Here is a 57,671-nt window from a genome sequence, read left to right as displayed (position 1 = left end):
TTACGCTCAACGCGAAATCCTTTCAACGTCTTATACCGGCAGAACATATCCTTGACGGTTCGAGCCATCACGTGGTGAATGCCCGGCTTACCATTAGCCGTGGGTGGCCCTTCATAAAATGTAAAGGGTATCCCCTCTTCGCGCGTAGAAAGACTTTTCTCGAAAATATCGTTCTCTTTCCACCACTTAAGGGTTTCAACTTCGAGCTTCGAAAAATTTAATTGTTTTACTTCGTCAAACTGTTTACTCATAGAATGCCGTTGTAACTGCTGCGTTGGCTTTTTGTGAAGCTACTAATATAAGATTTTTTTCAATCTTGCAGTAACTTTCCATACTTAAAAAAATGTGCGCTCAATTTAAATGAGCCCCAAAGATACAAGTCTTAAGTCATCAATTCACATTCAAAGTATGAATTTTACAATGTTAGCGACCTATAAAAAGGAAAGGTAGAGCAAGTTGCAAATTAGAATTACCCCATTTGAATAAGTATGCATAATCGTAATAGCATCATTATTTTATGCTGAGCTTAATCAACAAACTATTATTTACGGTTTATTTACTATGGATTTAAACATCTCCAGCCCTATTACAAAAGAAAATCATTATAAAATATGTTTTGTTTGCTTAGGTAACATTTGTCGCAGCCCTACCGCTGAAGGCGTCTTTCAGCATTTAATCACAAAAGAAGATCTCGGAAACTATTTTGAAGTTGATTCTGCGGGCACCTCCGCCTACCATATTGGAGAGTCTGCAAACAGTAAAAGTCAGCGCACGGCCAACAAGCACGGCATCAAACTGCACTCAAAGGCGCGCCAGTTTAAACCTTTCGACTTAGATTATTTTAATCTGGTTCTCGCCATGGATAATGAGAACCTAAAGAATGTTGAACGTATGGCTAATGAAAGTCATACTGCTACCATTGGCCGAATGCGTGATTTTGATCCCCAACCAGGCGATGGTGAAGTGCCGGACCCCTATTATGGTGGTCCCGAAGGTTTCGAAAATGTTTTCCAAATTGTAAAACGAAGCTGCGAATCGCTCCTGGATGAACTGGAACAACATATTGAGCAATAATATGATCCCTGATATACTAGTAACGAAGCTGGAAAGCGCGCTTGACCAAACTATAGAATCACAACGGCGGGTTTCCGGGGGCAGCATCAACCAAGCGGCAAAAATTACGCTTCCAGGTGACCGCTCCTGCTTTCTTAAATGGAATACAACGGCCGATCCTAGCATGTTTTTTGTTGAGGAAAAAGGCCTCCAATTATTGGATGCAGCAGATACGGGCCTCTTTATTCCAGGCGTTTTAGCAACCGGAGAAACAGAAAACGGCATTGGATTTTTAGTTCAAGAGTTTATCAAAGAAGGAAGAGCACAAAACAATTCAGCAGAAATATTTGGTCAAGAACTGGCGGCCCTGCATAAAAACCAACACGAGCAGTTCGGGCTCGATCACGACAACTACATCGGACGCCTTCCCCAGTCCAACAAGAAACATCAAAGCTGGATAGACTTTTTTATTAAGGAGCGCATGAAGCCTCAACTTAAAATGGCCACAGACTCCGGCAAGCTGGGAACAACGACAGTCTCACATTTCCAATCAATGTATAAGCAATTGCCTGACATCTTCCCAGAAGAACAGGCCAGCCTTTTACATGGCGACTTGTGGGGTGGAAATTACTTTTATGACCAAAATGGACGTCCCACTATATATGATCCTGCTGTATATTACGGACATCGAGAAATAGAATTAGCCTTCACTCATCTCTTTGGAGGGTTTTCAGGTGCTTTCTATGATGCCTATAATGAAGCCTATCCCCTGCAACCCAATTTTAATCAACGAAAAGACATTTATAACCTATATCCGTTATTGGTACATACCAACCTGTTTGGCAGCAGTTATGCTCAACAAGTAAAAGGAATTGTACAACAATTTTGACCAACCGTTTGGGATAAGTACATCAATCTAAAAACTGGTAAATAAATCACCCTATTAATTAATAGTTTTTGTCGATCGTTCTTGGCTCTTACTGGGTCCATAACCAGTAAAATTTAAAAAGAGATGCACTACATGTTTCGTCGCTGAAGCTCTGGAACACAAGAGACCGAAATAGCTTGGAGTTTTGGGGTGAAATAACAGTTTTTTGTAGAGCGATTTGGCAAATCGCTCTACTGCGCCCCCCCCTTAAACGGATGCTGCCCTACATAACTTTCTTTGCTCATAAGCCATTTCAGAATAACAAAACATTTTTTTTAGTTATTACAATAAAGAGAACTCACAATAATCAATAAAATGGCTTTTTATCGCAGAAACCTCCCTCATTGGCAACCACCAAATGCCGAATACTTTGTGACATTCCGCCTGACAGGATCACTCCCCAAAAAAGCCATTGCACGGATTAAATCCCTCCGGAATAAACAATCAGCACAAACTGATTTGGACAATGATTTTATATCAACAAGGATTACTCGAAGAATTTTTAAAAAATATGAACACCTTCTTGCAGGAAATACCAAAGGCCCCTTCTGGCTTAAAAAGCCAGAGATAGCCCAACTAGTTTGCGATGCAATTGAATATCGGGATAACGAAAAATACCTTTTGTATTCTTATTGCGTAATGCCCAATCATGTACACATAGTATTTAAACTATTAGCCAATGAACAAAAGAAGGATGAATACCCTGTAACTAAAATACTTGGTAGTTTAAAAAAGTTTACCGCCAGAAAGGCAAATCAAATTTTGAATCGAACAGGACAATTTTGGCAACATGAGAGTTTTGATCGAGTTATTAGAAATAGTTCGGAGTTAGAAAATACTATAAAATATGTACTATTAAACCCGGTAAAAGCCGAATTAACTGATGAATGGCAAAATTGGCCATATAGCTATTGCAACCCAGATTTTAGAAAAAGTATTGCTGAATAGTTTGTAGTTCTATAGCGATTGGCAAATCAATTTTTTTGTAAAGCGATTTGGCAAATCGCTCTACTATAAAAAAAAGCTTTACCCTCACGCTGTTTATTATTTTTTACCTACCGGATTCAACCATTGCCAGATCGTAAAATAAGCCTTATCGTTATACTCAAACTGCATGTAACTTATTAAACAGCTCAATAATCCTATTACACAATTTATGAGCACAAAAAGTCCTCGCATTATAAGCTTAGTCCCTAGTTTAACAGAACTGATTATTGATTTGGGACTCCAACAGAATCTCGTCGGGCGCACCCGCTTTTGCGTACATCCAAGTGAACAGGTAGAATCAATTCCTATTGTCGGGGGCACTAAAAATCCACGGATTGATAAGATTTATGATACTGATCCCGACTACATCATCGCCAACAAGGAGGAAAATCGTCCGGAGGATATTAAGCAGCTCATGGATGATTTCGAGGTTATTGTAACCGATATCGAAACTATTGAAGATGCCCTTATAACTATTCATAACCTCGGAGAAACATTTGAGGTATCTGACACCGCCGACGAGCTCATTTCTGACATCCAACAACGCTTAGAAGAACGACCCGACGAACCGGCATTACGCACCGCATACATGATCTGGAAAGATCCCTGGATGTCGATAGGCCATGATACGTACATCCACGATGTGATGGACCACTACAACCTATCCAACGTGTTCAACAATGAAAGTCGCTACCCCACTTTTGAACTTGATGAACTTAAAACCTATAACCCGGACCTAGTCTTATTAAGCAGCGAACCCTATCCCTTTAAAGAAAAACATATCAGCATGGTCGAAGAAGTATGTCCCGCTGCCAGAGTACTCTTGGTTGAAGGAGAATGGTTTAGTTGGTACGGTTCGCATATGAAGCATGCCTTTGGACGACTAAACGGCTGGCGTAAAGCAATTACGAACTAATTTTGGGGCATATGCTGATTGGAAGTACAATTTATTGTACTATATAGGCTAAAAATTCGTTACCAATGGGTATGAAAATAGTATCATCGAACAATTTTACTTTCGTTGCCTGCAACCTGCTGGCATTGCTCTTTTTGGTGGTAAACCTAAAGGCACAAGACCGCCAGATGGTAGAAGAAAGCACCCGCATCAATGCCCAATCGGCATATATCGATGGGCTTGCTGCATTTGAGAATGAGGATTACCAACATGCCCTGGACCTGCTGAAAGCGGCATACGTCAAACTTCCCGACCATCCCGGAGTCAACTATGCCCTGGCCGATGCCTACCTGATGATGAACGACGTTACCAATGCCGAGTACTACGGAAAGCAGGCAGTAAAGCTTGCCCCCAGAAATCCATGGTATCGTCTAAAGCTGGCCCGTTTATACCGCGATCAGGGTAAAAACAAAACAGCTGTTACAGAACTTACCGATGCCTTGGAGTATAATCCGCACAATGAAACCTTGCTGCATGAACTGGCGCAATCATACAGCGATCTCGGGCAGCTCAACGAAGCCAACAAAGTGTATAATAAACTGCTGTTTCTTAAAGGCGAAGACCTAAATGTACGCTTGGAACGGCTCCGAAATTTTAATGATTTGGGGATGCAAGATTCTGCCATCACCGAATTAAAAAAGATCCGTGACCTTAACCCCAATAATATTGCCACGCTCCGGGTACTAAGTAACCACTATAAAATGATAGGACAAATGGCGGAAGCCAAAGAAGTACTGAATAATGCGCTCCAAATAAATGAGCGAGATTCCAAAACCCTGCTCATGCTCTCAAATATCTACATTGAACAAGCGCAATGGGACAGCCTGTCTACGTTTCTATCGAACACAATTGCTGATTCTTTGATCGCCACCTCAACGAAAATTAATCTGGCAAAATATTTATACTCTAATTATAAAAACGATCGTAAAAACAGGGAACTCCAAAAGACAACCGCAACAGTCTTAAAAAAACTGATGTACTCAGAACCCAATTCTGGCAGTGCCCAATCGCTAGCCGCAGACTTCTTTACCCAAACAGGACAAACAGAGCTCGCTTTACAGGCTTATGAAAAGGCGACAGAACTTGCCCCAACTAATGGTACAGCGTGGCAAAAACGACTTCAGCTATTACTTAGAAAAGGAGAAATTAAAAAAGCCATAGCCATTGGAGAAGAAGCTACAAAAGCCGTACCCCAAGAGCCTATCATCTTATATTTTCTGGGCAGTGCCCATCTTTCGGACCAGAATTACCAAGAGGCTATCACTTACCTTGACAAAGCTAAAGAACTACCAATCCGACGCTCTTTAAAAGCAAATATCCTGGGTGCTCTGGCAAATACCTATGCAGCGTTAAAACAATGGAATAAAGCGTTCCCGCACTACGAAAAGGCACTGAAGATTCAGCCCAAAAATCCCGGTTTCTTGAACAACTATGCCTACTATCTTTCTTTACAGAAGCGAAAGCTGGACCAAGCCAGGAAGATGGCCCAAAAAGCAATAAAAATCGCTCCCAACAATCCATCCTACCTCGATACCCTTGGATGGATCTATTTTCAACAAGGAGAGTACAAAAAAGCTGAAGAATATATTCGTGCCTCTCTGGATACAGGACAAGCCAGTGCTGAAGTTATGGAACATATGGGCGATGTATTACAAAAGCTAGGCAAACTGTCACAAGCCCGTCAATGGTGGCAAAAAGCATTCAACAAAGATTCTACACGTACTCATCTCAAAGATAAAATTCCTGCAAACGGTGAATAATCGGTTACAATTAATACTCTTTCTTTTGCTCTTAGTGGGATTGGTTTCTTGCACGAGCACACAAAAGTTAAGCACTAAAGGATATAAGCAGACATCGGTAAAACCATCAGAAATCATAGCTCAACTCCCCGATTATCGCTCAACATTAAACGCCTTAAAAGGAAAAGGGCGCGCTATTGTCAGTGAACCCGGTAATACCGATCGGGTCACAGTAACATTTATGAGCACAAGGACAAAAAGCTTAGTAAAAGTACGTAACGGCATTGGCATAAAAGGCGGAGAACTGCTGACAGATGGAGATACGCTGGTAGTTTATAATAAGGTAGATAAATATGTGCGTAAAATTCCGGTTCGGGGCGGCAAACTCAAACGTATCAATAAACTAGCCTCATTGAACATCTTACAGCTTATTAACTATCCCATTTCGCCGGGTGATGTGACCGGTATATCCGAGAATAAAACGTTATACAAGCTTTCCCTCTCAAGCGGCACCAGCGTTTATATCGATAAAGAAAATCATACCATCCGCCAGATTAAACAACCGGATGATACCAAACTGCCATACTCTAAAATAAGATATGAAGCCTATGGCACTATTGATGGGTTCACCCTTCCGCGCAGAATTAGTATCTTTGGAGCAGAAAAGAAATCAAAAATTGCGCTGCAACTGACTTCACTTGATTTAAACCCCGATTGGGGTAACTTGTACATTAATTATCCAGACGATATACCTGTTTATCACCGATGATGAATACACACCGTTTTTATATTATAACCCTCTTTCTTTTGCTACTCGGTGCCTCATCTGTTATTGCACAAAACTACAGAGAGATGCGGCAAAAAGTAATAGAGAAACAAGAAAAAACGCGTAGTGAGATCCAAAAACTTTCTGAACAGATTGATAAATACGAAGAACGGCTCCAGTTAGCCGACAAAAAATACGAGGCGTTATATCAAAAGTACAAAGACCTTAAAAGCCTTATTGCCCTACAAGATAAAAAGCTGGAAAAACTTCAGAATAAACAATCCCAGATTAATGAAGAAATACAGGTAACAACCCAATCGTTTAAAAAAAAGCAGAAAAAGCTGGAACAGCTAATTGAGAATCATAAGAAAACCTTGGGCTACCTGTATAAACACGGGCGTACTTCCCAGTTAGCACTTATCTTCTCCTCCTCGTCAATTAATCAGATGCTAGTTCGCTCCTATTACCTGGAGCAGTTTAATGAGTTTAGAGAAGAACAAGCTCGCAATATCCGGGAAGCTAAACAGGAGCTCCAAAGAACAAAGACACAGCTTGTTGAAGCACGCAGTAAAAATGAGAACATACTTTCAGAAATCAAGCAACAAAAGGCCCAACTGGCAGAAAAGAAACAGCAGCAAGCTAAAAATGTGGCACTACTCCGAGAAAACAAGCAGGAGATTGAAGAAGATCTGAATCGTAAAAAGGAGCAGCTGGAAGATTTTAAAACCAAGCTTTCGCGGTTTATTCGAGAAGCAAAAGAACTCCGAGAAGAGCGTTTAAAACGACTTGAAGCCGAACGAAAGCGCAAATTGGCAGCAGCAAAAGAGATCGAAGATGAGACAAGACGGGCCAAAGAGGTAAAAAAATATTCTGAACCTATAAAAAAGCGAAACTTCATTAGTTCGGAAGAGCTAAAGAAAATTGAACGACAGTTCGCCCGTCAAAAAGGACAGCTGCCATGGCCGGTAGACAGCAAAACGGTAGCCGAACATTTTGGCACCCGCCGCCATCCTGTTTACGGTACGAAAACACAGAATCCCGGTATCGAAATCGTAACAGAACCGGAAGAATCGGTACAGGCAGTCCATAAAGGATATGTCATTGCCATCCAACCTTTTAAGAACTATGGCGATGTTGTTTTAGTGAAGCATGGACGCTTTATTACTGCTTACGGTAACCTTAGCCAGATATATGTGACCAAAGACCAGATACTTCAACAAGGCGATACTGTTGGGTTGTCGGGAGATTCTTTCTCAATAAAAGGAGAAAGTCTCTTTTTCCTTATCCGTGAAAATAATGACTTTTTAGATCCCGAAAAATGGTTGCGTTCTGATGCTGTATCAAGCACATATTAACTCTGGTTTTGCCTCTCAATTGTTGGTATTTTAAGCTCATCATATCCACACTTATACATCTATCGCCCGAGCACTGAGCTCAGCAAAAACTTTGACAAGAATACACCTTTTCATGATTAACTGGCAACGTACCTTCGCATTTGTTACCGGCTCCATCGTATTTGGCTTGGCCATCATATTAGTATCAAATAGCTACATCCAATATGTAGCTGCCGAAGGAAGCACCGGCTACCTGTTTCTTTTCGGTTTTGGATTGGTATACCTGAACCTCAACTTTGGATTTAGCCGTCGGTTTATGATGAAGGCCTTTAATATTAACTGGATCTGCTACCTAATGGCTTTCTTTACCATCTTACCCACCATTTTTTGGGTATACACTAAAGATGTGGGATTAGCAGAGACAGAACTTGTCTTTGTACTGACAACAATATTTTCGGCTTTTCTAGGAGCCTACTTTGGTATCCGACGCGGTGTCGTAAAGCGCGCAAAGTATATACAGAGACTGCGAGAAGAAAAAGAAGAGTTGCCCGATTCGCTAAAACGTCCGCACGATGACTTAAACATCAACTGACCTTCTCATCACTAAAAAGCTTTTTACATAAAAAAAAGCTGCATTTTTCTTATAGTAAAAGAGCATATTAAATAAATCTTTTACACTATGAGAAAAGCACTCACTATTTTAGGCAGTTTACTTCTACTAATTTGCTCTTCTTTTTCATTACAGGCTCAGCCCGATCGTGTAACCGGCGAGCCTTTTGCTACTCGTTCTGAAGTAATTGGGCAAAATGGGATGGTGGCAACCAGCCAACCCTTGGCTACACAGATTGGCCTCCAAGTCCTTAAAAATGGAGGGAACGCCATTGACGCCGCTATTGCTGCGAATGCCGCCCTGGGATTAATGGAACCCACCGGCAGTGGTATCGGCGGCGATCTCTTCGCTATTGTATGGTCAGCCGAAGATCAAAAGCTGTACGGACTCAATGCCAGTGGACGCTCTCCCATGGGGCTTTCGTATGAACAGATGAAAAAAGAGATCAAAAAACGAGAACGTGATGATATACCGGCCTATGGGGTGCTTCCTATTTCTGTGCCCGGTGCTGTCGACGGGTGGTTTGAACTCCATAATAAGCTGGGCAATATGTCGATGGATAAGATTTTATCCCCATCTATCAAATATGCCCGTGAGGGGTTCCCTGTCAGTGAGCTTATCGCTTTCTATTGGGATATCGGTGCTCGCATCCATAACGACCGTCCCGGAGCTTTTAAAGAAGAGATGACAAAAAATGGAGAAGCTCCAGAGAAGGGCGAAATAATGAAGCGGCCTGAACTGGCCAACACCTACGAACTTTTAGCAAAGAACGGTCGTGATGCCTTTTATGAGGGAGAAATTGCCGAAAAAGTTGATCGTTTTATGCGTGAGAATGGAGGTTATTTAAGCAAAGAAGATTTTGAACAACATACCTCTACCTGGGTAGAGCCCGTTTCGGTAAACTATCGCGGCTATGACGTTTATGAACTGCCGCCCAACGGGCAGGGAATAGCGGCTTTACAGATGCTACAGATACTCGAAGAGTTTGATCTAAGTAAAATGGGCTATGGCAGCGTTGAAGCCCTCCATACCATGACTGAAGCCAAAAAACTGGCGTTCGAGGATCGGGCAAAGTTTTATGCCGATATGGCCTTTGCTGATGTACCTGTTCAAAAACTGATATCAAAAGAATATGCCAAGAAACGTGCTGAAAAAATTAAAGAATATGCCTCTCGAAATGTGAAGCCCGGCATGTCGGGTCTGGAAGAGGGAGATACAATCTACCTCACTACTGCCGATAAAGAAGGTAATATGGTATCTCTTATCCAAAGTAACTTCCGTGGTATGGGCTCGGGCATTGTGGTACCGGGGACAGGTTTTGTGATGCAAGATCGAGGAGAACTGTTCTCAATGGATCCTAACCATGCAAATGTATACGAGCCCGGCAAACGACCTTTCCATACCATCATTCCTGCATTTGTTATGAAAGATGGCAAACCATTTATGAGTTTTGGTGTAATGGGCGGTGCCATGCAACCACAGGGACATACCCAAATCATTACTAATATGATCGACTTTGGGATGAACCTGCAAGAGGCCGGAGATGCGGCACGATGGCGGCATACCGGCTCTACTCAGCCTACTGACTCGGCAGATGAGTACTTACAAGACAGTGGAACGCTGAATCTGGAATCGGGCTATCCCTATAAAACGGTTCGCGAACTGATGATGCGAGGCCACGATGTAGCTTTTGATGTTGGCGGATACGGTGGCTATCAGGCTATTATGTGGGATCCCGAGGAAGGCGTTTATTATGGAGCCTCCGAATCACGAAAAGATGGACAGGCCGCAGGATATTAATCCATTTTCAAAACAGATGATGCCATCACTATGAGGTGATGGCATCATTATATAAAGAATTAGATATTGCTTACCGTCGCTTAGTTAAACAGGTAAAAATCGAAGCCTACATTTGCCTGAAACGCACGTGAATCAGCTCTGAAGATACGGCTACTTTCCCAATCGTATCCCACTTCAGTAAATAAACCGAAACTATTGGCAATTCGTACTGCCAAGCCGGCACGGACTCCAAAACGCACTCGAAATCCTTTTGACAGATCTTGGGTATTCGCTAATCTGCTAAGACCCAGGTTATTGCCAAACATCGAATTAAACTGGGCATAAGGTTGAACTTGATCCGACCGGAACGGGTAAGCACGTATAACAGGCCCAAGTCCCCAGCTGCCAACCCCAAAACCGGAATCATCGCCCCCGGTATAAAAACTGGTCATGAGTTGATATCCCACTCCCAAACGCTGAGACATCATCCGCACATTGCGGTAGACGAACTCTAACTCTGAGGTATTATCAAAGGTAAGGCTGTCACTATTACCCTTGTATGTTAAATCACTAAGTTGATGGATATTTGCTGTTAATCCGTGAATTCCCACATCAGAACGAAGCGACTCAAATTGGTCATCCTGATTGGGGGTTGTACCCGATTGGGCAGAAACCGGATGAGAAATCATAACAATCAGCAGTGCTGCAGATGCCACTATTCCGAAATAGTAATAAATCGATTCAAATACTTGCTTAATCATGTGCGTCAATTAATTGGTAAATTCTATTAGAAAAGCATTTCAACGGCCTGTAAAATTGCCTAATAATTTGTACAGTTACAATAACTGACTTAAAACAATATTGTTGCCGGGCAATCTGCTTGATTTTGCCTCTTTTGGGGCCTCTTTTACAACTGATAATAGAACTTTAACATACCACAATATCCACCCTCCCTTTTGAAACTGTTTATCGCTATATCTTGTATTTATATTCGCTACACCTATTTCTGATCATCTTTTCATCACCTTGTCATTATGCTTAAAAAACTATTTTATCTGCTGGCATTATTACTGTTCTTCTCTTTTCAATCTTACGGACAACAACCTAATTTCTTTTCTGATCGGCTAATTATCAAATATGAATCTGAACAAAAACTAACACAGATTCGAGCAAAGAATCGAAATCAACCAAAACGGGCGGTGCAAAAGGTCTTAGCCGATCACGGTATGCGTAGAACCAAACCATTACTGAATAATCAGATACGCCAAGCCCTGAAACGGGAAAGCTTAGCATCTGCTAAAGAGGTGTTGCGAATACATGAAGTATACTTTAATAAGAAGATTTCGCCCCTTGTACTTGCTGAAAAGATAAGTCGTATGCCGGGAGTAGCATATGCCGAACCCAAATTTATCAGGCAGATGCACTATGAACCTAACGACCCTCAGCTCGGAAAATATATTAACACGCACAACTTCAAAAAAGCATGGGATCTTAGTCAAGGGTCACGAGAGGTGATTATTGCCATTAATGATGGAGGCGTGGGATACACGCACACCGAGTTGGACGCTAACCTCTGGGTCAACCAAGATGAAATACCCCCTACCCTGCAACCACAGGTAGATCAAAATAATGACAATACCATAACCTCAACGGAAATAGATACGTACTTAAACCAGAATGGGGATGACTATAACGGTGATGGTGAAATCGATCTGCAAGATGTATTCGGTTCTGGTTCTCCTTTTATAGATAACCTGGATACCGACCAAAACAGTTATACAGATGATATATTTGGATGGGATTTTTGGGAGTCCGGTACCAGCAATATTGAGCAAGACAATAATCCTTTCCATAACGGCACCGACCACGGAACACACGTAGCAGGTATTGCTGCAGCAGAAACAGATAACAATGCAGGAATAGCCGGTGCCGCCTTTACGGCAACCTATATGCCTGTTAAAACCGGTGGTATACCCGATGATCCCAGCACGCCAAATACTGATGAATCTAATTCTATAGGTTTTGGATACGAAGGAATTATCTATGCCGCACAAAATGGAGCCGATATTATTAACTGCAGCTGGGGTGGCAGCGGATCCTCACAAGCCGAACGGGATATTATAGATTTAGCTACAGAAATGGGCAGCCTGGTTGTTGGGGCTTCCGGTAATGATGGAAGCCAGCAAGTAGGTTATCCCGCGGCTTATGACAACGTACTGGGGGTGGGGTCCGTGGAACCCAACAACAGTGTGGCAAATTATTCGAATGTAGGGTATAAGCTTGACGTCTTAAGTACAGGCACTGATATCCTCAGCACTTCATATAACCAAACCCTTGTTACTAAAACCGGTACATCTATGGCAACACCGGTAGTGAGTGGTTTGGCGGCCTTGGTTAAATCCTTCTATCCAAATTGGTCGGCCGAGCGGCTTAGCCTGCAAATACGTTCTTCTTCGACTTTCATTGATAATTCTAACTCTCTGGACCTACAAAACAAACTGGGGCATGGTTCTATCAACGCATTTAAAGCTTTAAACATAGACTACCCCGGCATCAAGGTTATATCTTATCAATTTGTTGACAATAACGGCGAAAAACTTACCCTTGGAGAACCCGGCACAGTAAAAATGAAGCTAACCAACCTTGGTGCCCCTGCCTCCTCTTTAAATTTAACCCTTAATAGCTTAAATAAGGAAGGCGTTGAAATTAGTAATAACCCACAACAACTGGGCTCTATTTCTAATGGAGATACCCTTGATGTTACCCTTCCAATTAGCCTTTCTCAAAATTTTGATCTTAATCAAACCCCTACACTAAAGCTAAATTTTGTTGATTCAAACCAAGGGTACGAAGATTTTAGCATCTTAGAATACGAAAATCTACTGTTTGATATCATAGCGGTAAATAATGTGAAAACTTCCCTGGCTGCCGATGGCTCTATTGGATTTACAAATCCCCTTGCCGGCTCCGGGGGAATAGGATTTATTCCACGCAGCCCTGATGGAACCGGTGGATACCAGGAGGGGGATAACCTTCTCTTTGAAGGTGGGCTGATACTGGAAATAGATGGTGAAATAATTGATGCAACCAGAGCAGAGAACGGCCTATCCAGAGATTTTATTCCCCAACAGGTATTTATCCCAAAAAATACATCTGATGGCGCAAAAGGAACTGCTCGTTTTATTACAGACCCTGATTCTGTTGAACATGCTATCATCGATTTGGAAACCTACTCTTTTGATGAACCAACGCTGAGTAATGTGATATTCCTTAAATATTCCATTCAAAATCCTTCAACGTTTGCACGTCTAAAAAATATATATGTAGGGCTTTTTAATGATTGGGATATCGGTGATTCTGGAAATAACAATATTCGGTATAATAAATCAGATAGTCTTTTATATCTTTCAGGAGCTTCAAACTTGCCAACAACACCAACGGTGGCAGTAGCTCACCTCGGTCCCATATCAAGCGTTCTGGGTATTGACAACACTATTGATGGGAGACAAGATTCGGTAACTTTTGGTTTGTATGATGGATTCACGGACAATGAGAAAAGCATAGCGTTGAAAGCTGGGGAAGCACGAACAGAAGTCAGCGAAACTGATGTATCAGCAGTTACAGCCTCCGGCCCATATACTATAAATCCCGGTGCCGAAATTACTGTAGGTTTCATTTATGCCTTTGGCAATACCACCAGTGAACTTAGAAATCAAATTGCCGAAGCGCGATCTCTAAACCTTTTCGAAGTTTCTTCCACCGGCACTGCCATTGCCGATAAAACCCCCACCCAAACCAATCTATTTCAAAACTATCCCAACCCTTTTCAAGAAGAAACGAATATTCATTTTGACCTTGCACAGCCTTCTTCAGTTCAACTCATTGTTTATGATGTATTGGGGAGAAAAGTCCGTACTCTACTTAGTGAACAAATGGAAGCAGGCCCCCACTTTGTTACATTTGATCCTAAAAATCTGAGTAGTGGAACCTACTTTATCTATCTCAACACTAATTCTGAAACTCAAACAGTGCCAGTAACATATATTAAATAATGGTACTGTAGTTATTTTTCTTTCCTATGTGCTTGTATATTCTGTGCTGAAACTTTTAAACGCATTTGACGACGATCGGCTGCTTGTTCATAGCGTTCTTTTTCAAAATCAGTTTCAGGAATTATTTCCGGTACCTTAACCGTATTGCCATCGGCATCTAGAGCTACGAATGTATAAAAAGAAGTGGTACATAATCTCCGCTCACCGGCTCGTTGATCTTCGCTCCATACCTCCATAGCAATCTCCATGGAAGTGGTAAAGGTACGCGTCACCTCGCCCTCAATGACTACTACCTCTCCCAATTTTATTGCATTTTTGAACTCAATACTATCTGCTGCTACTGTAACAACATTTCTATTACAATGCCTCCTGGCTGATATAGCTGAACAGACATCCATCCACTGCATAAGGCGGCCGCCCATTAAATTACCCAAAGGATTGGTATCATTGGGCATTACCATTTCATTCATTATTACCCGTGATGCCGATACGGTTTTCTCCTTACTGTTTGTATCTTTTGTAAAACGTTTTTGCCTTCTATTATCCATGTACTTGAGCTTATATAAAAGATAAAGATCAATGACTTAACAGTTAACGACGCTATATCATTTAAAATAAAGAACCATTTTCTTATTCATCCGTCTGATCATCCTAACCAAAAAAATTAGTAAGCGCTACATTAATTAACCATGCAAACAACGCTCGATAATTTATTTTCTTTCCCCAGTACAGTGTGGGCTTGTAATGGCCACATACACACCATAGCGCGTTCGTTATTGGGAGATACAACAATTCCCCGGGTAGAAAGGGTAGAGATTACTACCCCGGATGATGACTTTCTAGAGATTGATTGTGCAATCAACAAAGAATCAAATTCTATAATTGTACTTTTCCACGGACTCGAAGGCTCATCACGGCGCTATTATATTGTAGAGCTAATGAAAGAGTTAATTGAAGAACAACACTCTGTTGTTGCAGTAAACTTTCGTAGCTGCGGGCACAAAATGAACAGACGCCCCCGATTCTACCACTCGGGCGAAACCGATGATTATAAAACAGTATTTAGCTGGCTACAAAAAAGGTATCCGGACAAACAAATTGGTGCTGTTGGCTTCTCACTGGGGGGCAATGCTTTGGTTAAATCTTTAGGCGAGATGGGCAACTCTCACCCAGCTGATGTAGCAGTGGCGGTATCTGTGCCATACGATTTACGATTAGGATCCCTGTTACTTTCAAAAGGCTTTCATCGAATCTACGAATACCGATTTTTACAGACACTGCAAAAGAAACTGGCAACGAAAAGAACAGCCTACCCCGATCTCCCTGAATTCAATGGGGCCACACTCTATGATTTTGATGACCAGGTTACAGCTCCTGTCCATGGTTTTAACGATGCTGATGACTATTATAAAAGGTGCTCCGGACGACGATTCATTCATGATATTCAAACCCCGACCTTATTAATCCATAGCCGGGAAGATCCACTTTGCCCTATTGAAGCGATGCCTATTGATAAAATAAATGACAATGGATTTACCGATTATATAATTACCGACCGAGGAGGCCACGTAGGATTTTGGAGCAACCCCAGAGGATGGCTTAATTATGCTATAAGAACATTCATAAGCAGGAAGACATAATGCCACTAATTTTGTTGTACATGCAATTATGATTAGGTCTACTTTCCCATTTTTCTCTTTCTGATAGTTGCATACACAATATTCCTTTATAAATAGCTCCCAAATTATCTTTTTGTAAATTCAAACCGTTATCTTCAACTCAATCTCAATATTTAACAAATAATTTTATACTCGATGGTCATTATTGTAGGAGCAGGCCCCATTGGATTAGCAACAGCTATTGAACTCAAGCGTCTGAATATCGATGCTAAAATTATTGAACGGGGATGTTTGGTTAACAGCATTTTTAACTACCCGAAAGATATGACCTTCTTTTCGACCTCGGAACGCCTGGAGATCGGTGACGTGCCCTTTATTTCTCATAATCCCAAGCCTACTCGCAGAGAAGCCCTGGAATACTACCGTCGCGCAGCGGAAAGCTATGAGCTCGATATCCACCTTTATGAAGAAATGCAAGAGATAGAAGGCAGCGACCATTCTTTTACCGTAACTACCAACAAGAATACCTATAAGGCTGAAAAAGTTGTGGTTGCAACGGGGTTCTATGATATCCCTAAGAAAATGGGAATTCCCGGAGAGGAACTCGAGAAAGTCTCTCACTATTATGATGAGGCCCATGCTTATGCCTGGCAAGATGTACTGGTTATCGGTGGAGGTAATTCAGCAGTAGATGCCGCCCTGGAGACCTATAGGTCGCATGCAAACGTAACATTAGCTGTTCGCGATTCGCAAATCAAGGAATCCGTCAAGTATTGGGTTAAACCTGATATTCAAAACAGGATTAAAAACAACGAAATTACGGGATACTTTAATACAGAGGTAAAAGAGATTTATCCGGATCGAGTAGTCCTTGCTACCCCCGATGGAACCGAAACTATTGCCAATGACTTTGTGCTGGCCATGACCGGCTACCAACCAAATTTTGAGCTCATGAAGAGATTTGGCATCGCCCTTACAAACGATGAAGACAAAATGCCTGTATACGACGAAGAAACCCTGGAAACAAATAGAGATGGGATATATGTAGCCGGTGTTGTTTGTGGGGGCATGGATACCAGCCGTTTGTTTATTGAAAACACCCGCATTCATGCCAAGCATATTGCAAACGACATTGAACAAAAGATAGGATAAAAAAAGAGAGGGTAAGCAACCTACATCACGCCGCTACGACCTCCTACCGCTGCTACCTTCCGGTCCTGACGGAGTTCAGAGGGAGCTGGCTGCGTAGGGCCTACCCTCGAAGGACAAAGATACTATTTATAGTGGGTAAATGGCAAACAAAAAAACTATTTATTTCTATTTAGATTTCATCACATAAACCCCGTTCCAATCCGCTGGCGGTGGATTTTTTTTCATAGTCTTACACCTATCAAGATATACCAGTGAAGGATTCGTATGAATGAACGATTTTTCGTTCGGCACATAAAACTCTAACTCTCTTGACTCCTCAAACAAAGCAATAGCTTTATCCCATTTTTGCCGTTTATAGACTTCAATAGCCTGCTCAAACTTCTGTTTACAAGCAAACTGAGTATCAGACATATGTTCCCGGAGACCCATAATTTCATATACATCTACCGGCTCGGTTTTTCCTTTAACGACTATACGATCCAAATAACGAAATACGCAACGGTTACCATGAGCCTCAGCTTCTCGTTTTGTATCTGCTGTTACCATAGTATAAACCCCAAACTGCTTCGCCCCACTTTCGCACCGGGCTGCCAAATTCACATTATCGCCCATCATAGTATAATTGAACCGGCTTTCTGACCCCATATTCCCTGTTACCATTTTCCCGGTGTTAATACCAATTCTATTACGCATATAGTGCACAATTTCCGGCCATTTTTCTCCTTCACTTCGCCATTTGCGGCGCAATTCATCAAGTTTTAACTGCATTAGCTGTGAAACCACACATGCTTTATATGCGTGGTCTTCCTGGGGCACCGGAGCTCCAAAGAAGGCTACAATAGCATCCCCAATATATTTATCAAGCGTGCCTCCGTGAGTTGTCAAAATATCGGTCATTGCAGACAAGTATTCATTGATAAGCTTCACCAACGTTTTTGCAGGAAGCTTTTCCGAGAATGCAGAAAATGATTGGATATCACTAAAAAAGGCAGTCATATATACCTCATCGCCTCCCAGTTCAGGCTCTTTATTTGATTCTACCATCTCTTCTACCACAGTCGGGGAAACATAAGAGGAAAACAGGTTGCGAAGACGTCTTTTTTCACGTTGTTCTATCACATATTCATAACTTTGTGTGGTTACATACCCGACAGTTAAGGCTATGAGCATAGATATGACATCCAATATGAATCGAAACTCCAAAAACTCAAAGATTGTCAATGCAACTACCAAAATACCCAGTGAAAAATACGTCATGAACCCACCCAGGCCTGAATACCGGCGCCCCGCCCAAGCTACAAGGGTAATAAGCAATACAATCAGGGTTAAATTGAACCACGGCGAGATATGATGAATATATTTTCCAGACAGTATGGTCTGAATGGCATTGGCATGCATTTCTACTCCGGGCATAGCATCCTGCGGGGCAAAGGGGGTTGAGTGCAGATCGTTTAGCTCTGGCATCGTAGCTCCCACCAATACGATCTTGTCTTCAAACACACCTGACTGCTTTAAACCGTAATAAGGGTCCGAAAATGTATTGGTTTGAAACGACGAGTCTTCAGAAGCAAGTATCACCGTAGAATCATCAATAACATTCTCAAACGAATAACGTGGAAAAGTTCCCGGGCCTCCAAAATAGTTTATCGCCATCAGATTATTGGAATACCATGGAATCTCAAAAGGCCCCAACTTGAACGAGTCAGGGGTCCCAGATACTTCTTCCGGTGCTATATTTTTAAATAGCTTTAACACCTCTAAACCCAATGATAAATAGCGCTCTCCATTGTACGAGGTTGAAAGTATATATTTACGAATTGCAGAATCCAGATCATTATAAGTTCGCACAAGCCCCAACGGATTCTCATTTGCTTGCCGCAAAAGCTGGTGCGGCCTCACAAAGCGGGTAATTTGCGAACTACTGCCCTGCCCCCTACCCTGACCCTCACTCTGAACACTTGCGCCTAATATTACCTTTTTTGACTGCATTATGGCTTCAGCAAAGGCTGAGTCGTTTGAGAGACTATAGTTATCCGTTTTGTCAAAAATGACATCAAATCCAATAGCTCGCACTCCCGCTTCATCAAGATTATTTACCAAATTAGCGTACAGATCTGTAGGCCATGGATATTTTTGAGGTATCTCTTGGTCAGCTTGCTGACTTATAGCTACAATCACTACGGAAGAGTCTTGAATAGGAATAGGACCACGTAATTCAAACAACTGGTCTGTAACTCCCAACTTCAGATTCTGCATAGGAGTGGTAAACGACAACAAGACGGTCATCAGTAGCGAAAAAAGGATCAGTCCGGGTAAAACCAGGCGTGCAGTCCATCTGTTTCGGTCGTTTTCCATATCCTAAAAGTTGAAGATATAACGGGCCTGTATCAAGTGGTCGTTAGGAATGGCTGAAGATAACAACACATTTCGGATGTTTGAGTAACGGAATGACAACAAAAAAGAATGTTGATTACTCAAATTATATCGGCCACTGGCATTCATTATGTAAGAATGGCTTTCTGAGGTAGATGCAGAAGCGTTATTGGCGCCGGGCTCATAGTAATCGTTACGATTATCTCCATCTTGCGAAATAGTAGTGGGTATCCCTAATGATATAGATTCAGTACGATTTTTGGTAAATGCAAAAGAGGCATTGATATTGAGCTTATCATCCAATAAAAACATCGATCCTCCTACACGAAAACCCAATATTTTTATATCCGTTAAACCGTTCCCGGTTTCTGTGCTGTTGTAGTTAAAGCCAATTCTAGTCTGCAGTGGCTTCTGTTCGAACCTGTTTACAACTTGCATTGATAAACTGTTGCTTAGAGCTCCCCCGTATTGAAAACGCTGATCTTTAGTTTTTGTATATGAGTAACTAAGGCTGGCATTATGTGAAATACCAAGCAAAGAAAACTCCTGTGATATAGATGTGGACATCTGATATGAATTCGTCAACCGTGCATTGGGGGCAATCAACGTATCCCCCTGTTGTACTTCAAAATTCTGTACTGCTGCAGATTCTACTCCTTTCGGCACAAATGGATTAAAAAGTGCTACATCATTATCACGGTTTCTATTCAGAAATCCTATACTTACGCGGGGCAGTCCTTGATCAAGTGGGAACCAGCTCACATTAGCCCGGTAGGTATTCGTATTTGTTGTGGCTTCTTTGGCACCGGTAACGTTATCGTTTAATCGCTCATACCCTAATGTCAAATATACGCGATTATTTAAGAGCTGGAGGCGATCAGTCAGGGTAACGCCTGCAATATCATTACGAATTGTACTGTTAGCAAGTGAACGATAGGCCGGGCCAACCCAACGATATCGAATCTTTAGATTATTATCATAATAATTGAATCCGACCTTTGAGTCTAAGGCCGCCATGCTTACAGGCAAATGAGGCTCTGCGGTTACTCCGGATTCATCTGCATTAAACCGAAGAGGCAAGGTATCCATATTTTCATTGATGATGATAAGCCAGGATAATTGCTCTAAAAGATTTTCAGTATCCTTATCCAGACTAAAGCCTAAATCATCTGCTCTTTCTTGTGAAAAGGTGCCCTCAGAAATATCTCCATTCAACAAACTAAAAGCCCCATCGGCTTCAAAACGAATGCGATCAGAATCCAAACTTACCATAAGGTCTGAAGCAGCCACAAAATTACCTTTGGGCCGGGGCATTCCATTAATAGTGAGCTGTTCCGGGTTTTGATTCAGATCGTTACGTTCTTGTTCATTCAAAGACTCGGCAAGACTCGGATTACGCTCCATAAGAATATTAAAATTATCAATAATATTTATGGAGCTAGTATCATCCTCTACCTTTAGAAAATTAAGACCAAACTCAAATGTTTTACCGCGGCCCACTCCTAATCTACCTCCCGTAATATCCCGCTCAAACGTTCCTGCTCCACCATTTTTCGTACTAAGCAAGTAAGACACACCCAATGTATCCTGTTGCTGAATTTGGTATTCCGGTTCCAAGTTACGGAATAAATTATCAATGCCCCGTCGTAATTTCCCATGTAGAATTCGTAAGCTTAATGCGTCATCCCATGGATGGAAACCCACATTAAGTCCCTGCATGCGCTGCCCTGATATTGTAAGTGCACTTAACCGCGGATAAACATGCCCTGCTTTAAGATCAAACCATTCGCCCACATACAGTTGTGCTCCGAATCGATTTTGAGCCTGCAGCCGTGGATCTTCTTGAGAAGTTAGCAAACCATACGCCGAATAAGAGATATTGCCCTTTTCTCCCGACAAGCGCACATTACCACTAAGAGCATCATTCTGCAGACCTCCAATTTTCTGGTTCCGTCCACTGATCTCTACCCTACCCCTGGGAATCCAATCATCTTTGCCGGCACCGGCATCCCCAATATCAGAAGACACCGCTGGATCCAGCACAGTAAAGTTCCAGCTGGCCACATTCTGAGTACTGTCAGCATTTATTAAATTAAAGATTACTTCATGTTTTCCGGGTGAAAGCTCATCCGGGGCATATGTATAAAAATAATCACTTGCATTGGCTTGTTCTGTCACGTCACGACCATCCAATAGAAGCTCAAAAGAAGAGGCATCAGCATCAATCTCATCAGGGTCATAAAAAAGGGTTAACGCAATCACTACATCATTTCTAGAAATACTGGTCCCCGGCTCAGGAGACAAAATGGTATAATCAACTCCCGTCTTTTCCACTCTTAACTGCCGTGCTGACTTTCTCTCATCGATAACTTCAACGGTAACTGGGCTACTTATCGTAACATTTTGAGGATAGGTTACCTTTTCCCCGTTATGCAACTGAATTTCAAAATAGTATGCAACTTCGGTAGCTTGCCTATCCTCTACTCTAAGAGGTGCTGTAAATTTAGTTGCATTTAGAGATGCTTTTTGTTGCTTATATGAGATATCTCCTTCATGCCGGTAAAAAAGATAGGCTTCTGCCACTTGATCAGGTTCAATACCCGGTACATTGAATATTAAATTCAATGTTGTCCCCCGTTCAATAAATGATGGTTCTTGATGATGAATCTGGTTGGAAGCTCCATTGGTAGCAGCTGTTGCAAAACCACACCCAAACAGAAAACCCACCAGCAATAACCATTTGCTAATCTTTTTCATACTGAACCCCAGCTTTCCGGCCCTCATTTACAACCGGTTATTTATTCTCATTCTCAAAAACTTTAACCTTTAATACTCTCTGTTGACCATTTTCATCAACAAAGCGGATCTCAATAATTTCAGGCTCCAGATTTTCTTCCATCTGGCTATATTCCTCATTCCGTTCCTCAATCTCATCCTCCGTTAAGGTCCCCGTTTCAATAGTACCATTGCTCAGCACTTGTCCGTAATTCCCACCTGTAAGTTCTGCAGACTCTCCGGTTCCACTAACCAACAGCTCTACAATACCTTCCTGAACCCAAAAAAAGTTATCAGAGGTGGCCCCAAAGTCTGTTCCTTTTACAGATGCTACCGTCGTATTTGTTGCTACTTCAAAATTATCTCTGCCCTGTTTCGTCACATTGAGAAATATCTCACCGGCCTCTAAACCAATTCTGGCGCTGGTATTCTGCTTACCCCGTACTTCACCTTCAACAATCAGGCGGGACTCTGGTTTTACTTTTGCCAAGCTTTTGTCCATAAACTGTACCAGTGCAAAACCATTTTCATCCGTACGCAATGTATCTCCATTAAAAAGTGGTTTGCCCCTTTTTTTGATATTCTCAAGTGTACCGGCATTTTCTACACCAACACTTGGTTTAAACTTTTGAACAAAAGCCAAGGGACGATCAGCTTCTTCATAACCGGTAAGGGCTGTTGCAGCCCCCATTGCAGTAATAAAGAACAACAACAAAGTTAGCTTTGTACTTATTTTATGATAACGTGTCATAGTCTATTGCCTCTCAATTACTATTGAAACCTCACCGTTCTCAACCTTCCTCATTAGCTTTCTAAGTTGTTGCAGGGCTTGCCCATCTCGATAAACCCGGCCATCAACCACAACCGCTTCAAAAGAATAACCCTCTGTATCAAATTGATTAAACTGCTCACCAAGTACTGATTCCAGCACCCTTGCCATTCCTGGTGTTTCTGATACCGAGTTACTGCTATTGCCGGTAAAGGTAAAACTCCATATTTCAGATTCTTTTTCTTCTAGTCCACTGCTCGTTTCACGCAAACCAATAACCCGCCAGTAATACGTTTTTCCCGGCACAAAATCTTGTACTCCCGAATTGGGATACTGCAAATTGGACTGGCCAACTATTCGATCTAACATCTCATACCCTACTAGAGTGCCCGTGCCCCCATTACCCCTGGTAGCACTTGTACTCTTGGCCCCATCAAGAAGTGATTCCGGAGTCTCATTATTTCTTTCTTCAACAATAATAAGACGATATGAGCTGCCGGTTTCACCCTGCCATTGAAAGTTGGGGTACGGATTAGCAATGCTAGTAGCCGAGCCCACCTCATTACCGGGTGTGAGTAAATAAAAGTCCTGTATCTTTTCTGTAATACTTGCCCCCACCTCAGCCATGTCAGATGCAACTTTATTTTGCAGTCCAGAACCTTGATATATATTTATTTGAATCTGGTAGTTATCGGCAGGTAACGTGGTAGCGCCCCCCAGGTTATTAACAAATTCCTGGCCTTCTGTTGTTAACCCACCATCAAACTCAATAGCCTCTTCTACCCCCGGCAAACCGTTGCTAATATTATTATTAGTCGCAAATACTTGCTGTCCCGGGTTTAAACTGAACGGCTGCCCCTTAACCTGCGTAACCTCAGCAATTGGGCCCACTTTGTCTGAACTAATTAAGATTTCAAAATATAGATTGTTCACATATTCAGTACTATTCTTATTGATCAAATACATTCGAAATAGGTTAGGACCTTTCCCATCATTTGCAACAAGCGATTTGATATTTATCGACTTTGAGTTGGCTAATGTCTCATTAACCTCAACACGCATCGATATATCGGCCTGAGCATGTACTGAATGCGCTGTTAGCGTACACAACAAAAAGAATGTAGCTGTAATAACAAACTCTTGTAATTTCTTCATCTGGCTCTCCATACCCTGCATCATTTTATAACAAATATATTTAGATATACCCCCTCGGATACATCAAAACCACAATTGTAATGTATAATACTAAAACTATACCCCATATAGCAAAAAAAACGCCTACCACCGGTTTATATTACTCCTGATATTACACAAAATGGGTACTCCATTTTCTCCTACTACAGCTACTAGTTTACGATGCGATTTAGCCACCGCCTAGAATATCAAGCAAACAATTTTCCCATCTTGAAATAGCTTTTTTCTTACTCTCGTCATGACTTTGCTTATCGTACAAAGATGATAGACTACTTTTTCCCTCCTTATAATTAAATAACTTCAATAGAACTTCCCTTTCTACTCCCAGTTTTGCCATATACACACAAACTGTTTGTCGCAGATAGCGTACTTTAAAATCCTTAACACTTGAGACCTTACGAATTCGTTGTGCTGCGTTCTTAGTTGTTGTAAGCGGAGCATTTTGTTTTCGCGGCGAAAGAAATACATACTGACTGTTCCCGCTGTATGGCTTTAAACTCTGGATAACCTGTTGCGAAATATTACCTAATGGCACTTTATTCGGATCCCCGCTCCTTGACATCTCTGCCGGAATGGTCCAAATATCATTTTCTATATCCTGCCATCTCATCTGGAGGGTCTCATTTTTTTGCTGTCCCTGCACCAGCAAAATTTTTAACAATTCACCCATTGGTTGTGTCTGCTTACCGAAGCATCTCCACAGCTCCCTAATTTCGAGCTCATTATAATGTCGCTTGCTCTGCCTGTTTCGGGCCTCGTACATATCGGTACTGTGAACCGGGTTAAGAGCGGTTATCCGCTGATCTATCCCGAACGAAAAAATACTGCTTAATACAGCTCGCATTCTGTTGGCCATTGTCGGCGCTGCTTCTCTGTTTGCTTTATGATCAAGTAATTTTTCAATATGATCCACTGAAATACTGCTGATCTCGAACTCTGCCAATGCCGGGAGCAACTCACGATCAATAATTCTCGTGTATTCATTGCGGGTACTCATACGTAATGCAGGCAAATGATGCTGCTTAAATAATTCGGCAACCTTTTTAAAAGTATATATACTGTCAGAATTTTCTTGCTCTTTATACAATTCTGGGTTCTTATAAGTATGCACCTTATGCCTTGCCTCTGCCAAAGAGTAAGCGGGATATTTTCCTATGGTCTGTCGCTGATGCCTTTGTTCATCGTAATAGCGATAACAAAATGACTTTGTACCCGCTTTGGTATGGCGAAGAATTAATCCCTGCACCAAGGTATCATAATACTCCACCTGTTTCGCAGGCGGAGCCAAGTTTTTAATAAAGTTTTCTGTCAGCTTTTTCTTGGGCATAATCTATGGACCAAATTCACTGCATGGGTATATATTATTATATTTTATTCTTTCAAGAAGCTATGAACATAAATATATATGCCTCTCTGCCGTATAATACTGAATATACATCGTAAATATAAATTTAAACCTTCTGTTTTACAATCAGTAGGTTAATATTGGTCTATCATTATATCCGGTTGCAAACAGAAGGCAGGCAAGTACTTACTTGCTAATAAAATTACTCCAATATTGTAAACTCCAGTATCACTTCTGCATCACCTTATGGATCATCTTGACATATTGAATAGTACATAGCAATAATGGGTAAATAAAATGACAGATCATAACCATCTTGTGCAATGTGCAATATAGCGCACTGGTATTAGTAGTTAACCTACCTATTAATAATCAGTGGGTTATATATTTATAGGTATTATCTAAGAATAATTTATGCCGAACAGTAAAATAACAGAACCGTGATCATCGGCACTGAAATTGCAGTAATGAACAAAAAATAGGCTGACTCATCTAAGGCCTCGTAATAGTATGTCTGTAGTTATCTAGATTGTCTTAGATCCACAATGGCTACAACTCGCAGGGTGCTTTCTTTGCGGAAAGGGTATAGAGCAGTGAAAAGTAGCGGTGAATAGAACTGCTACAAAAAAGAGGACCGTTAACAAAGTCATTTTACACAGTCTGGCTCTTTAACAGTAGTTGGTTGGCCTGGTCCGAGACAAGCATCTCCGGGCATGCAGTCTTTATGGCTACTTTAAATCTGGCACAGCCTAGAACAACAGAAGTGTAAAACAATTAATCCAATACCCGAATTTTCTTCATAAGTTGGGAACAATCCCTTAAATATTGAATTAGTAAAATAGAACGGGGGAAGTGAGTGGAGCTACGGGGACTTGAACCCCGGACCTCTTGCATGCCATGCAAGCGCTCTAGCCAACTGAGCTATAGCCCCATTAACGGATGGCAATAATAAGAATTATTTTACTTAATTCACACTTTTCTATCCATCTAGTTTCTTTTTGTTTTTAATTGTAAATGATAACATATTATTGGTAATTATTTTATGGAACAGTTTTAGATTAGAAAGTAAACCTCTATTTTTCATCAGTTCAAAAATTAACTTTAAAACTACATAGTAACACGATGATAAACTCAAAATTGATTTTACTTGTCTCTTCCGTGTTTCTTGGGATGGCCTTGCTTACAGCTTGTTCCGGTACCGAAGAACTCCGGGACCCCTCGGAAAGAACCCTTGAATATCTGCAATCTCTGGATAAAGAAACGCTACAAACTCTTGATACAGATAGCGATGGTCTTAACGACTGGGCGGAAATGAATGAACACGATACTAATCCACTAGAAGCTGATACCGATGGTGACGGCCTAAATGATGGTGAAGAAATAAATGAGTATAACACCGATCCAAACACTGCCGATAGTGATGAAGACGGGCTAAGTGACGGAGAAGAAGTTAATTCTCATAACACTGATCCCAACAATTCTGACAGTGATGATGACGGACTAAGTGACGGGGAAGAGATCAACGAGTACCGTACAGATCCTAATTCTGCTGACTCTGATGGTGATGGCATCAACGATTATGACGAAATCAACGAGCATAACAGTGATCCCAACAACAGCGATTCTGATGGAGATGGTTTCACTGACTCTCAGGAACTGGATATGGGCACAAGCTTAAATGACAGCTCTGATCCTGCGTACCTCAAAGAAGGAGCTCTTGGAACTGTTAACTTTGCTTTTGACAAGTCCAATATTGATGAAGAGGCTGCAAAAATCCTCAGTGAGAATATTAAGAAGCTGATGGATTCTAAGAAGTTCCGTGTTCGTATTGATGCTTATACCGACCATGTCGGTGGAGACCAATACAACTTGCGACTCAGTAAGCGTCGTGCTGAAGCCGTTACTCAATTCTATATTGAAAATGGAGTTGCAGAAAGCCGAATTGAATCTCGCGGCTTAGGCAAAGCACCTCAACCTTGCATGGATATGACCGACGAAATCGGTTGCCGCAAGAACCGTCGTGCAGAATCTCATCCACTGAATCCTTATCAGTACTCTCCAAATAACTAATAAGGATCTGCAGACTGGTTAATTAGTTTATACAAAAAGGCGATCTCATTACGAGATCGCCTTTTTTATTATCCATTATTAAGCAATAGCATGAGATGGTCGGCCACATCCTTCCTAACTCTAACGCCTACACTTCCAATCGTGCTCCACCCGCCGTATCAGGCAAAGAACTATTCGTTAGTCTACCCTGAACTTCAATGTGTATTCAGTACCTTTTCCTTCATTGCTTTCAACTGATAGCTCTGCCTTAAGTTGTCTGGCGAATTTCTTTATTAGTGTAATCCCCAATGAATCACTTTTAATTTCATCGAGTGCATCAGGCAAACCTATCCCGTTATCACGAATAGTAAAGTTGATTACCCCATCCTCAACCTCACTCTCGAGCCAAATACGCCCCTTTTTCTTACCCTGAAAAGCATGCTTGTATGCATTTATTAAAATTTCATTGATAAAAAGCCCTAATGGAATAGAGTGTTCCATTTCTAAGCTCGTATCCTCAATATCTGTCCGTAATTCCACATTTGTTTTTCCTCCACCAAATGATTGATGGGTCAACTCTCCCACTTGCTCTACATACGACTTCATACTGATATCAGAAAGAGATTCATTTTCATATAACACCTCATGAGCCATGGCCATAGATTTGATCCTCGACCGTACAGTCCTGAAGTTATTTGGAGTAGACTTATCCCCGGACTTTATTTGCTGAAGCTCTAGCAAAGCACTTACCAGGGCCATATTATTTTTTACACGATGATGAATTTCTCGCAGCAACAACTCCTTTTCTTCTAAAGAGACTTGCAGTTTTTCCTGGCTTTCATTTAACTCTTCTGTCCGGTTTTCTACCTCTTGGCTAAGGCGTTTATTCCATCCACTAATTAGTTTAAAAGCTCCATAGCCGGTTATCATAATAATTCCTATTGAAATCCAGGAAATAATCTCAAAAGATTCCAGGGCATTAATTACATCAACGACTGTTGCTGATTTTTGGCTCACCATTACCTCTTGCACCCGCATCTCACCAAGCAGTTTTCCTGATAGAATAAAAAGGATAAGTGCTCCCGTAATGGAGGCTACCGCACCAACGATCCATTTTAAGGATACTCTTTTATCCTCTGAAAAGTTGAACCACTTTCTTTTTAAACGCCCGATGGCAGGCGTCCCAATCCAAAGAAATGGACCTATAATCAATAAAGCCTGTAAAAAAGAACCACTCCACCATCCTTTCCAAATAACCAATGTATCAAAAGCGGAAAGCTTGTGAGAAAAACTCCAAATGAATGCGCCTAACGAACTGCCAATAGAACCAATGAAAGATATTGAAACAAAAAACGCTATACTTTTGAAAGATCTAAGATCATGAGAAATACCAAAAGCACGATAAGCCGTGGCACAGATTGCTAAACCGAAAACAAATGCGATTCCAAAGATGAGAGCCCACCCCCAAGCCATACCCGAATAGAAAGCAATCATAAATGAACTAAGGAAAATAGGTATAAAGCCCCACTCAAACCCAAACCAGAAGAAAAGCAACATCCCAAGTATCAAAGCAGGATTAAAAAGAAAAAATTGTACTATCTTATTCCTGCTGCCTTCAAGTAGCAACCATTCTTCCGGTAAAAGAAACATTGTCGCCGAAAGTGTTAAAATCACCGCCAAAAACCAACTACCTAAAATCCCCCACAGACGTTTATCAGCCAGTGAGTAATGAGATAAAAGTAGTTCAAAAGTAACCGGTTGCCAATTGTAACCCTTTTGTTCTTCTTGATCACTCATATATTTGCTTCTTGCTAACTATTTTCTAGTGCCCCATATATCTAAAGGTATTGAATCATGACTACATTAAAAAAATTTAATGTTTTTGCAGGCAAACTCCTACCCCCGCTTATTTACTGTTGAAGAATATAACTTGCTACCCATACCCCATTGCCAGCCTGTAAAGCATCTTAAAATCAATAAGTATATCAGTTAGTGTAACTTAACAGGCTAACAATAGTACAATATTCCGTCCGTTTTGAACACAAAACCATATTCCAGTGAAAATCATACCATTTGCAACACTTCTCTTATTATTAGCAATAAATCTCCCAGCCGAAGCCCAACACACTATTTCGGGAACAGTCAGTGATGCCGAAACCGGAGAAAGCCTACCCTCAACAAATATTCTTATAGAGGGAACCTACCAAGGCACTATTACCAATGCGGACGGCACCTACTCGCTATCCATCCCCGACTCCTTGCTGCCCGCAACTATTATTGTGCGTTATATTGGCTACCAATCAACAAAGAAAACAATTAAAAGAGAATCTGCCTCCCAACAGAAATTTTTGCTAAAACCCGCTATTACTGATATGGAAGAGATTGTAGTCACCGATGAGGATCCGGGGGTTCGTATTATGCGGGAAGTGATAAAACGCAAAAAGCAGTGGCGTAAAAAGCTGGCTACCTACAAAGCAGAGGCCTATACACGGCAAAAGTTAGCTAATGATACCAGCATAGTTTCTATTACCGAATCGGTTTCTGAAGTTTTTTGGGATAAAGAGAAGGGCCATCGCGAAGTGTTAAAATCCAAACGACAAACGAAAAATATTAAAGCCGGCGATAACTTTGCTGGTGTTAGTTATTTGCCAAACTTTTACGATGATAATATCGAAATCTCGGGCTTTGAAATCGTGGGAGTAACCCACCCGAAAGCACTCGATTATTATAATTTCAAACTCGTCGATCAGACCTCATTAGATGGCGAAACAGTCTTTAAGATCGAGGTATCTCCCAAGCGAAAGCTGCAACCCCTCTTTAAAGGCACTGTTTATGTTTTAAATATTGAATATGCCTTAGTTGAAGTAAACCTCACACCCAATGAAGTCGTAAGCTTCCCTCCCCCTGTAAAATCATTTGACCTGGATTATCAACAGCAGTTTAACAACTATGGCAAAGCCTTTTGGCTTCCAGTGGATGTACGCATTGGAGGGAAAATAAAAATTTCGATGGTTGGTCTTGATTTCCCGATGATAAAATTTAACCAACTAGCGCGTATCACAAATTACCAGGTTAATACTACCCTGCCCGATTCTCTTTATGAAAAAAAGGATCTTTTCAGTGTTGACAGCACTACAGTAGAATCTGATTCGCTCATCCATAAAGAAGTTAATACTGTACCTCTGTCTGTTGAAGAGGAAGAAGCGTATGCAACACTTGATAGCACTGCCACCCTGGAAGAAGCTTTTAAACCGAGTGGATTCCTTAGCCGCTTTATGGATGATGATGAAGGCTCGGGGTCCGGGGCATTGTCATTTCTCGGTGAAATGCCGGGTAACATCTCTCCGGATGCACGATATAACCGAGTAGATGAGCTTTTTGCCGGATTAAAATATCGACTCGACGCAACAGATTGGCTTGAATTCAATGCAGACGGGGGATACAGCACAGGCAATAAAAAATGGAGTTATGGCGGCGGCCTTACCTTAAACTGGCTTAGTAAAGATAATATATCGTCCTCATTCGGTGGTAGCTATCATGCGGAAACAGTGAACCGTAACCATTCCCGAATTTACAGCCCCTTTTATGCCAGTATACCAAACCTTATGGGTAATAAAGGCTATTTTGACTACTTCCGGTCTGAAGGGTTCAGGTTGTTTTCTTCAGTCAAACTACCTGAGGAAAGCCTTTCCATCAATGCTGGATTTAACAGCAATAAACAGCGATCGCTCCTTACTACAACCGCCTACGACATAACCGGTCGTTCCAACAACTACCGTATCAACTCTCCTATTGACGAGGGGCGGATGCGCTCTATTGACCTAACTGCAGGATATAATTTAGACAACAACTACAACTTCGGGGCTACCTCCCAGGATTTTATCATGTTTAAAGTTGAACACTCTTCGTCAAAATTAGGCAGCGACTATAATTTTACCCGATACGAAACAAAATTGGGTTGGTCTTTTCCCACATTTTACCAGCGCAGGTTTATGCCAAATACCCTGGATATTAATATCAATGCCGGAACTTACAGCGGGAATATTCCCATTCAGAAACTGGGTGCCGTTGATGTTGCATTGGCTAATACCAGTCCTTTTGGCGTTTTACGTGCAACTAGTGGGCGTCCCTTTGAAGGCAACCAATATGTTTCTCTAAATATTGAACATAACTTTCGAACCGTTCCATTTGAGGCCCTTGGGTTACGTCCCCTTGTGGAACATAATATTGGTCTCATCGCTTTTGGAGGAGTAGCTCGTACCTGGCCAGATTGGAACACACCCCAAAATGCTTTATCTGGCTTTCAACCACGCGGTACAGGAGGCACCTATTGGGAAGCCGGAGCATCCATTAACGGTATCCTGGGGATATTCCGCGTAGACTTTGCTACCCGACTTGATAAACCTGCCTTTTTGGTTAACATTGGCGTTGCGCGCATTTTTTAGCCACTTCATCTCATTTATTGAAAAAATGACTCTAACTTTTTGATATTTTTTCATATACTTAGATTCATTTTAAATAAGCACTTAATAGATTCAGCGAAAATGTTTACCAACACTTCAGGCTTCTATAGAATCACTACTGTATTAGGTCTTTTCTTTTGTACCCTATTACTGATCTACTGTTCTTCTCCAGATAAAAAGGAGACTACAGCTCAACAAGAAGGTGTTGAAAAGGCAAAAAAGGATACGCCGGAATTAGCAGACGCAATGGGACAGCTTCAATACTATACCCACAAATATACATTAGCTGTAGATGCCCAAAATCATGAATTAGCTACATTTTACTTCCATGAAGTTCGGGCAGCAGCCGATGGGATTAAAAAAAATATTCCCGGCTACGAAGGATATGACATTGCACGTTTTATGAAACTTTTCCTGGATCCTACTATAGAACCTGTAGAAACCGCTCTTGCAAACAAAAACTGGGAAGAGGTGAGAGCAAAGACAATTGAGATGGTTAACTCATGTAACTCGTGCCATAATGCTACCAGTCACGGATTTGTTAAGGTAACACCGGGTTTTGATAATAACCCATACAACCAAGACTTTTCTGCGCCAAAATAGAAGCAACTCATTTATTGAGATATAGAGGCCTGATAATGGTATTGTCGGGCCTCTATTTTTTCATAGAATCTTTACCTTTTGAGATAACTCCGATAGTAACGGCAAAAAGTGCAGAACCAAATATAGACCAGATAATAGGAAACATCTCCCCATTTATTTCTACCGGCAGCAGATAGGTTAATCCCATTTTAGCAGCGAGCCATTTACCAATCAAAGCCCCAATAAAGCCAACCACTGTAGAAATAAGACATCCCCCTAAAGAGTAGCCTGCAATACTTTGACCAATTGCTCCACATATTGCAGCTATAATAAGTAATAGTATAAAATCCATACCGAGTGAGTTTAGTCTTCGCCTTCCAGGATCACTGCAGATTCAAGCGGTTTTATTACCACAGCATCATTAGGTTCAAAAAGTACACGATTATCAGTATGAACCAAATATTTTTTCCCTTTTAGCTGCACATGATAAGTGATATCATGTCCTTTAAAATCTCTTCCTACTACCGTACCTACATTTTCCGGCTTTTGATCTGTCGCTTTTTCTAGGGTTAAATGCTCGGGACGGATAGAACAAAGAACCCGCCCACAGGCATCACAATCTAAATGCATGGGGCCCAGACTGGTAGCAACCTCTTGACTACCGTTTGCCTCGGCATGAAAAAGATTAGTACGACCTAAAAATTGTGCTACAAATTTTGTTTTAGGATTATAATAAACCTCTTCGGGCGTACCCACCTGCTCGATTTTACCATCGTTCATAACGGCAATTCTATCTGCAAAAGATAGTGCCTCTTCCTGATCATGCGTGACTAACAACGCACTCATTCCAGCCTTTTTAAGGATGCTGCGCACCTCTTTTCGCATAGAATCGCGTAGCATAGCATCAAGGTTAGAAAATGGCTCATCCAGTAAAACAAGTTTCGGCTTGGGAGCTATAGCGCGAGCTAAGGCTACCCGCTGCTGCTGTCCCCCGGAAAGCTCACTGGGGTTGCGATCTTTATAATCTCCCATCCCCGTTCGGCAAAGCACCTCTTCGGCATATACATTGCGTTTATGTTTGGGAATATCTGTTAACCCAAAGGCGACATTGTCTATTACCGACAGATGGGGAAAGAGAGCATAATCCTGGAATACGAATCCGATGCCCCTGTTTTGGGGTGCCACATGTTGTGACGGGGACTCCAATAATCGACCTTCAACCTTAACTTCTCCCTTATCCGCTCGCTCAAAACCAGCGATAAGGCGCAGGCAGGTTGTCTTACCACAACCACTGGGACCCAGCAGGGCAAAGATTTCATCCTCTTTCACTTCAAAATCCAGAGAATCTACAACAGGCCCACTTTCATCAAAAGCCTTACTTAAATTTGATACCGTTAATAAATCTTTCATCATGTTTTTAGCTCTTTCGAGAACAATAACCCTACAAACAGGGAGGAAAATAATAAAATTGTCAATGCAAAGGGAGCGGCTTCTGCAAACATTGCCTCTCCGGTATATGACCACACGTTAAGTGCCAATGTATCAAATCCTATGGGAGATAATAGAAACGTTATCGACAGCTCTTTCATTGCAGATAAGAAAACCAAAGCTGCGGACGCAATAATTCCACCGCGCAACAAAGGTAACGTAACTTTAAAGAATGACTTCACCGAGGAATATCCCAATGAACGTGCAGCTTCTTCATATTGCGGTGGAGCTTGATACAGGGCACTGCGTACCGGTCCAATTCCTTCGGCCAAAAAGTGCAACGAATACGCAAATACCAGTAAAAACAGCGACTGATACAGTACCGTTGAAACCTGGAGAGAGAAAAATACAAATGCTAAAGCAAACGCAAGAGGGGGCGTAGCATACCCAAGATAGGCCACCCGTTCTATCGGGTTACTTAATTTTGTTTTATATCGCACACCAATATATGCCAAAGGCAATGCCATTAACGTTGTTAGCACAGCCGCCGGTGCCGACGCTTTTACTGAATTCAAAAAGGCTCGGTACAGATCACCTGCCACCGAAGCAAAAGCTGATTGTGTCAGCCAGTGCATAATTGAAGAAACCGGTAGCAGCACAGATATTAAAAATAGCACTCCTACAAAAATGTAGGCCGGGTATTTCCATGGGCCGAGTTTTAAAAATGTTTTTGACTTGGCCGCTCCACGTCCTAACCGGTAGTAAATTGCTTTCTTCAATAATTTATACTCCAAAACCAAGGCAGCTGTTGTTAATCCCAGCAGCATCAGGGCCAGCCAAGCTGCGTAGATACGGTCAAAGGCAGCAATATACTGTAGATATAATGCATAACTGAATGTCTCAAAACGCATCAATGATACTGTACCGAAATCACCAATAACATGTAAACTAATGAGTAAAGAGCCGGCCAAAAATGCCGGTTTAAGCTGAGGTAAAATAATGTTGATAAACGTAGACTTAGCATCATGCCCCAGCGATCGGGATACCTCCTCAATAGATTGGTCTAACCCCAATAAAGCAGTTCGCAAATTCAAATATAAATAGGGAAAAGTGCAAAGTGTCAGCACTATTAACGAACCAGCAAAACCGCTTATCCGCGGGAAATTCCAACCAATCCACGCCTGAATACTGCCATTAAAACCTCCCAGCCCTAAAATAGCATAGGCCATCACATAGCCGGGAATAGCTAAAGGTAGCACTCCCAGTAAGGTTATAAGTCCTCGGGCTTTTATCTTACACCGAACCGAGAGATACGCAAGCGGAAGAGCTATTAAGGCATCCAAGACCAGCACCCCTACTGTCAACAATAAGGTATTGCCAAGCAGGCGCAGGTTCCGCATTCTGAATACAACATTGTTTAGCATCTCGGGCGAAGCCCCAAATGCTCTTATCAACAAATATACCAACGGCAGTAATACTCCTACAGCAATGAGAATTGCAAATAGCAGGAGATACCACGGAGGAGATTTTTTATGTAATTTTGTGCTTATAATATTGCGTTCTGGTGCTCTGAGAAGAGGGAAATTTAGATCAAATCTAAATAGAAAACAACTCGATAGCAACCCCTCTCACTATAAATTTACCTCCTTTTTCACCCTTAATTAATCCATATAATTCTAAATATACTTATTTGGTTAATATATTTTTGCACCGTAACTTTTTTTAGTAAAATTAATGTGGGCATCAAAAATTCTTATTCATTAAATATCTTACTCATGAAACGATTAGTAATATTTCTGGTCACCTCTTCCATTGCTATCGGTTTACTAAATGCATGTGGACCAAGCGAAGAAGAAAAAAAGCGTCGTGAACAAGCTCGTCAAGATTCTCTTGAACAAGTTCGGCAACAGCGTCTGGCTCAGCAACGACAAGACAGTATCGAGCAAGCTCGTCAGGACAGTATAAAAGCTGCAGAAAAAAGAAAACGAGAACGTAACCGCATTGAATTCGACAGCGATGGTGCCTTTTCTGTTCAGGTTGAAGCATGGAGATCAAAACATAAAGCACAGTCACAAATTCAAAAGTGGAAAGACCGAGGTTATGAAAATGCTTATGTAGTTAAGTATGGCACTGAAGAAACCGGAGATATTTGGTTCCGGGTTCGATTAGGACACTTAGCCACAAAAGAGATGGCCCAAAAATTGAAGGATAAGCTTCAAAGGAAACATAATGAACAATCTTGGATCTCAATGGCCCAAGACAGTTCTGAAACTACAGAATAGTATTCTTTTTTATCTTACATCAAAGCACTAAGGAGCTATTCTCCTTGGTGCTTTTTCTATATAAAACAGCCTTCAATAATATCAGACAATGGAACATCTGATCACTGAGATCCCTGATTCACTCTCTAAGCTTGAAAATTTTATAAAAGCTCACGAATCGGCACATGAGCTAAAAGAAGGGGCAGAAGCACAAATCATCTGGGCAGATTCTTCATCAATTAAAAGGACAGAATATGCCATTGTATACCTTCACGGCTTTCGAGCTTCCCATCCGGAGGGAGATCCTGTTCACAAAGCAGTAGCCCAAAAACTGGGGTGTAATTTATATTTGAGCCGATTAGCTGAACATGGGATCAAAAGCCAATACCCTCTCTTCAACCTTACCGAAAAATCATTACTAAAATCGGCTCACTTTGCTTTTGAAATTGGTAAACGAATTGGTAAAAAAATCATCCTCATGGGGACCTCAACAGGAGGGTCGCTGGCTCTTTATCTGGCATCACATCCTGAACACAAAGATCGTATTTCCTCACTCGTTCTATACTCTCCTCTAATTCAGTTCTTTGGTATTAAGCAACAATTGTTAACTAGCACTGCAATTCGCAAGTTGCTTTCTATCGTTCCCGGCAAAAAACATTTAATAACCAATGCCCAGTCGACCTATGCCGAAGATCGCATCTGGAATAAAAAGTATACCTTAGGTGGGGTTTTAGCCCTCGGAGCATTTGTTCAACATCATATGAGAAATGAATTGTTTAAACAGGTCCAACAACCTGCTTTTATAGGCTATTATTATAAAAACAGAAAAGAACAGGACACTGTTGTATCCGTCCAAGCAATAAAAAGAATGGCTAAAAAACTGGATTCTCGCACAGCACCTCCCCAAGTTGTTAACTTCCCCAATGCAAAAAACCACGTAATTTGCAGTTCACTACTGTCAAAGTCGGTTGAAAATGTTATCGATCACACTTCCCGGTTTCTCAAAGACCTTGGCACTCATAGGACTACAGGAACACACTAAATATGGCACCATTTAATATTAAAACAAATGACATTTAACAAAAATATTTGTAAAAAAGGGGTTAATTAGTGTATATTTAAGTGCGCTCAAGTAGCGTCTCTCTTGATGAATAGTCAGGGCCTCACAACTGATACTTGTGAGGCCTTATTTTTTTGAATCCTTTCTGCTTATTTTTCGTACTCCCATTTCTGTTATTACCTAGCAATATGAGCTTTATTTAAAGCCTTGTACATAAAATTCCATATTAATTTCGAGACAAGCGGTTTTTTGCGTACCATGTTTAGAAATTTTTTTATGTTTACAGGTTCATTCCACCAAGGAATAGTTTTCTAATACCAAATCCGCAGCAATGAAAAATTTTAAAATTAACCACAGAGAAGTTCGCTCTTACGACGTACTCGAACTTAGTGGCGAGCTGGATGCTCATACGGCCTCGCAACTCGAAAACTCACTCAAAAAGCTGATTGATAATGAAAAGCACCATATAATCGTGAACTGCGAAGACCTCGATTATATTGCCAGTGCAGGGCTTGGTGTGTTTATGGCTTACATTGAGGACGTACGAAGCCTCGGGGGTGATATTAAGCTCACTAATATGAATCCCAAAGTTTATAATGTATTTGACTTATTGGGCTTTCCAACCCTTTACGACATTTTAGAAGAAGAATCAGATGCCGTTGAAAAGTTCGATAACAACGAATCGAAATAGAAATCACCTTGTCAAACTCATCTTCTACATATAGCATTTCTGTTCAAGCTTCGACAGAGCATTTGTCCGAGGTGCGCGATTTTGTTGCTAAGCATGCCTCGGAATTTGGTTTTGCACCACAAGATGTTGATGATATTCGCTTGGCTGTGGATGAAGCTTATACTAATATTATTAAACATGCCTATAAAAATGACCGACAAAAGTCGGTAGATATTGAGCTCGGATATAATAGCCAAAAGTTTTGGATTTCACTTCTGGACACCGGGGATGCTTTCGACCCCAGCAACTACTCGAAGCCGGATGTACGGCAAAAAATTAAAGAGAAAAAACGCGGCGGTGTTGGCGTATACCTTATTAGAAAACTGATGGATGATGTTGAATATCAGACCAAAGGATCGGTAAATGAAATTCGTATGACCAAAAAAAGGTAATAGTTTTGAGCAGCTCTTCTTTTGAAAATGACGAACGGCAGTCCCGTTTCGAAATCAAAACCCTACTTGAGACCTCACGCATGCTTATTGAGTCTCAAGACATGGATTTTGTCCTCAATAACCTATTACTCATCACCATGGGTAAATTGATGGTAAGTAAGGGTATGATCCTCATCTACCAACCTGCTACTGATAATTACGAAGTTTCAAAATCCAAAGGAAGAGGATGTCCCACAGAAGGAAAAACGCTATCATTTAATTGGGACCAAGAGGTTAAAGAACAATCCGTGATTCGTTGCGGTATCGATGATTTTGAAATGCCGGAAGTTATTGAAGGAGACACCCATTGTACCTTTTTTAATCTCCAAACCAGTAATAATCATATTGGTTTTCTTTGCCTGGGTTCAAAGGGCAACAATACAAGCCTGAGTGAACGCGAAATTGAGTTTATTGAGAGCTTGTCAATCATCTCTTCAGTTGCCATTGCCAACTCACGCATGTTTACAGAACTCAGGCGTATCAACCGCATGCTCGATAGAAAGGTATATGAACTAAATACCCTATTCGATCTCAGCAAAGATTTTAACATCATGGTGGACCGGGAAGAGATTGTCCGGATCTTCAAGTTTGCCATGCTGGGGCAGATGCTAATACGAAAATTTTTCTTCGTCCTTGAAAATGAAGGCGAACGAAAAATGGTAGCAAGGAGTGGTATTGAGGGTTCGCTTTCATCCGAAGAGACTGATAAACTTTTCGCCCTGGAAGATGATTTGGTAGAAGTTGACCAAGAACTGACCGAAGAAATCCCCTTTTTAAAAACCAATGAAATTAAAGCCGTTATCGGCCTACAGTTTCAAAGCGAACAAATAGCTCTTGTAGGTGTGGGAGCCCGGGCCAACGAAGAGGAATATTCCAGCTCCGACTATAACTTTTTACGATCACTGGGAAATCTGGCTGTTCTTTCCATCCAAAAAACCTTCTTGCTTGAAGAACGAATAGAAAAAGAACGCATTGAGGAGGAGCTCAACATTGCTAAAAGTATACAGCAGGGGTTACTGCCAGATCCCATTCCAAGCAGTGACAAGCTGGAGATCGCAGCAAAGAACATATCATCTTACCAAGTTGGAGGAGATTATTTCGATATCCTCAAGGTACCTTCAGGCGAGCTGTTATTTGCCATAGGCGATGTCACGGGTAAAGGTATTCCCGCTGCGCTGTTAATGGCAAACCTACAAGCCATGTTGCATGTACTGCTTCCTATTGATATTTCTCTTAGCAAAGCTTCAGCACAGATCAACGACATTATCCATCAAAATACCCCCAGTAATAAATTTATCACCTTTTTCTGGGGGATATTTAATCCTGATAACCGAGAATTCCGTTTTGTAAATGCCGGACATAACCCTCCTATATGGTTAAAAAAAGGGAAAGAAGAATCGGAAGAATTACAAGAAGGCGGGTTAATTCTGGGAGCGATGCCTACGATGGCACCGTATGAAGAACAAACCATCCAGCTATCGGAAAAGGATGTGCTTGTATTTTATACAGATGGAGTAACCGAAGCTATGAATGAAGATGAGACCGAAGAGTTTGGAGAAGAGCGACTACTCAACTGTATTAAAGAAAATCGCTTTCAATCTGCCGCAGAAATTCAAGAAGGGATTATTGAAGAAGTAGAACGCTTTTCTCATGATGTACAATACGATGACATCACACTCATCGTACTAAAAGTCAGCTAAAATATACCCAATACACCGGGACCTGCATTCCTTTCACTCTCTTTATTTAGGGTCAAAATCGTCTGGTAAATATTATACCGGTTTTTAATCTCCTCGACATAACGGACTGTTTCAATTCCCCGACAAAAACCATAGCGTGCATCTTTATAATACTTACGCTGCATTAATTTTAGTAGTGCATCAGATACATTTTTCCACTCATTCGGATCTCTATTCTGATCAATAACCAAACGACGGGCATCAGCCACGTGCCCCTGCCCTGCATTGTAGGCGGCAAGAGCGAATGACCACTTGTCGGTACTGTCCATGTAGGAATAGTGATTAAGGTGCTCTTTAATAATCCGAACCCCTTCCCGTAAATTTATCTCTTCATCATAGAGCATCTCTTCTGAGGAGATTTCTGAATAACGCGGCAGCACCTGCATTAAGCCTACCGCACCGGCCCAACTTTTTGCATTCGGATTAAACTTGGTTTCCTGAGCAATAATCGAAGCTACCAACAACCAATCAATGCCGGCCGAATCAGCAACACTTTTAATAAGGTCATCGTATGGAGAAATTACGCCCCCACCCAACATATTGGTCTCTGGATTATAATAGTTGGCAATGTGCGGCCCCTCTTTGAAGTACCGTTTGCGTAACACATTTAAAAAGGTAGAACGTTTGGGAGACTCATTGGGTCCGCCAAACCGAAAATGGTCATACAAAAATCTATTGAGTTCTGTTTTAAGATTCGGAGCATTTTTTCGGATTGCCCAGGCAATTGTATCATTTTTTGCTATTACAGGACCCTTTTTAATTCCCTGCATATATTTATTAGAAGCTTGGTAAATATTGTCATCAGCTACTGTAGCCAGGTATTGGCCATTAGAAATCTCGTACAGCAACGACTCGGTATCTTTCTTATTAGACACCAGGTTGATTGACAAATCAATCCCCTCTGCTTTCAGTTCTTGCAGGCGATAATAGTATGAGCTGTTACGCCGTACTGTTATAGGAATCTCTTGCTTGGCAATTTCTTCTATTGTTTGTGGAGCATTCGGTATATTTTCTGAAAAAACCAGTAGTTGATTAACAAGATTATAGGGACGCGTAAACTCTACGTATTTTTTTCTTTCTGGTGTACGTGTATAATTAGCTGCAATAATATCTCCCTCTCCGCTATTTAAAAGGTCATATGGATTTTCATCCGGACCTATCACAACCACTTCCAGCGCCAGATCATGCTGGTCGGCAAATTTATTAACGAACTCGTATTCAAATCCCCATTCAAGGCCCTGGTGCAAAAAATAGGTATTAGAGCTATAACGGGTAATCATACGCAATACCCCGTTTTCTTTAATATCTGCGTAGTCGCGCTTTACAGGCTCTACCACATTTACGTTAAGTCCCTGATCCGGATCTTCATTTGCGGGAGCTTTGTCGAAAAAAGAGCAACTGTTAAGAAAAAGACCTACAGCAAGCGTACCAGCCAAGTATAGCCTTGATGGAACATTTATGAATTTTCGCATAGTGCACAGTTTGGTTATCAATCGATGAACCTACATGCAAAAAGGAGTCGCCACGTACATTTCTATTTTACCCCATAAGATACCCAAAATATATCTGGAAATCGTCTTAATCTATCTTTTTTAATATTTCATCCATTTATTTTCTGTTTTGCGAAATACAACATTTGCAAAAAAAGATTCGTTTGATAAAGCAGAAGGCTATTCAATTGATATTCGTTTTCACAACTTTTAAACCGGTTAAGAGTTGTAAATACCAACCCTAGAACTGTTTAGGCCACTTATTCTTTTTGAAGAACAATACTGAAATGAATACTTTTTGCGTTATATTTTGAAGCTGCAACTAAATTAGACACCCTACCATCCGTATGCAAACCCGTTTGCTCTCAATTTTTCTCTGCTACCTATTCTTTATCAATATCGGCTCACTTTCTGCACAATCAGCGAGCATTGAAGGACATATAACTAGTTCAGAAACAAATAAAGCTATACAACAAGTCAATATCTACCTTTCTAAATATGAGGGTTCATTTTCTACAGGAGTTGCTACAGATGAAAATGGCTACTACCGGTTTGAAGGACTACAGAAAGGACGGTATGAATTAACGTTATCTGCAGTAGGGTTTAAACAAGAAAAGCGAGAAATAAAACTGCAGACTTCTGAGACAAAAACAATTGATCTTACATTGCAGCCTGCCAGGTATAAGTTAAATGAAATCATTGTAAGCAATTCTAATAGGAATGCTTCAAACACAACTACAGTGCAACGAATTGATGCTGAAGATATAAAAAAAGTTGATTTAGGTACCGTAGCTGATGTTGCTCGTTTACTGCCGGCTGCTCATGTAGCTACCAACTCCAGGGGCCAAACAATACTTTATCTGCGAAATTCGGCAGATCGTCAAACTGCTCAATTTTTTAATGGCGCCCTTATCAATGTCCCGTGGGATAACCGCGTAGACATAAGCTTTTTACCCTCCTCCATGCTGGGAGGCGTCACCGTTTCTAAAGGCGTTCCTTCTGTTACATACGGAGCCAACACTATTGGAGGAGCAGTAAACTTTCGAGCTAAATCATTACCAAACGATCGGGAGAAACTTACCAAACTGTCTGTTACCGGCTCTATGCCCGGGCTCGGGGGAGCTTCTGTTGTCCGTATGGGTCAACATAATAGCCTTTCATACACGGCAGAGGTTGGCTATACCAAGCAGTATGACTATATGCTTCCTGATGGAGCTACAGTACCGCACAGCCAGCCATCGGATGACAGAAGGGTTAATACAGATAAGCGTAATGTGAATATGTTCTTCGAAGGAACAAAGCGATACCAGAATGGTGCTCGTTTAAATGCTTCTATCTTTCACGTAGATGCCGAAAAAGGGGTAGCCCCGGAGAGTAATCTCGATCCTGAAAAAACTGGAGTGCGTTACTGGCGTTACCCTGCTATTCGCCAATCCATGGTTATTGTTAATGGGTTGATCCCCTTGAATTCCGATACCCATCTCCGGGGAGCAATGTGGTTTAATCGCTATGAACAAGATATCCACCAATTTCAAAGTGTTGCCTATGATACCCTGGATCAAACCCAAGATGATCTTGATCTCACGGGTGGTCTGCGTTTAATCCTTGATCAAGAGTTAGGCAAAGGAAATATAAACGTAGCCCTAAATGTACTGACGACCCAGCACAATCAAACAATTGTTCCCTATTCAGGTGGTAATGCCCAAGGGGACTCCAGTGATACCTATGGCCAACAGATTTACAGTTTAGGTGCAGAGTATTCCTTCCCTATTGCACAAGACTTGTCCGGAATGGTTGGTATAAGTTATGAAGGCAGCGCCATTACAAATACTGGTCCCTGGGAGAATGAGGGATATGAACACTATTTACGATCCGCCCTTAGTATCTCCGGGGGATTAACCTATGAGATCTCTGAGCAACTACGGCTCCGTTCTTCTTTGGGTCGCAAACCCCGTTTCCCCACTATGCGAGAACTTTATGGCGGTGCATTAGGCAAGTTTGTACCTAACCCCAACCTTAAGCCTGTTACTGCTTACCTGGGAGAGCTTGGTATTGAATGGCGAGGAACTGCTGTTAGTGGTTCACTAACTGGCTTTATTACACGCACTTATGATGCTATTGATAAAAAAACGTTCCAACAAGGGCCTAACACAGGCAAGGAACAGCGCATTAACCTGGATGGAAGCAGGGTGTGGGGCATAGAATCAAAATTTTCGGCTGTTCCTGTCACGAATCTTTCTATTGATGGCAGTATAACCTACATGAACAAACGCGGCATTTTACAGGGAGAACCTCGCAAACTTGACGAAAAACCGACCTGGTTAGGAAAACTGGGAATTACTTATGATCTAACTGATCGAATTTCCATCTTATCACAAACAGAGTACACTGGGGGCATATATACCCGTACCGAGCAGAATACTTTTGTGCTATTACCCGACGCTCTTATTTTTGATGGTCGTCTTGGATACGACCTGTTCCCCCAACATAAGACGCTGGAAGGGAGTGAGCTATTCTTTCGAGTGAATAATATCACAAATGATTTGCGCGTGCTACAACTGGGCTTACCCGGGCCCGGACGAAAATTTTTAGCAGGGGCTAAAGTCCAATTTTAATTTTCAGCCGCTCTTTTTCGAACTTCCTCTTCGCCATGTAAGTCCCACCCCTGCCAAAATTATACACATAGCGAGAATAGATGTTAGTGGAGGCATCTCTGCGAATAGCACAAAAGCCAAGACCGAGGCCAATAAGGGCTCTGCTAAAATCAGCGTGGATAGTAACGTAGGCGACACATATTTGACGGCAAAATTCATGGAGCCGTGACCTAAAATCTGTGGACCAAATGCGAGGCCTGCTCCAGCCCAAATCCCAATTGTTGAGATATTTGTCAGGTCTTTGCCAAGAACAACAGCTACCAATACGCAAGTAGCGGCCGCATAAAAATAAACAGGAAATACATAGTCAACCCATTCACGCTTTTGACGAATCTTTTGACCTATTAATAGGTAAAAGACAAAAATAATTGCAGCTGTCAAAGCCAAGAAATTACCAAACAATGGATCGGCAAACGACTGTTCAATTTGACTGTCAGAAATTCCCAGCAAGAGTGATCCGCCAAATGCCATAACCACCCCAATCCATGTGGTTGTAGCAAAGCCTCGTTTATACCAGAGGCGTTCAACCAGGATCATAATAATAGGGTGCACCGTTACCAATACCGAAGCCGAAGCTACAGATGTATAATAGAGAGAAGAGATCCAACAAATAAAATGCAAGCCCAGACATGCCCCTGATAGTACAATCCAAAGTCGTTCTTTCCCCTTCCCCTTTCGTTTTTCGCTACTGCGTTGCCACAACCAAAATGGCAATAACATCAACACAGCAAAAGCGGTGCGATAAACTACCAATACCAAAGGAGAGGTGTCGGGAGCCAGACGAACAAGAATGGGGGCGAATCCAAATGCCGTAAGTCCTGCCGCCAGAGCTGCAAGTACTTTGACCTTTGGGTAGTCAGCTGCCATAAAATATTACCTGAAATATAGGTGCTATCGGATGCGATCCATCGATTTCACCAGTTCAATATCATCTCTAATTTTTTTGCGGGCATAAAGTTGGGAAGCTAATGCCAACACAAGTAATCCCAACCCGATGGTTTCATCCCACAAATAGGTTCCAAAACCACCCAGTGAAATATAAATGCCCACGGCAAAGCCAATAGCAACAACTTGTGGAACCAAAAGGCGACTCACCCACCGAAGTTGGTTTTCCCGGTTTTTGTACAAAAATATAGTTCCCACAGACCCCATTGCGGCAATTGTCACGATAATGGCGAAACCGATTCCTACCCACGCTTGTGGATCGTCCATTGCATGATGATAAATTGCGTTAAAAAAGATACCGCCATTTAATAGAAAGGCTGCAAATAAGAATAAAGTTTGTAATCGTTGAATCACAGTTTCGCTAACATATTTTGTATTGCCATTTTATGTGACTGCAAAGATACAATTTTTTGAACAGTTGGTCATCCTCAAAAGGCATGATTTATCTTTGCGCATTAGGAGTTCAACGATCCTGCTAAAAAATAACAAAGTCCGCCATAAAGACGGACCCTGTTAGTTGTAGCGCACGAAGAATCAAACATTCTTACTCAGACTTTAAGACGCCCTCTACTTCTTCTGTCGGAGCCCCGTTAACCTCCGGAGATTTCACGATAATACCGGGATTCTTCTCACCAAAGAAGAAGAGATTTACATTACGTCTTCCCTTCTCAACCAAATAGTACATAACAGGTACAAGAATGAGAGTAAGGAATGTTGCAAATATCAAACCATTGATAACGGCAATAGCCATAGGAGCCCACCATGCGGCTTGCTCTCCACCCCAATACAAATACTCTCCAAGATTAGTGAAAAACTCCATTGGAGCACCAATCAGGGTTATAAAATCAAGATTAAAACCGATAGCCAATGGCACCAATCCTAAGGTGGTGGTTAGTGCCGTTAGTATTACCGGTCGGAAACGAACCTTCCCGGCTTTCACCAACGCTTCGTACAGCGGCATGTTGTCACGCACTCGCAGAATATCGATATAATCGATAAGTACGATGGCGTTATTCACCACTACACCGGCCAGGGAGATTACACCAATTCCGGTCATCACCACAACAAATGGCATTCTAAACACCACCAACCCAAGAACAACACCAGCTGTAGACATCACCACCGAGAACATCACAATGAGGGGTTTACTTACAGAATTAAATTGTGAAATCAAGATGAAAGCAATCAAAAACAATGCTATGAGGAAAGCGGTGAACAAGAAGTCTATCGATTCTTGCTGATCTTCCTGTTCGCCGGTCCATTCTGCGCTGTAGCCGGATGGTATCTCATTTTGTATATAGGTGCCCAATATCTGCTGCACCTCTTGGAGTACGGCATTAGGGTTATAGCCGGATCGCACATCAGACATCACCGTTATAACACGTTCCTGGTCTATATGTTTAATACCTCCAAGCCCTTCACTCATCTCCCAGGTAGCCACACTTGAAAGCGGGATCTGTCGTCCCTCATCCATAACAGTCAGGTCTTGAAGAGTACTCATATCATTACGGAACTGCTCATCAAGGCGGACCGTAATATCGTACTCATCCTTTCCATCCCGAAACTGAGATGCTTCTACCCCATTAATAGCCTGCCGCACTGTGTTTCCAATCTGCGTAGTTGACAAACCGTAAACAGCCGCTTTTTCGCGATCGACATTTATACTAATCTCGGGGCTTGGCTCCGGCAGATCACTCTCCAAACCAGAAAGTTTACTATACACCGAATCGTTTTCAAGAATCGTAATTATATTCTCGGATACCCGCTTGAGCACATCCATATCCTTACCCGAAATTTCCAGGTTAATGGGCTTACCCGAAGGCGGACCTTGCTGTTCTTCCTCTACAGTAATATCAGCACCTGCGAGCCCGGTACCGAAATTTGACCTTGCATATTCCATTGCATCAAAGGTAGTTCCTTTTCGCTGCTGAAAGTCAGCAAAGTTCAGCACTACGGTTCCCAAATGCGAGGAGTTACCTTGATTGCCGCCCGGTCCTGAGGTAATAGCAGAACCAGCCGTACTAAGCACTGATTCTACATCTTCATTATTTGGAATAGTCGGTACTTTATTTTCTATTGAATCTACTATCCCCTTAGTAAATTCCACATTAGTACCAACCGGGGCTTCAACCTGAACATAAGCACGGGCGGGGGGAATCCCTTCAGGGAAAAATTCCATACCGGCATTAAAGTTAAAAAATATGATGAAACTAGAGACTAGAACCCCAACTGAAATTCCCAATATAGACCAGCCGTGATTCAGCGACCACCTAAGGGTAGACTCATATTTATCTAGCACCTTATCTAACCCTTCTCTCTGCCACCAATCGCCCAACGGACTCATGATATATCGATTGGATGCCCACATTAACACCCCTGCCAATATCAACATCGACCACGTGAGGACATTAAATATCAGGGCAACGACTAAAAAGAGTCCGGCAAAGATACTCATTACCAGCTTTCCGCGCGATGTCATTTTGGGTTTATCGGAATAATCATCCACCTGGTCAAGGTTCATAAACAAGGCGCAAAGCACAGGGTTAATAACCAGTGCTACAAACAGAGAACTACTAAGTGTAACAATTAATGTTTTAGGCAAGAAGCTCATGAACTCCCCGGTAATACCCGGCCAGAACAGCAGGGGAAAAAATGCTGCCAGTGTAGTCATGGTTCCCGAGATAATAGGGATAGCCACCTCGCCCGTCCCCTTTTTCGCAGCCGTAAAGTTATCGTATCCCTCTTCGAGATATCGATAAATATTCTCTACTACAACAATGGCATTATCTACGAGCATCCCCAGTGCCAATATCAATGAGAACAGTACCACCATATTCATGGTAATACCCAGGGCTGCTAAAATGATAAAGGAAATAAACATCGACATCGGGATAGCAATGCCAACAAAAGAGGCATTCCTCACTCCCAGGAAGAAGAGCAAAATACCGACAACCAGAATCAGCCCGGAGATAATATTATTCTCCAAGCTGCTTACCATCGATCTAATATCTTTACTCTGATCGGAAGTAATTTCATAGTGCGTAGTAGGCGGCAACATCGGCAGCTGCTCTTCCATAATACCTTTAACCGCAGAAGAGGTTTCCAGGATATTTTCTCCGCTCCGTTTTACAATGGAAAGCGAAATCACCGAACTGTTATTAAGCTCAGCATAGGTTTCGCGCTCTTTAAAGCCGAACTCAACATCTGCCACATCACGAATATAAATAGGCTTATCATCGGGTGCCTTAATAACGATATCCTCTATGGGATCTACCGACTCATACTCCCCGGGAACACGCAGCAAAAACTTCTTTATTCCCACATCAATATTTCCGCCGGGAACCGTTACGTTCTCTTTTTGTATAGCAGCAATGATATCAGTAAAGGTAATTCCATAATACTTTAACTTAGGCAGGTTTACGTCTACCTTAACCTCTCGTTCAAGTCCCCCCGCCAAGTTTACTTCCAGTACCGAAGGAACCGACTCAATACGATCTTGCAGATCCTCGGCAATCTCTTTGAGCTGTACCAACCCATATTCTCCCGAAATATTCACCTGCATGATCGGAAATTCAGAGAAGTTAATCTCCTGGATAATAGGATCTTCTGCCTCTGAAGGTAATTCCGGCTTCGCAAGGTCTACCTTTTCACGCACCTTTTGAAGGGCATCGTCAATATTAATATCTGAATCGAACTCCATGTTGATGTTGGAGTATCCCTCGGCCGAAGTAGAGTTCATCTCTTTAATATCTGAGATGCCACTAAGCTCTTCCTCAATTTTACGCGTCACCAAGCTTTCCATATCCTCAGGCGAAACACCGGGATAGGTGGTAACCACCATAATATTTGGGATAGTAATGTCAGGGGACGATTCTTTGGGAATAGTCAGGTACGATTGAATTCCCATTATTGCTGCCAGTACAACCAGTACCAGCACGCTAATACGATTATCAATGGAAAAAGAGGACAGACCAAACTCTTCCTGGTCCTGCGGTCCGCCTTTTCCGTTTTCCGGTGAACTGCTATTTGTAATTTCTGAATTAGTCATTATTACTGGTACTACACGTTAGGAATTTTTCTGAGCAATTTGTTCGTCTTTATTTTCTACAATATTAATTCGCATTTGATCTTGTAGAAAAGACGCACCCACTGTAATTAATTGATCATCGGCTTTGAGACCTTCTTCAATAACGACACTATTTTTGTAAGAAGCCCCCAATGTCACTTTCTGCATCCGAGCTACCTTGTTACCTTCATCATTTTTGGCCACAGTATATACTACATTTTGACCCTTATTCTTAAAAACGATTTCGGCAGGTATAACGATAGCATCCTTCTGTTCCAAGGTTCTTATTTTCACATTAGCAATCATATCTACTTTGTAACTCTTCGAACCCTGCGGCAGTGGCATCTCAACCTGGAACGTTCTTGCCCCGGGATCTATACTTTTACCCACGAACTTAATGGGCAATTGCATGGTATCGGCCTGTTGAAAATCGAACCACACTTCGGCACGGTCTCCCTTTTGCACCACATCCGAATAAGTAGAAGGGACGCCGGCGGTAACTTTTAGACGATTTACACCAATGAGGCGTACCAAAACGGCACCCGGACTTGCCATTTCCCCTTCTTCCAACACAATATTTTCTACCGATGCATCAAAAGGAGCCGTAACCAAACTCTTTTCAATATTCACCTTGACAGCCTCTAATGACGCCTTATTCTGTTGGTAGTTGTACTTGGCATTGAGATAATCAATTTCTGAACCTACGCTATCTTGCTTAAATAAACGCTTCAGGCGTTCGTAACTTTCTTTTGCCTGGGCAGTAATGGCCTCCAAACGTTCGCGTTCGCGGATAAGCTGCGAATCATCAATCTTAAGGATTGGCTCTCCCTTTTTGACCTCATCGCCCTGATCTACGAAGTACTTTTTTATTCGGCCTGAAACCTCTGCCGAAATCCGTACGTCATTACGTGACTCAACAGTACCAACGAGCTTCAGATAACGTTCAAAAGATTGTGGAGCTATCTGTTTGGTTTCGACATTAACTGTTTTAACGAGCTCTTTTTCTGTTGCCTGTTTTTGTTCTTCTGAACAACCAGACAGTAAAACCAGTGCTATAATTCCTACGAGTATAAGTTGCTTGTTCATTGTCTTGAGAGTAATAATTATATTTATTCGTTAATTTCCGGTTTATCATTATCCACAAATGGCACCATTCCTATCGCCTGGTCGTACTGTGCTTTAGCTGACAAATAGTTATACACCATCTGTGCATAATTAGCCTCGGCTTCTCTTAACTGAAGTTCAGCATTGGTTACATCCAGCTGCGATCCCATCCCATTCTCAAGCCGAGCCTGGGCACGTTGGTATCCTTCTTGAGCTAATTCCAAGGCTTGCTGCCGTGCCGGGGCTGTCTCCAATGCTTGATTAAGCGACTCCCGGGCCGACTGTATTTCGTTCTTGGCAGATCGCACTGCAGCTCGTTGTTGTTCTTTAATATCCTTGCGTTCTATCTGGGCGATATCCAGATTCGATGATCGTTCAAAGCCCTGAAAAATCGGGAGACTCAATGTAAACCCAAGAGTTTGAGACCGCGCACGAGTTTCATCAGTACCAAAGAAAACAGGAGTACCGGGCTGTGAAGCAGTCCAATTTAGGTTATAACTTGCTGACAAAGTTGGCAAAAACCTGCTTTTAATTGCCAAAACTTCACGCCCTTTCAGCTTTTCTTGCTGTTCCAACATTCTAATATCTCCGCGCAAATTCGTAGCGATATCTATCAATTCTCGATTCTTCTGGAATTGGTAGGGCGTCATGTTGTCTACTTGTTTTAAATTCTTATTGACCCTCTTCATCGCCTGCTGCGAAGTTACATCAAAAGAATTTAGATCTCCGGATACCGAAAACTGAATATTTAATGGTATTCCCAGTGTAACTTTCAGTTCACGATAGGCTTTCTGTACTGCATAACGGGCTTGTGTTAACTGTGGCTGCTGATTTCTAAGCTGAACTTCAACCTGCAAAACAGCATATTCATCAATAAGCCCCGCTTTTTGACGCGCCTTATTTTCTTCCAAATTCTTCTTCAGCCTTTTCACCGTAGCTTCTTGCAAGCGCAACTGCTCTTCGGCAACCAGCACACTATAGTAGGCTAATCTTGTTTGTGTAACAATCTGCTGAGTTGTAGCACGCAGATTTTCAGATTGGGCTGCCTTAAATAACTTGGAACTACTGATACCAACAAATGCCTCTCCCCTAAATAGTGTTTGCTTTACAGAAAACCCTCCCTGCCAATTATTGTCAGTACCAAACTGTAGAGGCACCAACTTATCAGAAGGGGCATTAGGATCGAAGAATTTTGCCGGAACAAAATTTACGGGGATCTCCAAATTTCGTGTAAATGATGCCGAACCTGAAACATCCGGCATTACCGAGCTCCATGCCTTTGTAACCTCTTCATCTGCAACCTTGAGACTGAATATCGATCGTTTTATTTGCGAATTATTTGCTAAGGCCATCCTTATAGCTTCGGTAAGCTCTAACTTTTTCTGCTCGCCTACAACCTCTGAGCCTGAACTCTCTTTATCGATTTGTGCCGATAAGGGAGAAACAATAAAGACCGTACTAATAATTACCAGAACTGCTGCCTTTTGGGAAACCCTACAGACAGATTGAAAATAATTTAACATATCACGATAAAACATTTATTGAATTAACAATTGACAAGTATTTCTTAAATAATGAGAGTGACCTTACGCATATAATTTCAATTTGTTTCAATATTATGACTGCCAGTCAGTCCTTTTTCACGAGCTTCTTCTGTAGCAACACCTGTACCCACAAGATTCAGAAAACTCTCAAATAACGACTCAACAGATATCTCCATTTCATCTATCATTTCAAGGTGATGGCCGAGCGATCGCATATGCGTAACTGTTGTTATGCCTTTGGTACTGGCCCAAATAACCAAGGCCAGCTCTTTTGGATCGTAATTATCCTGGATAGTTCCATCCTGCATACCAATCTGCAAAGCGCGAATCATATAGTTTAGTGCCTCTTCGCGGTGCTTTTCGCAGGTTTGTGCAAATTCGCTCTCTTCCAGCTCCTCCACGTTATTAAGCGACTCATAGTAGATAAAAGCATTAAAGTAGTTCGGATGCTCCCGAACAAAATCCAGGTATAATTGCCCGATCATACGAATCAGCTCAATACCTGTGTGTTGGTGAGAGGTGGCAAATATTTTAGCAAGCTGATTGTTCAAAATTGTTGAACCTCGCTTGGTTATTGCCAGGTACAGCTCATTTTTATTTTTGAAATAGAGGTACAAGGTACCTTTGCTGAGCTCAGCCTCTTCCGCAATCTCATCCATTGTAGACTGTTCAAGGCCCTTCGAAAAAATTATTTTTTCGGCGGCATCTATGATCTGGTTTCGGCGCTGCTCTTTTTCGCGCTTCTTTCGCTCTTCGGTTCCCATATAACATATTTAACTTAAAAATGACTGTCAGTCAGAAAGTGACCAAAGTTAAGAACATTGATTTTGTTATACAAACTATATTCCTTAAAAGTTTCCCTTTTGGGATTAAATCTTATTAAAAAAGAGACTCCAAAAATAAAATGGTACCTTTAGCAGCTACTATTAATTTTCAAAGGATTGGCGAGCTTGAACATTTCTAAAAGAACTATTGTTGAGACCTCACTTTTTCTCGTTGCTATTATATGGGCACTGAATTTTTCGGTTGTCAAAAGCGCACTGTCAGAAATAGATCCACTTAGTTTTAACGGGTTACGGTTTATCTTTGCTGCGGCTATTATTTGGATTGTATTAATCTATCGCGGACAAACTTTTACCATTCCGAAAAAAGATTGGCTTCCACTACTTGGAATGGGATTGCTCGGAAATCTAATATACCAGGGGCTTTTCATAATTGGCATCGACTATACTTATGCTGCAAATGCAGCCGTAATGCTGGGAACCATCCCTATCTGGGTAGCATTATTCAGTCACTTTTTTAACCTGGAAAGAATGAATATCCTAAAAGCTATTGGGGTGATTTCAGCATTCGGGGGGATTATCTTCATTGTCTCCGGCGGTAAAGACCCGTTCTCATTAAGCTCGGATACCTTTGTTGGGGATATCACCATCATTGCTGCAGCTGTTGTCTGGGGTGGCTATACTATTTTATCCAAGTCTTTTCTGGACCGTTATACCCCTATTCAATTTTCAGCCGTTATGGCAACCATAGGCTCTGTTGTTCTTTTCTTAATCGGGCTGCCAAATATTCTACAACTTCAATGGCAAACCATCTCTGCCTCTGCTTACGGTGGTGTTCTGTACAGTGGCATCCTTTCAATAGGAGTCGCTTACTTAATCTGGAACTATGGATTACAAACGGTTGGTGCCGTACACACATCTACCTATCAAAATCTGGTTCCCGTGTTAGGTCTTATTTTTGGGATAGTACTCTTAAACGAACAGCTAACGCTGCTTCAATATATTGGGTCGGCCCTTGTTATAACTGGTATTGTACTGGCACGCTGGAAGCTAAAAAAAGTGGGGAAGGCTCCCGCCTAAGCTGCATTAAACATATTCATCAAATATGCAAGCAGCAATTCTGAAGGAGTTATGCTCCCATTAAAAGTGTCTCGAAGCAGAGCGCACAATGGCAAAAGGTTCTAGAAGCTATTTAACGGTATTGTAACAAGAAATTGAGTTCCATCCCCATTAGCAGATTGTACCTGTATCGTTCCGCCTTCTTCTTCCACTAACTGCTTAACGTGTTTCAGACCAATACCAAAACTGGCTTCTCCCTCTGTTCCTGAAGTACCTTTCAATTCCTCATCATTATTAAAGGCCTCAATCTGCTTCTCCTGCATGCCTTCACCATTATCTTTGACCTGTATTTCAAGGGATAACGTGTTACCCTCTTTTTCTACATATAATGAAACTTCTACCGACCCTCCGCGGGGCGTAAATTTAATGCCATTGGCAACCAAATTGCCTATAACCTGAATCAAGTTGGTAAATAAAGAGTAAGAAACCTCTTGAGATTCCTTGAGATTATTATCTAATAATAAAGAAATATCTTTCTTCTTTGCCGGGGGAGTATAAAGGTTTCGTACCTTTTCCAATATATCTTCTAACCTTGTAGCTCTCCATCCTTTATCCGATCCTTTTTGCTCATCAATAGAGTTTAAAACACCGTCAATTTTTTCAACTACCGTTTTGGCACATTCTTTTATCACCATTAAATCGTCTGTGGGCAAGTTCTCATTCCCATCGTCTTCTACCAATATGTCGACGATTCCAACAATACCATTTATAGGGCTCCGAACATCGTGGTTGAGCGTATGGAAACGCTCTTTGAGTTCGTAATATTCATACGCGATATTCTTATTTTGACTCTCGCGTTCAATAGACTCTACGATCAATTCAGCCAAGTGCTCCATCTGTGTTTTCTGTTCTTCTGTAAGCACCTTTGGTTCTGTATCTAATACACATATTGCCCCAATATTGGTACCATCTGAAGTGGTGAGCTGTGCCCCGCAATAATATCGCAACCATGGTTTGCCCGCTACGTAAAATCGATCCCTGTAGCGTTCATTCTTTTCAAGATCTTTAATTTCATAGGGCTCGTTTACCTTAATAGTATCTTGGCAAATACTCTCCTCCTTTGGTATCACTTTTTCATCCAGTCCATCACCGGCAATCGTCCACTGGTTATACCCTCCCATAATATTGATAAGACATACGGGGGAATCGGCTATATACTTTGCCAACTCTACATAAGGCTGTAGAGATTCGTGGGGCTGATCCAAATCGATACCATACGACGTTAAATGCTGTAACCTTCTACTTTCTTCCATAAGCTATTTTACCTAACAATGTTAATTATATAGAAAGGAAAAATCATCCTCCCCTTTAAGAAGGATGAACTATCTATATCCCCAAACACCTTTATTTAGCGAGCTAAACTTTGCTGCGTCTGTAACACTATATGTACATATAAAACCTCTAAAAGATTCCTGCAGGAACACAACAATCATGAAAGAAAAGTCCATAAAACACCCTCTAAATGCGGGTGCCTCCACTTAAGAGATAAAGAATGGCCATCCTAACAGCTACACCATTAGTCACCTGGCTTAGGATAATGGATCGATCGCTATCGGCAACTTCACTCTCCATTTCTACCCCACGGTTTACTGGACCCGGGTGCATAATAGTGAAGTCGGGATGCTTTTTAAGATGCTCCATCGTAATACCAAATAACTGGTGGTACTCCCTGATACTGGGAAATAGTTCTGTCCCATCTTCTTGACGCTCAAGTTGAATACGCAGAGCCATTGCAATATCACACCAACTTAACGTATCATCGAGATTATATGAAACTTCGGCTCCCAGTTCATGCACATAGGCCGGCATCATTGTTTTAGGACCGCAAACGGTAACATTGGCCCCCAGTTTCAGCAATCCAATAACATTAGATCTTACTACCCGGCTGTGAGCGATATCGCCAATAATAGCAATATTTTTATCCTCTAAATCCGGATAAACCTGCTGCATGGTAAACATATCCAGTAGTGCCTGGGTAGGGTGTTCGCGGGCCCCGTCTCCGGCATTTATAATCGCTGCATCAACACATCGCGTTAAGAAGTGTGGCACTCCCGGACTTTTATGGCGTGTTACCACCATATCAATTTTCATCGAGCTTATATTTCGTATGGTATCTTTTAGCGACTCGCCTTTTTTAACACTCGAAGATCCCTTAGAAAAGTTCACCACATCAGCCCCCATCCGCTTTTGGGCCAGCTCAAAAGAAAGTCGTGTTCGAGTACTATCTTCATAAAAAAGGTTAACAATAGTCTTATCTCGAAGCGTTGGCACTTTAGGAACGGGACGATCCAATATTTCTCTAAAATACTGAGCCTGATCTAATACATATTGAATATCTTCTTTCGAATAATCCTTTAATCCCAACAAATGCTTATGCGGAAAATCATAATCACTCTGTTCTAACTCTATTTCTTCAGCCATTATTATTCACCCTCCGGATTTTGTACCACATAAACGGCATCTTCGTCGTCCAATTCTTTAACCTTCACCCGGACTTCCTCGTGCACATGGGTTGGCAGCTTGGTACCCACATAGTCTGCAGAAATTGGCAGCTCCCGGTGTCCGCGATCTACCATACAGCAGAATTTAATTGTCGCCGGCCTCCCATAATCCATCAGTGCATCCATTGCTGAACGAACCGTTCGACCCGTATATAATACATCATCCAACAACACCACATCACGATCGTACAGATCAAAAGGAATTTCTGTAACTTTAACCTGGGGCATCTTAAGACGTGTCCGAAAATCATCGCGGTAAAACGTCACATCAAGCATCCCAAAATCCGGCTTAAAGCCAAACTCTTTATCGATAAGCTGTACAATACGCTTACCCATATAAACCCCTCGTGTTTGCATACCAATGAGAGCTAATTTTCGGGGATCATCATGGGGCTCCAAAAATTGATGGGCAAATCGCAGATAGGTGCGATTTAAATCTTCGGCCGACATTATCTTCACTTTATCCAAACGAGAGTCCTCGGTCTTTGTTTTTGCTGCATGAATTTATGGAATGACGTAAAGTAACTCAATTTAAAGTTTATATAAATCTTAATCTCATTTTCTCGGATATTTTCTATCCATACATCAAAGTTCAAACACTTTCATTTACATATTAAAAGCTGTGTTCAACCCAGTAATGCAACAGAGCCTGTCGTTAATATATAGGGTACATCTCTACCAAAATACAGAACGTTCACTTTTAGAGTCTGCCCCTTAATTAAAAGCCCATAAATGTAATATCATCCTGCCTGTCGTCGGGCGACTGGGCTTGGGCGTCCGGCGACAGAAAAAGGCACGTCGCGATGCCCTGTAAGACCCTCCCTTAATCCCTCCCTCAAGCATCGAGAAAACTCCTTTCGCGGAACATGCTGAGTGAGGAGATTGGTCGACCAAGCACCCGCATAAAATGATAGGGAGCTTTGCAAAACCGGACATGTCATCCTGAATTCAGTTCAGGATCTTGGTTTAAGACGAATAACGNGAAAACTCCTTTCGCGGAACATGCTGAGTGAGGAGATTGGTCGACCAAGCACCCGCATAAAATGATAGGGAGCTTTGCAAAACCGGACATGTCATCCTGAATTCAGTTCAGGATCTTGGTTTAAGACGAATAACGGTATATGAGATGCTGAAACAAGTTCAGCATGACAAGATGTGACTAGTTTTGCAAAGTCCCCTGATAAAAATAAAAAACCCCATTGCTGCCAAAGCAACAATAGGGTCTGTAATTAATGTACGGGGTAAACCGTCTGGGAGTATTATCCGAGGAATCCGAGTACGGACTGCGGTCCG

General features: G+C 41.7%; 44 protein-coding genes, 1 tRNA gene and 1 other RNA gene (1 of these 46 running past the window's edge). 22 read left to right on the top strand and 24 right to left on the bottom strand.

Going from position 1 to position 57,671, the window contains the following annotated elements:
• Window positions 1-251 carry the 5' portion of an isoleucine--tRNA ligase gene (gene ileS / locus G3569_RS12415; protein ID WP_165269595.1) on the bottom strand. It extends 2,920 nt beyond the left edge of the window, so only the first 251 of its 3,171 coding nucleotides appear in the window; it begins with the start codon at window positions 249-251; the stop codon falls past the left edge of the window.
• A gap of 310 nt (window positions 252-561) precedes the next feature.
• Here ileS and G3569_RS12410 point away from each other — a divergent pair, with 310 nt between their 5' ends.
• From G3569_RS12410 to ggt, 9 genes are all read left to right on the top strand, one after another.
• Window positions 562-1,074, top strand: a complete 513-nt coding sequence (locus G3569_RS12410; protein ID WP_165269593.1) for a low molecular weight protein-tyrosine-phosphatase — start codon at window positions 562-564, stop codon at window positions 1,072-1,074.
• Window positions 1,046-1,942, top strand: coding sequence for a fructosamine kinase family protein (locus tag G3569_RS12405; RefSeq protein WP_165269591.1), 897 nt, complete (start codon window positions 1,046-1,048; stop codon window positions 1,940-1,942). The genes G3569_RS12410 and G3569_RS12405 overlap by 29 nt, the downstream gene beginning before the upstream one ends.
• A gap of 354 nt (window positions 1,943-2,296) precedes the next feature.
• Complete coding sequence (locus tag G3569_RS12400) at window positions 2,297-2,929, top strand: transposase (protein ID WP_165269589.1); 633 nt, start codon at window positions 2,297-2,299, stop codon at window positions 2,927-2,929.
• A 208-nt stretch (window positions 2,930-3,137) separates the two neighbouring features.
• A complete protein-coding gene (locus G3569_RS12395; protein WP_165269587.1) occupies window positions 3,138-3,884 on the top strand; it encodes a helical backbone metal receptor in 747 nt (248 codons plus the stop codon).
• Window positions 3,885-3,949: 65 nt separating this feature from the next.
• Complete coding sequence (locus G3569_RS12390) at window positions 3,950-5,683, top strand: tetratricopeptide repeat protein (protein WP_205720186.1); 1,734 nt, start codon at window positions 3,950-3,952, stop codon at window positions 5,681-5,683.
• Complete coding sequence (gene lolB1, locus G3569_RS12385; RefSeq protein WP_205720185.1) at window positions 5,676-6,431, top strand: lipoprotein insertase outer membrane protein LolB1; 756 nt, start codon at window positions 5,676-5,678, stop codon at window positions 6,429-6,431. Before G3569_RS12390 ends, lolB1 begins: the two co-directional genes overlap by 8 nt.
• On the top strand, window positions 6,428-7,783 hold the full coding sequence (locus G3569_RS12380) for a murein hydrolase activator EnvC family protein (RefSeq protein WP_165269581.1): 1,356 nt from the start codon (window positions 6,428-6,430) through the stop codon (window positions 7,781-7,783). The genes lolB1 and G3569_RS12380 overlap by 4 nt, the downstream gene beginning before the upstream one ends.
• Before the next feature lie 112 nt (window positions 7,784-7,895).
• On the top strand, window positions 7,896-8,354 hold the full coding sequence (locus G3569_RS12375; protein ID WP_165269579.1) for a hypothetical protein: 459 nt from the start codon (window positions 7,896-7,898) through the stop codon (window positions 8,352-8,354).
• Between the two features lie 87 nt (window positions 8,355-8,441).
• Window positions 8,442-10,172: a gamma-glutamyltransferase gene (gene ggt / locus G3569_RS12370; RefSeq protein WP_165269577.1), complete on the top strand. Its 1,731-nt coding sequence runs from the start codon at window positions 8,442-8,444 to the stop codon at window positions 10,170-10,172.
• A gap of 80 nt (window positions 10,173-10,252) precedes the next feature.
• On the opposite strand, the gene G3569_RS12365 is transcribed toward ggt, so the two are convergent.
• Complete coding sequence (locus G3569_RS12365) at window positions 10,253-10,912, bottom strand: hypothetical protein (RefSeq protein ID WP_165269575.1); 660 nt, start codon at window positions 10,910-10,912, stop codon at window positions 10,253-10,255.
• Between the two features lie 273 nt (window positions 10,913-11,185).
• On the opposite strand from G3569_RS12365, the gene G3569_RS12360 reads away from it, so the two are divergent.
• A complete protein-coding gene (locus G3569_RS12360) occupies window positions 11,186-14,203 on the top strand; it encodes a S8 family serine peptidase (protein ID WP_165269573.1) in 3,018 nt (1,005 codons plus the stop codon).
• Window positions 14,204-14,214: 11 nt separating this feature from the next.
• Here the strand turns inward: G3569_RS12360 and G3569_RS12355 are convergent, their stop codons facing one another.
• A complete protein-coding gene (locus G3569_RS12355; protein WP_165269571.1) occupies window positions 14,215-14,751 on the bottom strand; it encodes an acyl-CoA thioesterase in 537 nt (178 codons plus the stop codon).
• Between the two features lie 141 nt (window positions 14,752-14,892).
• On the opposite strand from G3569_RS12355, the gene G3569_RS12350 reads away from it, so the two are divergent.
• Both G3569_RS12350 and G3569_RS12345 read left to right on the top strand, forming a co-directional pair.
• Window positions 14,893-15,843, top strand: coding sequence for a YheT family hydrolase (locus G3569_RS12350; RefSeq protein WP_165269569.1), 951 nt, complete (start codon window positions 14,893-14,895; stop codon window positions 15,841-15,843).
• A gap of 174 nt (window positions 15,844-16,017) precedes the next feature.
• Window positions 16,018-16,974, top strand: coding sequence for a YpdA family putative bacillithiol disulfide reductase (locus G3569_RS12345; RefSeq protein ID WP_165269567.1), 957 nt, complete (start codon window positions 16,018-16,020; stop codon window positions 16,972-16,974).
• Window positions 16,975-16,980: 6 nt separating this feature from the next.
• Here the strand turns inward: G3569_RS12345 and ffs are convergent.
• The 7 genes from ffs to G3569_RS12310 all read right to left on the bottom strand — a co-directional run bounded on the left by ffs (window position 16,981) and on the right by G3569_RS12310 (window position 26,361).
• Window positions 16,981-17,080: signal recognition particle sRNA small type (gene ffs, locus G3569_RS12340), an RNA gene on the bottom strand.
• A gap of 59 nt (window positions 17,081-17,139) precedes the next feature.
• A complete protein-coding gene (locus tag G3569_RS12335; protein WP_165269565.1) occupies window positions 17,140-19,329 on the bottom strand; it encodes a CHASE2 domain-containing protein in 2,190 nt (729 codons plus the stop codon).
• Window positions 19,330-19,332: 3 nt separating this feature from the next.
• Window positions 19,333-22,104, bottom strand: coding sequence for a hypothetical protein (locus G3569_RS12330; RefSeq protein ID WP_165269563.1), 2,772 nt, complete (start codon window positions 22,102-22,104; stop codon window positions 19,333-19,335).
• A 37-nt stretch (window positions 22,105-22,141) separates the two neighbouring features.
• Complete coding sequence (locus G3569_RS12325; RefSeq protein ID WP_165269561.1) at window positions 22,142-22,873, bottom strand: FecR domain-containing protein; 732 nt, start codon at window positions 22,871-22,873, stop codon at window positions 22,142-22,144.
• 3 nt (window positions 22,874-22,876) lie between these two features.
• A complete protein-coding gene (locus G3569_RS12320) occupies window positions 22,877-24,058 on the bottom strand; it encodes a hypothetical protein (protein WP_165269559.1) in 1,182 nt (393 codons plus the stop codon).
• A gap of 196 nt (window positions 24,059-24,254) precedes the next feature.
• Window positions 24,255-25,412 carry a tyrosine-type recombinase/integrase gene (locus G3569_RS12315; protein ID WP_165269557.1) on the bottom strand — a complete coding sequence of 386 codons (1,158 nt, stop codon included), beginning with the start codon at window positions 25,410-25,412 and terminating at the stop codon, window positions 24,255-24,257.
• An 875-nt stretch (window positions 25,413-26,287) separates the two neighbouring features.
• Window positions 26,288-26,361 (bottom strand) — tRNA-Ala (locus G3569_RS12310).
• Window positions 26,362-26,552: 191 nt separating this feature from the next.
• On the opposite strand from G3569_RS12310, the gene G3569_RS12305 reads away from it, so the two are divergent.
• On the top strand, window positions 26,553-27,500 hold the full coding sequence (locus G3569_RS12305; RefSeq protein ID WP_240894707.1) for an OmpA family protein: 948 nt from the start codon (window positions 26,553-26,555) through the stop codon (window positions 27,498-27,500).
• A 177-nt stretch (window positions 27,501-27,677) separates the two neighbouring features.
• Here G3569_RS12305 and G3569_RS12300 read toward each other — a convergent pair whose 3' ends face one another.
• Window positions 27,678-29,276, bottom strand: coding sequence for a histidine kinase dimerization/phosphoacceptor domain -containing protein (locus tag G3569_RS12300; protein WP_165269555.1), 1,599 nt, complete (start codon window positions 29,274-29,276; stop codon window positions 27,678-27,680).
• A gap of 260 nt (window positions 29,277-29,536) precedes the next feature.
• Here G3569_RS12300 and G3569_RS12295 point away from each other — a divergent pair, with 260 nt between their 5' ends.
• On the top strand, window positions 29,537-31,924 hold the full coding sequence (locus tag G3569_RS12295) for a DUF5686 and carboxypeptidase-like regulatory domain-containing protein (RefSeq protein WP_165269553.1): 2,388 nt from the start codon (window positions 29,537-29,539) through the stop codon (window positions 31,922-31,924).
• A gap of 99 nt (window positions 31,925-32,023) precedes the next feature.
• Window positions 32,024-32,545, top strand: a complete 522-nt coding sequence (locus G3569_RS12290; protein WP_165269551.1) for a hypothetical protein — start codon at window positions 32,024-32,026, stop codon at window positions 32,543-32,545.
• Window positions 32,546-32,597: 52 nt separating this feature from the next.
• On the opposite strand, the gene G3569_RS12285 is transcribed toward G3569_RS12290, so the two are convergent.
• The 3 genes from G3569_RS12285 to G3569_RS12275 are packed head-to-tail and all read right to left on the bottom strand — an operon-like array spanning window position 32,598 to window position 35,352.
• Complete coding sequence (locus G3569_RS12285) at window positions 32,598-32,876, bottom strand: GlsB/YeaQ/YmgE family stress response membrane protein (RefSeq protein WP_165269549.1); 279 nt, start codon at window positions 32,874-32,876, stop codon at window positions 32,598-32,600.
• 11 nt (window positions 32,877-32,887) lie between these two features.
• Window positions 32,888-33,937 carry an ABC transporter ATP-binding protein gene (locus G3569_RS12280; protein WP_165269547.1) on the bottom strand — a complete coding sequence of 350 codons (1,050 nt, stop codon included), beginning with the start codon at window positions 33,935-33,937 and terminating at the stop codon, window positions 32,888-32,890.
• Window positions 33,934-35,352, bottom strand: a complete 1,419-nt coding sequence (locus tag G3569_RS12275) for an ABC transporter permease (protein ID WP_205720184.1) — start codon at window positions 35,350-35,352, stop codon at window positions 33,934-33,936. The genes G3569_RS12280 and G3569_RS12275 overlap by 4 nt, the downstream gene beginning before the upstream one ends.
• Before the next feature lie 375 nt (window positions 35,353-35,727).
• Between G3569_RS12275 and G3569_RS12270 the strand changes: the two genes are divergently transcribed.
• From G3569_RS12270 to G3569_RS12250, 5 genes are all read left to right on the top strand, one after another.
• Window positions 35,728-36,234: an SPOR domain-containing protein gene (locus G3569_RS12270; protein ID WP_165269545.1), complete on the top strand. Its 507-nt coding sequence runs from the start codon at window positions 35,728-35,730 to the stop codon at window positions 36,232-36,234.
• Between the two features lie 88 nt (window positions 36,235-36,322).
• Entirely contained in the window at window positions 36,323-37,255 is a 933-nt protein-coding gene (locus G3569_RS12265; RefSeq protein WP_165269543.1) for an alpha/beta hydrolase, read from the top strand.
• Window positions 37,256-37,604: 349 nt separating this feature from the next.
• A complete protein-coding gene (locus tag G3569_RS12260; protein ID WP_165269541.1) occupies window positions 37,605-37,964 on the top strand; it encodes an STAS domain-containing protein in 360 nt (119 codons plus the stop codon).
• A gap of 8 nt (window positions 37,965-37,972) precedes the next feature.
• Entirely contained in the window at window positions 37,973-38,395 is a 423-nt protein-coding gene (locus G3569_RS12255; protein WP_165269539.1) for an ATP-binding protein, read from the top strand.
• Window positions 38,396-38,400: 5 nt separating this feature from the next.
• Window positions 38,401-40,134, top strand: a complete 1,734-nt coding sequence (locus G3569_RS12250) for a GAF domain-containing SpoIIE family protein phosphatase (RefSeq protein ID WP_240894706.1) — start codon at window positions 38,401-38,403, stop codon at window positions 40,132-40,134.
• Here G3569_RS12250 and G3569_RS12245 read toward each other — a convergent pair.
• On the bottom strand, window positions 40,131-41,645 hold the full coding sequence (locus G3569_RS12245) for an MltF family protein (protein ID WP_165269537.1): 1,515 nt from the start codon (window positions 41,643-41,645) through the stop codon (window positions 40,131-40,133). The two genes, G3569_RS12250 and G3569_RS12245, sit on opposite strands and share 4 nt — an antisense overlap.
• A 365-nt stretch (window positions 41,646-42,010) precedes the next feature.
• Between G3569_RS12245 and G3569_RS12240 the strand changes: the two genes are divergently transcribed.
• Complete coding sequence (locus G3569_RS12240) at window positions 42,011-44,278, top strand: TonB-dependent receptor (protein WP_165269535.1); 2,268 nt, start codon at window positions 42,011-42,013, stop codon at window positions 44,276-44,278.
• A gap of 3 nt (window positions 44,279-44,281) precedes the next feature.
• Here G3569_RS12240 and G3569_RS12235 read toward each other — a convergent pair whose 3' ends face one another.
• The 6 genes from G3569_RS12235 to G3569_RS12210 all read right to left on the bottom strand — a co-directional run bounded on the left by G3569_RS12235 (window position 44,282) and on the right by G3569_RS12210 (window position 52,740).
• On the bottom strand, window positions 44,282-45,184 hold the full coding sequence (locus tag G3569_RS12235; RefSeq protein ID WP_240894705.1) for a DMT family transporter: 903 nt from the start codon (window positions 45,182-45,184) through the stop codon (window positions 44,282-44,284).
• A 24-nt stretch (window positions 45,185-45,208) separates the two neighbouring features.
• Window positions 45,209-45,616 carry a DUF4293 family protein gene (locus tag G3569_RS12230; protein WP_165269533.1) on the bottom strand — a complete coding sequence of 136 codons (408 nt, stop codon included), beginning with the start codon at window positions 45,614-45,616 and terminating at the stop codon, window positions 45,209-45,211.
• A gap of 190 nt (window positions 45,617-45,806) precedes the next feature.
• A complete protein-coding gene (locus G3569_RS12225; protein ID WP_165269531.1) occupies window positions 45,807-49,310 on the bottom strand; it encodes an efflux RND transporter permease subunit in 3,504 nt (1,167 codons plus the stop codon).
• Between the two features lie 18 nt (window positions 49,311-49,328).
• On the bottom strand, window positions 49,329-50,414 hold the full coding sequence (locus tag G3569_RS12220; protein WP_165269529.1) for an efflux RND transporter periplasmic adaptor subunit: 1,086 nt from the start codon (window positions 50,412-50,414) through the stop codon (window positions 49,329-49,331).
• Between the two features lie 23 nt (window positions 50,415-50,437).
• Window positions 50,438-51,955: a TolC family protein gene (locus G3569_RS12215; protein ID WP_165269527.1), complete on the bottom strand. Its 1,518-nt coding sequence runs from the start codon at window positions 51,953-51,955 to the stop codon at window positions 50,438-50,440.
• A 77-nt stretch (window positions 51,956-52,032) separates the two neighbouring features.
• Window positions 52,033-52,740: a TetR/AcrR family transcriptional regulator gene (locus G3569_RS12210; RefSeq protein ID WP_165269525.1), complete on the bottom strand. Its 708-nt coding sequence runs from the start codon at window positions 52,738-52,740 to the stop codon at window positions 52,033-52,035.
• A 186-nt stretch (window positions 52,741-52,926) separates the two neighbouring features.
• Between G3569_RS12210 and G3569_RS12205 the strand changes: the two genes are divergently transcribed.
• Window positions 52,927-53,838, top strand: coding sequence for a DMT family transporter (locus tag G3569_RS12205; RefSeq protein WP_205720183.1), 912 nt, complete (start codon window positions 52,927-52,929; stop codon window positions 53,836-53,838).
• Window positions 53,839-53,939: 101 nt separating this feature from the next.
• Here the strand turns inward: G3569_RS12205 and G3569_RS12200 are convergent, their stop codons facing one another.
• The 3 genes from G3569_RS12200 to pyrR all read right to left on the bottom strand — a co-directional run bounded on the left by G3569_RS12200 (window position 53,940) and on the right by pyrR (window position 56,837).
• Window positions 53,940-55,130, bottom strand: coding sequence for a GAF domain-containing sensor histidine kinase (locus G3569_RS12200; protein WP_165269523.1), 1,191 nt, complete (start codon window positions 55,128-55,130; stop codon window positions 53,940-53,942).
• A gap of 205 nt (window positions 55,131-55,335) precedes the next feature.
• Window positions 55,336-56,298 carry an aspartate carbamoyltransferase catalytic subunit gene (locus G3569_RS12195; RefSeq protein WP_165269521.1) on the bottom strand — a complete coding sequence of 321 codons (963 nt, stop codon included), beginning with the start codon at window positions 56,296-56,298 and terminating at the stop codon, window positions 55,336-55,338.
• Between the two features lie 2 nt (window positions 56,299-56,300).
• Window positions 56,301-56,837: a bifunctional pyr operon transcriptional regulator/uracil phosphoribosyltransferase PyrR gene (gene pyrR, locus G3569_RS12190; RefSeq protein ID WP_350356562.1), complete on the bottom strand. Its 537-nt coding sequence runs from the start codon at window positions 56,835-56,837 to the stop codon at window positions 56,301-56,303.
• Window positions 56,838-57,671: the final 834 nt, after the last annotated feature.

It is taken from the genome of Fodinibius halophilus (assembly GCF_011059105.1).
GTDB lineage: Bacteria > Bacteroidota > Rhodothermia > Balneolales > Balneolaceae > Fodinibius > Fodinibius halophilus.
Note: the sequence above shows the minus strand (reverse complement) of the source record. Positions and strands in the feature narration are given on the sequence as shown.

Excerpts from the sequence above, each read along its gene's own strand:
- G3569_RS12410 (WP_165269593.1), top strand. The coding sequence starts at position 562 with ATGGATTTAAACATCTCCAGCCCTATTACAAAAGAAAATCATTATAAA.
- G3569_RS12405 (WP_165269591.1), top strand. The coding sequence starts at position 1,046 with ATGAACTGGAACAACATATTGAGCAATAATATGATCCCTGATATACTA.
- G3569_RS12400 (WP_165269589.1), top strand. The coding sequence starts at position 2,297 with ATGGCTTTTTATCGCAGAAACCTCCCTCATTGGCAACCACCAAATGCC.
- G3569_RS12395 (WP_165269587.1), top strand. The coding sequence starts at position 3,138 with ATGAGCACAAAAAGTCCTCGCATTATAAGCTTAGTCCCTAGTTTAACA.
- G3569_RS12390 (WP_205720186.1), top strand. The coding sequence starts at position 3,950 with ATGGGTATGAAAATAGTATCATCGAACAATTTTACTTTCGTTGCCTGC.
- G3569_RS12380 (WP_165269581.1), top strand. The coding sequence starts at position 6,428 with ATGATGAATACACACCGTTTTTATATTATAACCCTCTTTCTTTTGCTA.
- G3569_RS12375 (WP_165269579.1), top strand. The coding sequence starts at position 7,896 with ATGATTAACTGGCAACGTACCTTCGCATTTGTTACCGGCTCCATCGTA.
- ggt (WP_165269577.1), top strand. The coding sequence starts at position 8,442 with ATGAGAAAAGCACTCACTATTTTAGGCAGTTTACTTCTACTAATTTGC.
- G3569_RS12365 (WP_165269575.1), bottom strand. The coding sequence starts at position 10,912 with ATGATTAAGCAAGTATTTGAATCGATTTATTACTATTTCGGAATAGTG.
- G3569_RS12360 (WP_165269573.1), top strand. The coding sequence starts at position 11,186 with ATGCTTAAAAAACTATTTTATCTGCTGGCATTATTACTGTTCTTCTCT.
- G3569_RS12355 (WP_165269571.1), bottom strand. The coding sequence starts at position 14,751 with ATGGATAATAGAAGGCAAAAACGTTTTACAAAAGATACAAACAGTAAG.
- G3569_RS12350 (WP_165269569.1), top strand. The coding sequence starts at position 14,893 with ATGCAAACAACGCTCGATAATTTATTTTCTTTCCCCAGTACAGTGTGG.
- G3569_RS12345 (WP_165269567.1), top strand. The coding sequence starts at position 16,018 with ATGGTCATTATTGTAGGAGCAGGCCCCATTGGATTAGCAACAGCTATT.
- G3569_RS12335 (WP_165269565.1), bottom strand. The coding sequence starts at position 19,329 with ATGGAAAACGACCGAAACAGATGGACTGCACGCCTGGTTTTACCCGGA.
- G3569_RS12330 (WP_165269563.1), bottom strand. The coding sequence starts at position 22,104 with ATGAAAAAGATTAGCAAATGGTTATTGCTGGTGGGTTTTCTGTTTGGG.
- G3569_RS12325 (WP_165269561.1), bottom strand. The coding sequence starts at position 22,873 with ATGACACGTTATCATAAAATAAGTACAAAGCTAACTTTGTTGTTGTTC.
- G3569_RS12320 (WP_165269559.1), bottom strand. The coding sequence starts at position 24,058 with ATGGAGAGCCAGATGAAGAAATTACAAGAGTTTGTTATTACAGCTACA.
- G3569_RS12315 (WP_165269557.1), bottom strand. The coding sequence starts at position 25,412 with ATGCCCAAGAAAAAGCTGACAGAAAACTTTATTAAAAACTTGGCTCCG.
- G3569_RS12305 (WP_240894707.1), top strand. The coding sequence starts at position 26,553 with ATGATAAACTCAAAATTGATTTTACTTGTCTCTTCCGTGTTTCTTGGG.
- G3569_RS12300 (WP_165269555.1), bottom strand. The coding sequence starts at position 29,276 with ATGAGTGATCAAGAAGAACAAAAGGGTTACAATTGGCAACCGGTTACT.
- G3569_RS12290 (WP_165269551.1), top strand. The coding sequence starts at position 32,024 with ATGTTTACCAACACTTCAGGCTTCTATAGAATCACTACTGTATTAGGT.
- G3569_RS12285 (WP_165269549.1), bottom strand. The coding sequence starts at position 32,876 with ATGGATTTTATACTATTACTTATTATAGCTGCAATATGTGGAGCAATT.
- G3569_RS12280 (WP_165269547.1), bottom strand. The coding sequence starts at position 33,937 with ATGATGAAAGATTTATTAACGGTATCAAATTTAAGTAAGGCTTTTGAT.
- G3569_RS12275 (WP_205720184.1), bottom strand. The coding sequence starts at position 35,352 with ATGCGGAACCTGCGCCTGCTTGGCAATACCTTATTGTTGACAGTAGGG.
- G3569_RS12270 (WP_165269545.1), top strand. The coding sequence starts at position 35,728 with ATGAAACGATTAGTAATATTTCTGGTCACCTCTTCCATTGCTATCGGT.
- G3569_RS12265 (WP_165269543.1), top strand. The coding sequence starts at position 36,323 with ATGGAACATCTGATCACTGAGATCCCTGATTCACTCTCTAAGCTTGAA.
- G3569_RS12260 (WP_165269541.1), top strand. The coding sequence starts at position 37,605 with ATGAAAAATTTTAAAATTAACCACAGAGAAGTTCGCTCTTACGACGTA.
- G3569_RS12245 (WP_165269537.1), bottom strand. The coding sequence starts at position 41,645 with ATGCGAAAATTCATAAATGTTCCATCAAGGCTATACTTGGCTGGTACG.
- G3569_RS12240 (WP_165269535.1), top strand. The coding sequence starts at position 42,011 with ATGCAAACCCGTTTGCTCTCAATTTTTCTCTGCTACCTATTCTTTATC.
- G3569_RS12235 (WP_240894705.1), bottom strand. The coding sequence starts at position 45,184 with ATGGCAGCTGACTACCCAAAGGTCAAAGTACTTGCAGCTCTGGCGGCA.
- G3569_RS12225 (WP_165269531.1), bottom strand. The coding sequence starts at position 49,310 with ATGACTAATTCAGAAATTACAAATAGCAGTTCACCGGAAAACGGAAAA.
- G3569_RS12220 (WP_165269529.1), bottom strand. The coding sequence starts at position 50,414 with ATGAACAAGCAACTTATACTCGTAGGAATTATAGCACTGGTTTTACTG.
- G3569_RS12215 (WP_165269527.1), bottom strand. The coding sequence starts at position 51,955 with ATGTTAAATTATTTTCAATCTGTCTGTAGGGTTTCCCAAAAGGCAGCA.
- G3569_RS12210 (WP_165269525.1), bottom strand. The coding sequence starts at position 52,740 with ATGGGAACCGAAGAGCGAAAGAAGCGCGAAAAAGAGCAGCGCCGAAAC.
- G3569_RS12200 (WP_165269523.1), bottom strand. The coding sequence starts at position 55,130 with ATGGAAGAAAGTAGAAGGTTACAGCATTTAACGTCGTATGGTATCGAT.
- G3569_RS12195 (WP_165269521.1), bottom strand. The coding sequence starts at position 56,298 with ATGGCTGAAGAAATAGAGTTAGAACAGAGTGATTATGATTTTCCGCAT.